48 protein-coding genes and 2 tRNA genes (1 of these 50 running past the window's edge) are annotated in these 57,671 nt (G+C 44.8%); 27 read left to right on the plus strand and 23 right to left on the minus strand.

Going from position 1 to position 57,671, the window contains the following annotated elements; genetic code table 11:
- Positions 1–40 precede the first annotated feature (40 nt).
- Positions 41–131 (minus strand) — tRNA-Ser (locus JHD45_RS18890).
- Between the two features lie 63 nt (positions 132–194).
- Entirely contained in the window at positions 195–1,256 is a 1,062-nt protein-coding gene (locus JHD45_RS18895) for a polysaccharide deacetylase family protein (protein ID WP_199478034.1), read from the minus strand.
- A 317-nt stretch (positions 1,257–1,573) separates the two neighbouring features.
- On the opposite strand from JHD45_RS18895, the gene JHD45_RS18900 reads away from it, so the two are divergent.
- The 4 genes from JHD45_RS18900 (at position 1,574) to glsB (ending at position 5,753) form a co-directional block, all read left to right on the plus strand.
- Positions 1,574–2,785 carry a glycine C-acetyltransferase gene (locus JHD45_RS18900; protein ID WP_199478035.1) on the plus strand — a complete coding sequence of 404 codons (1,212 nt, stop codon included), beginning with the start codon at positions 1,574–1,576 and terminating at the stop codon, positions 2,783–2,785.
- The gene (gene tdh, locus JHD45_RS18905) at positions 2,782–3,807 is read left to right on the plus strand and encodes an L-threonine 3-dehydrogenase (protein ID WP_199478036.1); all 1,026 of its coding nucleotides are present in this window, start codon (positions 2,782–2,784) and stop codon (positions 3,805–3,807) included. Before JHD45_RS18900 ends, tdh begins: the two co-directional genes overlap by 4 nt.
- Positions 3,808–3,879: 72 nt before the next feature.
- Positions 3,880–4,731, plus strand: coding sequence for an NAD(+) diphosphatase (nudC, locus tag JHD45_RS18910; protein WP_199478037.1), 852 nt, complete (start codon positions 3,880–3,882; stop codon positions 4,729–4,731).
- Positions 4,732–4,841: 110 nt separating this feature from the next.
- Positions 4,842–5,753 carry a glutaminase B gene (gene glsB, locus JHD45_RS18915; protein ID WP_199478038.1) on the plus strand — a complete coding sequence of 304 codons (912 nt, stop codon included), beginning with the start codon at positions 4,842–4,844 and terminating at the stop codon, positions 5,751–5,753.
- A gap of 86 nt (positions 5,754–5,839) precedes the next feature.
- Here the strand turns inward: glsB and ppnN are convergent, their stop codons facing one another.
- From ppnN to JHD45_RS18930, 3 genes are all read right to left on the minus strand, one after another.
- The gene (gene ppnN, locus JHD45_RS18920; protein WP_199478039.1) at positions 5,840–7,213 is read right to left on the minus strand and encodes a nucleotide 5'-monophosphate nucleosidase PpnN; all 1,374 of its coding nucleotides are present in this window, start codon (positions 7,211–7,213) and stop codon (positions 5,840–5,842) included.
- A gap of 118 nt (positions 7,214–7,331) precedes the next feature.
- Complete coding sequence (zapE, locus tag JHD45_RS18925; RefSeq protein WP_199478040.1) at positions 7,332–8,456, minus strand: cell division protein ZapE; 1,125 nt, start codon at positions 8,454–8,456, stop codon at positions 7,332–7,334.
- Between the two features lie 149 nt (positions 8,457–8,605).
- Positions 8,606–9,271, minus strand: coding sequence for a glutathione S-transferase (locus JHD45_RS18930; protein WP_199478041.1), 666 nt, complete (start codon positions 9,269–9,271; stop codon positions 8,606–8,608).
- Positions 9,272–9,504: 233 nt separating this feature from the next.
- Between JHD45_RS18930 and JHD45_RS18935 the strand changes: the two genes are divergently transcribed.
- Positions 9,505–10,485, plus strand: coding sequence for an N-acetylmuramoyl-L-alanine amidase-like domain-containing protein (locus JHD45_RS18935; RefSeq protein WP_199478042.1), 981 nt, complete (start codon positions 9,505–9,507; stop codon positions 10,483–10,485).
- Positions 10,486–11,095: 610 nt separating this feature from the next.
- On the plus strand, positions 11,096–13,423 hold the full coding sequence (locus tag JHD45_RS18940) for an FdhF/YdeP family oxidoreductase (protein WP_199478043.1): 2,328 nt from the start codon (positions 11,096–11,098) through the stop codon (positions 13,421–13,423).
- Here JHD45_RS18940 and JHD45_RS18945 read toward each other — a convergent pair.
- Positions 13,417–14,328 carry a LysR family transcriptional regulator gene (locus tag JHD45_RS18945; RefSeq protein WP_199478044.1) on the minus strand — a complete coding sequence of 304 codons (912 nt, stop codon included), beginning with the start codon at positions 14,326–14,328 and terminating at the stop codon, positions 13,417–13,419. The genes JHD45_RS18940 and JHD45_RS18945 overlap by 7 nt on opposite strands.
- A gap of 344 nt (positions 14,329–14,672) precedes the next feature.
- Between JHD45_RS18945 and JHD45_RS18950 the strand changes: the two genes are divergently transcribed.
- From JHD45_RS18950 to JHD45_RS18960, 3 genes are all read left to right on the plus strand, one after another.
- Positions 14,673–16,565: a methyl-accepting chemotaxis protein gene (locus JHD45_RS18950; RefSeq protein WP_199478045.1), complete on the plus strand. Its 1,893-nt coding sequence runs from the start codon at positions 14,673–14,675 to the stop codon at positions 16,563–16,565.
- Positions 16,566–17,121: 556 nt separating this feature from the next.
- Positions 17,122–17,574, plus strand: coding sequence for a helix-turn-helix domain-containing protein (locus JHD45_RS18955; RefSeq protein WP_199478046.1), 453 nt, complete (start codon positions 17,122–17,124; stop codon positions 17,572–17,574).
- Positions 17,574–18,143, plus strand: a complete 570-nt coding sequence (locus JHD45_RS18960; RefSeq protein WP_199478047.1) for a PIN domain-containing protein — start codon at positions 17,574–17,576, stop codon at positions 18,141–18,143. The genes JHD45_RS18955 and JHD45_RS18960 overlap by 1 nt, the downstream gene beginning before the upstream one ends.
- A gap of 712 nt (positions 18,144–18,855) precedes the next feature.
- Here the strand turns inward: JHD45_RS18960 and JHD45_RS18965 are convergent.
- From JHD45_RS18965 to JHD45_RS18975, 3 genes are all read right to left on the minus strand, one after another.
- Positions 18,856–19,689 carry a hypothetical protein gene (locus JHD45_RS18965; protein WP_199478048.1) on the minus strand — a complete coding sequence of 278 codons (834 nt, stop codon included), beginning with the start codon at positions 19,687–19,689 and terminating at the stop codon, positions 18,856–18,858.
- A 159-nt stretch (positions 19,690–19,848) separates the two neighbouring features.
- Positions 19,849–19,925, minus strand: a tRNA-Arg gene (locus tag JHD45_RS18970).
- Positions 19,926–20,101: 176 nt separating this feature from the next.
- Positions 20,102–20,395 carry a putative quinol monooxygenase gene (locus tag JHD45_RS18975; RefSeq protein ID WP_199478049.1) on the minus strand — a complete coding sequence of 98 codons (294 nt, stop codon included), beginning with the start codon at positions 20,393–20,395 and terminating at the stop codon, positions 20,102–20,104.
- Positions 20,396–20,597: 202 nt separating this feature from the next.
- On the opposite strand from JHD45_RS18975, the gene JHD45_RS18980 reads away from it, so the two are divergent.
- Positions 20,598–21,095 (plus strand): c-type cytochrome, encoded by a 498-nt coding sequence (locus tag JHD45_RS18980; protein WP_199478050.1) that lies wholly within the window; start codon positions 20,598–20,600, stop codon positions 21,093–21,095.
- Between the two features lie 112 nt (positions 21,096–21,207).
- On the opposite strand, the gene rep is transcribed toward JHD45_RS18980, so the two are convergent.
- The 3 genes from rep to JHD45_RS18995 all read right to left on the minus strand — a co-directional run bounded on the left by rep (position 21,208) and on the right by JHD45_RS18995 (position 26,006).
- On the minus strand, positions 21,208–23,256 hold the full coding sequence (gene rep / locus JHD45_RS18985; protein ID WP_199478051.1) for a DNA helicase Rep: 2,049 nt from the start codon (positions 23,254–23,256) through the stop codon (positions 21,208–21,210).
- Between the two features lie 81 nt (positions 23,257–23,337).
- Complete coding sequence (locus tag JHD45_RS18990) at positions 23,338–24,312, minus strand: bile acid:sodium symporter family protein (RefSeq protein ID WP_199478052.1); 975 nt, start codon at positions 24,310–24,312, stop codon at positions 23,338–23,340.
- A gap of 182 nt (positions 24,313–24,494) precedes the next feature.
- Positions 24,495–26,006 carry a YifB family Mg chelatase-like AAA ATPase gene (locus tag JHD45_RS18995; protein WP_199478053.1) on the minus strand — a complete coding sequence of 504 codons (1,512 nt, stop codon included), beginning with the start codon at positions 26,004–26,006 and terminating at the stop codon, positions 24,495–24,497.
- A 127-nt stretch (positions 26,007–26,133) separates the two neighbouring features.
- Between JHD45_RS18995 and JHD45_RS19000 the strand changes: the two genes are divergently transcribed.
- Positions 26,134–26,349: a TIGR02450 family Trp-rich protein gene (locus JHD45_RS19000; protein WP_199478054.1), complete on the plus strand. Its 216-nt coding sequence runs from the start codon at positions 26,134–26,136 to the stop codon at positions 26,347–26,349.
- A 13-nt stretch (positions 26,350–26,362) separates the two neighbouring features.
- Here the strand turns inward: JHD45_RS19000 and JHD45_RS22450 are convergent, their stop codons facing one another.
- Positions 26,363–26,758: an accessory factor UbiK family protein gene (locus tag JHD45_RS22450; protein WP_199478055.1), complete on the minus strand. Its 396-nt coding sequence runs from the start codon at positions 26,756–26,758 to the stop codon at positions 26,363–26,365.
- A gap of 624 nt (positions 26,759–27,382) precedes the next feature.
- Here JHD45_RS22450 and glnK point away from each other — a divergent pair.
- The 4 genes from glnK (at position 27,383) to radA (ending at position 32,232) form a co-directional block, all read left to right on the plus strand.
- The gene (gene glnK, locus JHD45_RS19010) at positions 27,383–27,721 is read left to right on the plus strand and encodes a P-II family nitrogen regulator (RefSeq protein ID WP_067012896.1); all 339 of its coding nucleotides are present in this window, start codon (positions 27,383–27,385) and stop codon (positions 27,719–27,721) included.
- 40 nt (positions 27,722–27,761) lie between these two features.
- A complete protein-coding gene (locus tag JHD45_RS19015; RefSeq protein WP_199478056.1) occupies positions 27,762–29,042 on the plus strand; it encodes an ammonium transporter in 1,281 nt (426 codons plus the stop codon).
- 163 nt (positions 29,043–29,205) lie between these two features.
- On the plus strand, positions 29,206–30,753 hold the full coding sequence (locus JHD45_RS19020; RefSeq protein ID WP_199478085.1) for a GNAT family N-acetyltransferase: 1,548 nt from the start codon (positions 29,206–29,208) through the stop codon (positions 30,751–30,753).
- A gap of 90 nt (positions 30,754–30,843) precedes the next feature.
- Positions 30,844–32,232, plus strand: a complete 1,389-nt coding sequence (gene radA, locus JHD45_RS19025) for a DNA repair protein RadA (protein WP_199478057.1) — start codon at positions 30,844–30,846, stop codon at positions 32,230–32,232.
- Positions 32,233–32,256: 24 nt separating this feature from the next.
- On the opposite strand, the gene JHD45_RS19030 is transcribed toward radA, so the two are convergent.
- From JHD45_RS19030 to JHD45_RS19040, 3 genes are all read right to left on the minus strand, one after another.
- Positions 32,257–32,580: a DUF1289 domain-containing protein gene (locus JHD45_RS19030; protein ID WP_199478058.1), complete on the minus strand. Its 324-nt coding sequence runs from the start codon at positions 32,578–32,580 to the stop codon at positions 32,257–32,259.
- Between the two features lie 54 nt (positions 32,581–32,634).
- Positions 32,635–33,252 (minus strand): alpha/beta hydrolase, encoded by a 618-nt coding sequence (locus JHD45_RS19035; RefSeq protein ID WP_199478086.1) that lies wholly within the window; start codon positions 33,250–33,252, stop codon positions 32,635–32,637.
- Between the two features lie 191 nt (positions 33,253–33,443).
- Entirely contained in the window at positions 33,444–34,934 is a 1,491-nt protein-coding gene (locus JHD45_RS19040; RefSeq protein WP_199478059.1) for a CoA-acylating methylmalonate-semialdehyde dehydrogenase, read from the minus strand.
- A 166-nt stretch (positions 34,935–35,100) separates the two neighbouring features.
- Here JHD45_RS19040 and JHD45_RS19045 point away from each other — a divergent pair, with 166 nt between their 5' ends.
- The 4 genes from JHD45_RS19045 (at position 35,101) to JHD45_RS19060 (ending at position 41,592) form a co-directional block, all read left to right on the plus strand.
- Positions 35,101–36,021 (plus strand): LysR family transcriptional regulator, encoded by a 921-nt coding sequence (locus JHD45_RS19045; RefSeq protein ID WP_199478060.1) that lies wholly within the window; start codon positions 35,101–35,103, stop codon positions 36,019–36,021.
- A gap of 307 nt (positions 36,022–36,328) precedes the next feature.
- A complete protein-coding gene (locus JHD45_RS19050) occupies positions 36,329–37,441 on the plus strand; it encodes an efflux RND transporter periplasmic adaptor subunit (RefSeq protein WP_199478061.1) in 1,113 nt (370 codons plus the stop codon).
- The gene (locus JHD45_RS19055; RefSeq protein WP_199478062.1) at positions 37,441–40,527 is read left to right on the plus strand and encodes an efflux RND transporter permease subunit; all 3,087 of its coding nucleotides are present in this window, start codon (positions 37,441–37,443) and stop codon (positions 40,525–40,527) included. Before JHD45_RS19050 ends, JHD45_RS19055 begins: the two co-directional genes overlap by 1 nt.
- 87 nt (positions 40,528–40,614) lie before the next feature.
- Complete coding sequence (locus JHD45_RS19060; RefSeq protein WP_199478063.1) at positions 40,615–41,592, plus strand: LysR family transcriptional regulator; 978 nt, start codon at positions 40,615–40,617, stop codon at positions 41,590–41,592.
- Between the two features lie 23 nt (positions 41,593–41,615).
- Here JHD45_RS19060 and JHD45_RS19065 read toward each other — a convergent pair whose 3' ends face one another.
- Complete coding sequence (locus tag JHD45_RS19065; protein ID WP_199478064.1) at positions 41,616–41,828, minus strand: DUF1653 domain-containing protein; 213 nt, start codon at positions 41,826–41,828, stop codon at positions 41,616–41,618.
- Positions 41,829–42,015: 187 nt separating this feature from the next.
- Here JHD45_RS19065 and JHD45_RS19070 point away from each other — a divergent pair, with 187 nt between their 5' ends.
- From JHD45_RS19070 to astB, 4 genes are all read left to right on the plus strand, one after another.
- On the plus strand, positions 42,016–43,029 hold the full coding sequence (locus JHD45_RS19070) for an arginine N-succinyltransferase (RefSeq protein ID WP_199478065.1): 1,014 nt from the start codon (positions 42,016–42,018) through the stop codon (positions 43,027–43,029).
- Positions 43,030–43,128: 99 nt separating this feature from the next.
- Complete coding sequence (gene astA, locus JHD45_RS19075; RefSeq protein ID WP_199478066.1) at positions 43,129–44,172, plus strand: arginine N-succinyltransferase; 1,044 nt, start codon at positions 43,129–43,131, stop codon at positions 44,170–44,172.
- Between the two features lie 67 nt (positions 44,173–44,239).
- Positions 44,240–45,712, plus strand: coding sequence for a succinylglutamate-semialdehyde dehydrogenase (gene astD, locus JHD45_RS19080; protein ID WP_199478067.1), 1,473 nt, complete (start codon positions 44,240–44,242; stop codon positions 45,710–45,712).
- Between the two features lie 92 nt (positions 45,713–45,804).
- On the plus strand, positions 45,805–47,169 hold the full coding sequence (gene astB, locus JHD45_RS19085; RefSeq protein WP_199478087.1) for an N-succinylarginine dihydrolase: 1,365 nt from the start codon (positions 45,805–45,807) through the stop codon (positions 47,167–47,169).
- A 504-nt stretch (positions 47,170–47,673) separates the two neighbouring features.
- Here the strand turns inward: astB and JHD45_RS19090 are convergent.
- The 3 genes from JHD45_RS19090 to JHD45_RS19100 form a co-directional block, all read right to left on the minus strand.
- Positions 47,674–49,863, minus strand: coding sequence for a polysaccharide biosynthesis tyrosine autokinase (locus tag JHD45_RS19090; RefSeq protein ID WP_199478068.1), 2,190 nt, complete (start codon positions 49,861–49,863; stop codon positions 47,674–47,676).
- A 76-nt stretch (positions 49,864–49,939) separates the two neighbouring features.
- Complete coding sequence (locus JHD45_RS19095; RefSeq protein WP_199478069.1) at positions 49,940–50,386, minus strand: low molecular weight protein-tyrosine-phosphatase; 447 nt, start codon at positions 50,384–50,386, stop codon at positions 49,940–49,942.
- Positions 50,387–50,468: 82 nt separating this feature from the next.
- A complete protein-coding gene (locus tag JHD45_RS19100) occupies positions 50,469–51,572 on the minus strand; it encodes a polysaccharide export protein (RefSeq protein ID WP_199478070.1) in 1,104 nt (367 codons plus the stop codon).
- Between the two features lie 307 nt (positions 51,573–51,879).
- On the opposite strand from JHD45_RS19100, the gene JHD45_RS19105 reads away from it, so the two are divergent.
- From JHD45_RS19105 to JHD45_RS19120, 4 genes are all read left to right on the plus strand, one after another.
- Entirely contained in the window at positions 51,880–52,215 is a 336-nt protein-coding gene (locus JHD45_RS19105) for a hypothetical protein (RefSeq protein WP_199478071.1), read from the plus strand.
- 123 nt (positions 52,216–52,338) lie between these two features.
- Positions 52,339–53,040 (plus strand): YjbF family lipoprotein, encoded by a 702-nt coding sequence (locus JHD45_RS19110; protein ID WP_199478072.1) that lies wholly within the window; start codon positions 52,339–52,341, stop codon positions 53,038–53,040.
- Between the two features lie 55 nt (positions 53,041–53,095).
- Positions 53,096–53,830, plus strand: coding sequence for a capsule biosynthesis GfcC D2 domain-containing protein (locus JHD45_RS19115; RefSeq protein ID WP_199478073.1), 735 nt, complete (start codon positions 53,096–53,098; stop codon positions 53,828–53,830).
- Positions 53,830–56,043, plus strand: coding sequence for a YjbH domain-containing protein (locus tag JHD45_RS19120; protein ID WP_199478074.1), 2,214 nt, complete (start codon positions 53,830–53,832; stop codon positions 56,041–56,043). The genes JHD45_RS19115 and JHD45_RS19120 overlap by 1 nt, the downstream gene beginning before the upstream one ends.
- Before the next feature lie 74 nt (positions 56,044–56,117).
- Here JHD45_RS19120 and JHD45_RS19125 read toward each other — a convergent pair whose 3' ends face one another.
- The 3 genes from JHD45_RS19125 to gpt all read right to left on the minus strand — a co-directional run.
- The gene (locus tag JHD45_RS19125; RefSeq protein ID WP_199478075.1) at positions 56,118–56,450 is read right to left on the minus strand and encodes a DUF1904 family protein; all 333 of its coding nucleotides are present in this window, start codon (positions 56,448–56,450) and stop codon (positions 56,118–56,120) included.
- Positions 56,451–56,476: 26 nt separating this feature from the next.
- Entirely contained in the window at positions 56,477–56,968 is a 492-nt protein-coding gene (locus tag JHD45_RS19130) for a DUF2914 domain-containing protein (protein WP_233407941.1), read from the minus strand.
- A 322-nt stretch (positions 56,969–57,290) separates the two neighbouring features.
- Positions 57,291–57,671, minus strand: partial view of a xanthine phosphoribosyltransferase gene (gene gpt / locus JHD45_RS19135; RefSeq protein ID WP_199478076.1) — the 3' portion only. Its footprint extends 111 nt past the window's final position; the window shows 381 of its 492 coding nt (coding positions 112–492); its start codon lies beyond the right edge, outside the window; it ends in the stop codon at positions 57,291–57,293.

Raw genomic sequence — 57,671 nt, forward strand, 5'->3', positions numbered from 1 at the left:
CTAATTTTATTTCTTGCCGCAACATACACCTTATATAAGATGGCGGAGGAGGAGAGATTCGAACTCTCGGTAGGCTACTAACCTACGCCGGTTTTCAAGACCGGTGCATTAAACCGCTCTGCCACCCCTCCGTTGCGAGCGAGGTGTATATTACGGATTTCAAAATTCAGTGCAACCTTTTTTTTAAAAAAAGATTAACTTTTTTCAATAATATAGTGCTGGTCCTTTCCTGGACGAATCCAAACATTGGAATACCAGTAATACTGCTTAGCCGAATCGTTCGGCATGGTGCAATTAATACGTCCACGGCCGACACCAAATGGCTTAGTGGCGGTTACCACGACCTCGTCTTTTGATACCCAATCCAAATTCGCCTTACCCTGACCGGATACATAGCACGCCAAATCTTTTAAACGATACTTGCCTGGCTTAAAGGTCAAACGAAGCGACACAGGGTTGTCGTCCGCATAATCACCACTCTCCTCTTTTAATAGAGGCATCGGCATTGCGTTAAGCTTTAGCTTTAATGTCGATAACGTGGCAAAACGTCCTGATGCAGGAAAACGAGGTAAATCTTCAAAATCAGAATCCGCGCTGACCACTCCAGACTGTTGTCCAAAGGCTATAAAGCCCTTCTCTTTCATCATCGTACGTAACAGGTGATTTGATTCACCATAAGGATAAGCCAACATTTTAGGTGAGTGACCTAGATGCTTGATTAAGGCCGTTTCCACACCTGCTACTTCCTTCTCCATACGTGCGTGCCACGCAGCGTCAGATTCCCCTTCTTCCTTACGGGCCATATAAGGATGACTAACCGTATGATTGGCAAACACCGCCCCCGACTTCTCCATTTCCTTCATAATATCCCATGTCAGAAAATGCGGATTCTTTTGCTTTAGCGGCTCAGAATTAACAAATACCGTAAAGGGGTAACCATATTGTTTCAAAATGGGAAAACCCTGTTCGTAAATGTCACGGTAACCATCATCAAAGGTAATCGCAACCGCTTTGCTCGGTAAACTCTCGTGCGCCTTAATCTTATCCAAAGCCGTTTTCAGATCGACCACTTGAAAGCCCGCACTTTTTAGATAAGCCATCTGTTTGGCAAACTGTTTGGGAGATAAAGACGTGGAGGCAGGTGTTGAATCAGAAACATGATGATATTGAAGAATGGGTAAATAATCTTGCGCGCTTGCCGTAAGGCTCATTACTACACCACCAATAAGAACACCGCACCGAATGCTAAACAACATGAACACCTCTTTGATTAAAATTTGCGCTTATTTTACGCGAGGAGTTCTTTAAAAAGCCAGCCACAGAAACTGTTATGCCTACTTTGCACGGTCACTGCCTCTGTTTTACCCCAACTATCCCTACTACACTCAAAAGAGCAGATACCATAAACCCCTTGGTATTCTTATCCTGCCGCTCGCAAACAAGGCCAATCAAGCCAAAGCAGCTTATTGTGATACATCGATGATCAATCTGTATTGGTCATCTGTTACTAGCAATGGGATGGCGTTAGCCGAGTGAATTTGATGCCAAAAGCACACTATAAACGAGGTGAAGCATGAGCAAGACCGTTTTTTACCAACACCTTAGCGAACAACTTGAATCCCTTAAAAACGATGGACTCTATAAAGAAGAACGCGCACTGATTACACCACAAGCCAGTGAAATCACCACGAAAGACAACACACCACTGATTAATTTATGCGCAAACAACTACCTAGGATTAGCCAACGATGAGATGGTCACTCAAGCCGCCCACCAAGCCCTTGATGATTTTGGTTACGGTATGGCTTCTGTTCGCTTTATCTGTGGCACACAAAACATCCATGAAGAATTGGAAAAAAGCCTAAGCGACTTTTTACAAATGGAAGACACCATTTTGTACTCTTCCTGTTTTGATGCAAACGGTGGTCTTTTTGAAACCTTGCTTAATAAAGACGACGCCGTCATCAGCGACGCGCTCAATCACGCTAGCATCATCGATGGCATTCGCCTGTGTAAGGCCAAACGCTACCGTTATGCCAATAACAATATGCAAGAGCTGGAAGCCAATTTACAACAGGCGGATAAGGATGGTGCCCAAACGAAACTGATCGTCACCGATGGGGTTTTCTCAATGGATGGCATCATTGCCAATTTACCAGCCATCTGCGACCTTGCTGATAAATACGATGCCTTAGTCATGGTTGATGACTCGCACGCAGTTGGCTTTTTAGGGGAAAATGGCCGAGGAAGCCACGAATATTGCGATGTTATGGGTCGTGTCGACATTATTACCGGGACACTAGGCAAAGCCCTTGGTGGTGCGTCTGGCGGCTACACAAGTGCTTCTAAACCCATTGTAGAGTGGTTGCGCCAACGGTCACGCCCTTATCTTTTCTCCAATTCATTGTCACCCATTATCACGGCAACCACCTTAACTATTCTGGAATCCCTTAAGAAGGGACAAGCTGCTCGCCAACGCCTTAAAGATAACAGTGCTTATTTTCGCAAAAAAATGGGAAATTTGGGATTTACGTTAATTCCGGGTGACCATCCCATAATTCCTGTTATTCTCGGTGATGCGAAGCTCGCCACACAAATGGCAAACGCGCTTTATAAAGAAGGCATCTACGTGACAGGCTTTTCTTACCCAGTTGTCCCAATGGGTAAAGCCAGAATTCGTACACAAATGTCGGCTTCCTTGACCAAGGAACAGTTAGATCACGCCATTGACGCCTTTGCCAAAATTGGTCGTGATTTACATATTATTGAAGGACCCAAGCAATGAAAGTACTCGCCAAAACACAGGCTAAACAAGGCATCTGGATGTCAGAAGAGGACTATCCAGAATGTGGTCACAATGACGTCATCATCAAAATCCGTAAAACAGCCATTTGTGGAACGGATATGCATATTTATCACTGGGATGATTGGGCACAAAAAACCATCCCAGTGCCGATGACTGTCGGCCATGAGTTTGTTGGTGAAATTGCACAAATTGGCGAGGAGGTAACAGGCTTTACTATCGGTGATCGTGTCTCTGGAGAAGGCCATATTACGTGTGGACAATGCCGCAATTGCCGCGCAGGACGTCGTCACTTATGTCGCCAGACACAAGGCGTAGGTGTCAATCGCACTGGGGCTTTCGCTGAATATTTAGCCATTCCAGCCAGTAATGCCTTTAAGATTCCTAACAACATCAGTGACGATCTCGCAGCCATTTTTGACCCCTTTGGTAATGCGACACACACGGCCCTTTCCTTCGATTTGGTGGGAGAAGATGTGCTCATCACTGGTGCTGGCCCCATTGGTGCCATGGCCGCCGCCATCGCCAAACACTCTGGTGCCCGTAATGTTGTCATTACCGATGTCAATGATTATCGCCTTGATCTTGCCCGAAAAATGGGCGCCACCCGAATAGTCAACGTGGCACAAGAATCCCTACGCGACGTTATGATCGAGCTAGGCATGCAAGAAGGATTCGATGTTGGTCTGGAAATGTCAGGTAATGGGATGGCTTTCCAATCCCTCCTTGAATGCATGAACCATGGTGGCAAGGTGGCCATGCTGGGCATTCCCAGCAAAGACACAAACGTCGATTGGAACCAAATCATTTTTAAAGGTTTGGTTCTCAAAGGTATCTATGGACGGGAAATGTATGAAACTTGGTACAAAATGGTTGCCATGTTGCAATCTGGACTAGACCTAAGCCCAATTATTACCCACCAATACAGTGTAGAAGAGTTCCAGCAGGGATTTGATGCTATGGCATCTGGCCAATCCGGAAAAGTCATTTTAAATTGGTGCTAACTCCCCACTTTAGTTGCGTCATTACGAACTTCGCGTTAGTTTAAACTTTTCAGACGCAACTAGAGTTTTCTCATGTTAGAAATCGGTACCCATGCGCACCCTTCACCTCATCAAGATGCGCTGTATATTTTATTGTTTAAAAACCAAGTATTGATTGAACAGAATCATCAATTTTTGGTCCCCTTTGACCACTTCCAGCCTGATAGCAGTATGCGGGCCATCTATTGCGGACAATGGAATCCACAAGGCAATGATCAAAGCAACCCAGAGAAGCAAGAGGCAACCAATCAAGATGTCTTTGTATGCCGCTTCGAAAACCGCCCAAAAGGTTTTACGGAAATAGATCTACGCGAACTACTGTTCATGCAGGACGAAGCTAACTATTTACTGTTAAGCCGTGCCCATCAGCTATCTACTTGGGACAGGGATCATCAATTCTGTGGGCGCTGTGGCACCCCCATGAACAACAAACACTCGACAGAACACACCAAAATTTGCCCAAAGTGTAATCTCCGTCATTACCCCCGAATTTCCCCTTGCATCATTGTCTCAGTTCGAAACGGCGACCATCTGCTCTTAGCCCGTGGCCCACACATGCCCAAAGGCAGATTCAGTAATATCGCAGGATTTGTCGAGGCTGGCGAAACCTTAGAACAGGCTGTCGCCCGAGAAGTGCGAGAAGAAGTCGGCATTGAAGTCACCAACATACGCTATGTTGGCAGCCAGCCTTGGTCGTTTCCTCATCAAATGATGGTGGGCTTTTTTGCCGACTATGCTGGAGGCGAAATCCTCCCTGCCCCAGGCGAAATAGAAGAAGCGGCATGGTGGCACATTGATAGCCTCCCCAACACCCCAAACTTAGTCACGATATCAGGGCAAATTATTGCTCAACACGTGGCTCATATAAAAAACAGCCGCACGTAACGGGCACGGATGCCAACAAAACATTTTTGGGCTGTCATTCGGAACTAGAATTTTTATAACAAACCCCTATACTAGCTCGCCAATCAATCATCATCGCGAGCTTGTTTGTTTTGAATGAATTATTACAGACCATCGAAAGAACCGTGCGTCCACTGATCGGCTCAGGAAAGGTAGCCGATTATATTCCCGCCTTAGCCAATGTGAACCCGAATCAATTTGGTATCGCCGTCTACAGCAATGAAGGTGAATTATTTCAGGCAGGACAAGCCAAAGTCGACTTTTCCATTCAGAGTATTTCCAAAGTCTTTAGCCTTACTCTTGCGATAAAACATTATGGCGAAGATATGTGGCAGAGAGTGGGTCGTGAGCCCTCTGGCAACCCATTTAACTCCCTTGTACAGCTGGAATACGAAAGCGGTGTGCCACGTAATCCTTTCATCAATGCTGGCGCGCTGGTGGTATGCGATATGAATCAATCACGTTTTGCTTCGCCTCACTACGCCATGCGCGAATACATCCGTCGCCTGGCAGGGAATCCTAAACTCAAATCCGATAAAGTCGTTGCCGATTCAGAGTTTGAGTTTCGCTCACGCAACGCTTCCATGGCCTATTTAATGAAAGCTTTCGGTAACTTTGAAAACGACGTGGAAACAGTATTACACAATTACTTTAATAACTGTGCCATGAGTATGAACTGCGTCGATCTGGCGAAAGCCTTTAGTTTCTTAGCAAATAAAGGCTATTGCCACCATAGTGGCGAACAAGTCATCAGCGCCCGTGAAGCCAAACATGTAAACAGCCTCCTTGCCACCAGCGGCTTATACGATGAAGCAGGTAACTTTGCTTATCGTGTAGGATTGCCTGGTAAGAGCGGCGTCGGTGGCGGCATCATCGCCATCGTACCGAATCGTTTTTCGGTATGTGTGTGGTCACCTGAGCTGAATAAATCCGGTAATTCTTTAGCGGGCATTGCCGCCCTTGAAGCCCTATCAGATCACATTGGCTGGTCTATTTTTGGCTAACCAACCCCCAAAAGCATAACTATTAATCCTCAATACCCATGAAAAAAGGGCCATCTGGCCCTTTTCTGTTACTGCATTATCACCGCTTAATTGGTGATGACTTTATAACAAGGAATATACTCACTTCCTGGTAATTTCATCCGTTGCTGAGCAACAAACGCTTGTAGCAGCGCATCCAGTTTTTCGAGTATCAGCTTATCCCCATGGATATGGAACGGCCCGTGCTCTTTAATGTAGGCAACTCCCTGTGCTTTGACGTTACCAGCCACAATAGAGGAGAAAGCTCGACGCAAATCCGCTGCCAATAAGTGAGTGTCTTGATTAAAGTTTAAATTCAAGCCCAGCATATTTTCATGAGTCGGCTCGAACGGATGCTGAAACTCTTCAGGAATATGTAACTTCCAATTGTAGTAAAACGCATCATGATGTGCCTTACGGTAATGGCGTACTTCTTCCAAGCCTTGTTTCATGGCACGGGCCACTTCGACCTCATCATCAATAATGATGCGGTATTTCTGTTGTGCGGCTTCCCCTAGCACATCACCAATAAAGGCATGAATCTGCTCGAAATAGTTGGCACTTTCTTTGGGCCCAGTAAACACCAACGGAAAGGGGACATCCGCATTTTTAGGATGCAATAAAATCCCTAAAATATACAGAATCTCTTCCGCTGTTCCCGCCCCACCAGGAAAGACAACAATGCCGTGACCTGTTCTAACAAACGCCTCTAAGCGTTTTTCAATATCAGGCATTATCACTAACTGATTCACAATCGGATTGGGGGATTCAGCGGCAATAATACCAGGTTCAGTTAACCCAAGATAAACACCGTTGTGAATACGTTGTTTAGAATGAGCTATCGCCGCGCCCTTCATTGGGCCTTTCATCGCCCCAGGACCACAACCCGTACAAATATTCAGTTCTCTTAAGCCAAGTTCATGGCCGACGCGCTTGGTATAATCGTATTCATGACGTGCAATTGAGTGTCCCCCCCAGCACACCACCATGTCTGGGCTTTGAATACGACGGAACACATTAGCATTACGTAACAATTCAAATACTACGTTGGTAATTTTGTCCGAGCTCGCATTTTCAAGATTACGCGCTAAGTGATACTCATGGTAGGTAAAAATAATGTCACGTAACACGCTAAACAGCATTTCTCGAACACTACTGATCATCTTACCGTCAACAAATGCGCTGCCTGGCGCATTCTTTAATTCCAGCTTAACGCCACGCTCCTGCTGAATAATATTAATTTCAAAATCATTGAATTCCTTCATCACGGCTTCGGCATCATCGGTATCACTACCACAGTTCATAATCGCCAAAGCACAACGACGAAATAGCTCATGAAGCGAACCAGAATCTTCTGACATGCGAGAGATCTCATCTTGCGATAACATCTCTAATGCTCCTTTGGGAGCCACTAATGCATCTACGCGATCTTCATACTGCATGATCGCCCTCCTTACTTATTGGTATTGTTGTCATAATCGTTATGTTGTTGTCTTAATAGTTATATTGGTCACTGATGGGCACTTTATCAAGCACAAACAATAAACTAACCAGTCACCATCAGTGTGAAGAACTACGTAACGACTGATAATACAAAGATTGCATTTCAATTAAACGACTGTAGGTTCGGCGAAACTCGAACAATAACGAGCCGTTTTGATATAACTGATCAAGCGGTAAAGCCGCACTTAGATACAACACCACATGATGGTCATAACATTCATCCACAAGACTAATAAAGCGCCGTACCGCATCGTCATTGATCCCATAGGACACCACTCGCTCGCCAGTCACGCCAGAACCCAACGCACTGTCTTCTGTGCCCCGTGCTTTAATATGCTCGTAAGGTTCACTGCTCAAAGGTGGAATACCTGATACCATCATAATAGGAAAGCGAGTAGCCAACTCGATATAATCCAGTGAAGAGCGGGGGCCATCACATAAATCAAAAAAATCAAACCACGCTAAATTCTGAGACACCTTCATAACCGGAATCTGACGATGGCACACCGTCAAAGGCTCCACCGTAATTGGTCCCTTGGATAAAGTGAAAAACGCCAGTTCTAACGCACTGGTATCTTGCACAAAATACACAGGATCAATGCCCTTATGACGCAATCTATGGTCTTCTTTTCCATTGAGATTGACACTTTGAAGTTGTCTATTCAGCCTTTTGACAACTGGCTCAAAACGCGCCGAATCCAGTAAGGTATCGAATAAATGATCAATGGCTATATTCGATGTGGCCACCAACACCACGCCCTCCTCAAACAAGGCATCCACCAAGCCACTCAGCAGCATAGCGTCACCCACATCAGACACAAAAAACTCATCAAAACACAACACTTTGCATTCGTTCGCAAGCCTTTTCGCAATGCCTTTTAGCGGATTTGCCTGACCTGAAGCAAGATTCAATTCACGATGTAAACGCGACATAAAATGGTGAAAGTGCAGACGTAGCCCAAGCCCCTCAGGCAGGCAATCGAAAAACAAATCCATCAAAAAGGTTTTGCCACGCCCCACGTCTCCCCACATATAAACGCCTTTAGGAGAAGCAGATTGAGAAGCGGAAGTGAGTTGTTGAAATAAGCTGTCAAGTAACATAAGCGCTTGACGTTGAGTAGCATCGTCAACAAACCCTTGCTGGCTTAAACGTGCCTTATATGATGAGAAAGGTGAAACCATTAAGATTGTCGCTACTCGTAAAAATATCCCCTCATTTTCCCTTAGAAATCGATGTGGGTTCAAGCACCCACATCAGCTAATCATTATTTAGTACCCACTCAAACAACAATATCTAAGGCTGTGTTTACCCAATTATCCAATAACGCTCGCTACAAAGTCGTAAAAGCACCACTCTTTTTAATGGCCGCTTGGAAACTGGCTTCCCCTTTCACCCGTTCAACAAACGCTGCAATATTAGGATAAGCAGATAAGTCGGTTCGTGTACTTGCGGCCATCAGCGGAAAACTCATTTGAATATCGGCGGCACTCAAAGTGTCTCCCGTAAACCAAATACGATCAGACAAGGTCTTTTCAATAAAGTCCAACTGATCTTTGAGACGAGGAGAGATAAATTTGTCCTGAACCTTATCACTCACCCCTTTGGCAATAGGTTTCACAAAAAACGGCATTGGACTTTTGGGAATCTTCATCATCACTAACTTCATGACCAACAGGGGCATCAACGACCCTTCGGCGAAATGAAGCCAGTAACGGTAATCTAACAAGGCTTGCCCTTCGGTTGGCCGCAGGCGAGATTCACTGTCATAACGATCCAGCAGATACTCAATAATCGCCCCAGACTCCGCCACGGTAAGTCCCTTATCAGTAATCACAGGGGATTTCCCTAACGGATGAATTTTTTTAAGCGCTTCAGGTGCTGCAGAGGTTTCCGGATCGCGCTTGTACTCAATCACGTCATAATCTAACTTCAATTCCTCAAGCAACCATACGATGCGCTGTGAACGAGAGTTTTCCAAATGATGAACCGTTATCATGCAATCCCCTTCTTCCGTTAAAAAATAAAGCCTACAACAATACTCAGCGAATTACATATTATACGAAGCAAAAATAGAAAAGAGATGAATTGCTAAAAAGAAAAATGGTTAATATCACATCTACCTACCGCTTCCATAACCCAAAGTGTAAATCTTTCCAACATTCGAACACTTTGCGCTATGGTTGTCCCTCTCACCATTGACGGACACACCAATAGGACTGCATACGGCACATGAAAAAAAGCCTCCACTACATACTAATAGCGCTGGCGAGTATCAGCTCTGCTCTGGTTCAAGCTCATTCCCTCAACAACGAAACACAAAGATACCAACCAACCACACACCAGCCTCACCAAGAAAAGGCCTTTTTTCAAGCGGTTGATAAACACTATCGTTCACAGACAAAGCGCATCAACGCCATCAGTGCTAGCTTGCTGGGGTTACCTTATGTGGACAATGACACAGGTAAAGACAAACCCGTCAAACAAACGGGCAATCCTTTGTACCGCTTTCACTCCTTCGACTGCATGACCTATGTAGAAGCTGTATTGGCTGGTGTGATGTCTAATTCCAAACAGTCGTTCGGAGCAAAGTTAGTCGATATCCGTTACAAACATGGAAAAGTGTCTTTTATTACCCGCAATCATTTCCCCAGTGCAGACTGGTTTCCCAATAACAAGGGCAAGTTAATTGAAGCGACTTATCGAGTCAGTGGCAAAGCCACCAAAATTGCCAGTGCCCTCATCAATAAACGTGCTTGGTACCATCATTTTACACTGGATAATATTCAAGATGGCGATCTTGACATCACACAACGCCAACATCTGCTAGCGAAATTACGACGAGAAAGCAATAAAATGCCGACCAAAATGGTCCACCTGCCTTATGTGCCTTTAACGGACTTGTTCGTTAAAACCGCGCCCAATCATATCAAGGTGAACACGGCTTTGTTAAAACGCATCCCCGATGGCAGTATTATCAGCATGGTCAGACCAAACTGGCCCATTAAAGACCGCATCGGCACCAATATGAATGTTTCCCATATGGGCTTTGCCATTCGCAAACAGGGTCAACTTTACTTCCGCGAAGCCAGCGAGATAAAGGGCAAAATAGTGGATGTAAACTTTGTTCAGTATCTTTATTACTATTACCGAGAAAGTAAGACATTAAAAGGCTTTAATGTTCATGTGCTAGCGCCTAAATACCACGTCTAGCACGCTCTCTAACGGTTTTGTGTTGCCGTCCCTGTTTAGGAAATTGCCCTTCTCTAAACAGGGATTGCTCTCTTATCTATTACACATGAATCATTTTGGTGGCTACTTCTTCCAAGGTGTATTTTTCCAGATTTGGCCCGCAATCTTATTTTGCTGCGTTGCTAAATTCTCATAAGCCTGACCGCTTGAATACACCACTGGTGTACCGCGCTCCGCCATGTCCTTACGGAATTGACCAACATTTTAAAAGGTTCAACTCGTCAGTAACGATTCGTTGCAGCACTTTATCCCACTATTGTGTGGTCCCTCGTAACGTCCTATTTTCAAAAAAACTTAACGGCACATCTAAGCTTTCTGTTATTTTAATTAATTGAAATATATACAATTTATTTGATAGATGCGGCTTATCAATTGGTTGTTAATATCGATTGGAATCGGTTATAAGAATACGTTATCTTTCTCTCAAAGACGGTTTCTGTGCCCCTTCTTTTCAGCGCCTTTTCTTCATTTCGCCTGCCTAGCAACCATACGGTTTTATTAAAAATCGATGGCTTGGTTATGGCGCTGTACAGAGATGGTCTAATGAATCAAACCTCTTCAGGAGTTAAGCATGAGTAACAGCGACAACATTAAAGAATACTCTGGCCCTGCGGCAGGCTGGGGAGCGTTAAAAGGCGTTACCAAAGCTTGGGTGAGCAGCAAAAAACCGATCAAAAACCTCAGAGCCATGCTGAAAACCAACCAAAATCATGGTTTTGATTGCCCGGGTTGTGCTTGGGGGGACGTACCAGAAAACCACATGGTGAAATTCTGTGAAAACGGCGCCAAGGCAGTTAATTGGGAATCCACAGGCCGCTTAGTGACACCTGAGTTTTTTGCGAAGCACTCTGTCGCGGATCTTCTTAAGCAAAGTGATTATTGGCTTGAATATCAAGGCCGTATCACGCATCCAATGCGTTACGATGCGCAAACCGATCATTATGTTGCCGTCAGTTGGGACGACGCTTTTGAGTTGGTTGCGAAACATCTAAACGACCTAGAATCACCAAACCAAGCGGAGTTTTATACTTCTGGCCGCGCCTCCAACGAAGCCGCTTATATTTACCAGCTATTTGTTCGCGCGTTTGGCACCAATAACTTCCCTGACTGTTCTAACATGTGCCACGAAGCCAGCGGTCAAGGCATGAGCTCAACCATTGGGGTGGGCAAAGGCACCGTGGTATTTGATGATTTTGCCAAGGCCGATGCCATTTTTGTGATAGGACAAAACCCCGGCACCAATCATCCGCGTATGCTGGAACCCCTTCGTGAAGCGGTAGAACGCGGCGCGCAAGTAGTGTGTTTTAACCCTCTTAAAGAGCGCGGGCTAGAACGTTTTCAGCATCCACAGCGCCCTTTTGAAATGCTAAGCAATGGCAATGAGCCAACCAATACCGCCTATTTCCGACCTGCATTGGGGGGCGATATGGCTGCCATGCGAGGTATTGCGAAGTTCTTATTGCAATGGGAAAGAGAAGCGCAAGCGGCTGGCAAAGCCCCCATTTTTGATCATGATTTTCTTCAGCAACATACCACGGGGTTGGATGCCTACCTTGCAGAGGTTGATGCCACCTCTTGGGCACACATTGTTGAACAGTCTGGATTGAGTGTTAACGACATACAGCTCGCTGCCGATATGTATGTCCGCGCTGAACGCGTGATTATGTGTTGGGCAATGGGCGTGACACAACACAAGCATTCCGTTCCGACGGTTCAAGAAATCGTTAACCTGCAATTATTGCGTGGCAATGTGGGCAAGCCTGGGGCCGGGTTATCTCCTGTTCGAGGCCACAGTAATGTTCAAGGTGACCGTACCATGGGCATCGATGAGCAACCACCGGAGTGGTTTTTAGACGCTATTGAGCAACGCTTTCAATTTAAGGTGCCCCGTCAGCACGGTCATAATGCGGTTCAGGCGATTCAAGCCATGGAAGAAAAGCGTGCTAAGGTCTTTATTGGCCTTGGTGGCAACTTTGCCCAGGCAACGCCCGATTCTCATCGAACCCATGCGGCCATGAAAAACTGCGATCTTACCGTTCAAATCAGTACCAAGCTCAATCGTTCCCATTTAATTACGGGCAAGGATGCATTGATTCTCCCATGTTTAGGTCGCACCGAGATTGACCGTCAAGCAGATGGGCAACAAGGCATTACCGTTGAAGACACTTTTTCTATGGTGCATATCTCTTTTGGTCAACTAAAACCTTGCTCAAAAGAACTGCGTTCTGAACCCGCTATTTTAGCGGGGATAGCGAAGGCCACCTTAGGAAACCATCCCGTCGATTGGGAAGATCTGATTGCCGATTACAGCCGAATTCGCGACCTTATCGAAGACACCATTCCAGGCTTTAAGGACTTCAATAAAAGCCTGCAACAACCTGGCGGCTTTTATTTAGACAATGCCGCAGCAACGCGTCAGTGGCATACGCCAACAGGCAAAGCGCAATTTGCCGCCGCCCCATTGCCAAAACAACTGATAAACCAAGCCGTGACGGACAAAGGTGAAAAGCCAGACCTTATATTGCAAACACTACGCTCTCACGATCAATACAACACGACTTTATACGGACTTGATGATCGTTACCGTGGCGTCTTTGGTATGCGAGAGGTACTGTTTGTGAATGCTGAAGAAATTCGTCGCTTAGGTTTTCAGTCCGGCGATAAAGTCGACATGATTTCTCTTTGGGAAGACGGAGTAGAACGCAAAGTAAAAGGCTTTGAATTGGTGGCATACGACATGCCAACCGGCCAAGCGGCGGCCTACTACCCAGAAACCAACCCATTGGTTCCGCTTGAAAGCTATGGCGATGGTACCTTTACGCCGACTTCAAAGTTTATTGCCATTAAACTACAGAAGTCTGAGCCAGATAACCTAATTGCCTCATACAAAAGTCACTGAGAGTCGTGATCAAGTAGAGGTTGCTGGGTAAAGAGTTCCGTCGCCTCTTTAAAACACTGTTCTGCAAGGGCAGATCTTGGCACGGATTTGCGAATAATCAGCCCGATTTGTGAAGGAGAAAGGCCATTTTTTATGGGCTTTAATTTAAGATTGTCACTTAACGCTTCAATGCCTTCTTCCATCGGCATAATTGTGCAACATAATCCGGATGCCACTGCCTGAATAAGGTGATAACTGGAGTTGCTCTCAAGAATCACATTGGCCGTTAAGTGCAGATTGCGTAGGATATGGGTGATGGATTGACGAAAGCTCATTGTCGCATCCAGAAGACCCAGCGGCTTTTCTATCACTTCTTCCCATTCAACCTCTTCACTGTCAAATTGAAAAAACTCACCGGAATACATAAGGCCCATTTGGGTGATGCCAAGATCAATGATATCGAACTGCCCTTGATCCACTTCATCAATATAACAAATACCGAGATCCAATTGATTGCGCATCAGCTGATCGATGATTGCCTCTGAACTAAGCGATGAGAGCGAATAGGTCAGTTCTGGATAACGCTGAGACAAAGGCTTTAGCAAACGAGTGGGATCAAAACAGGAAAGAGGCACCATACCAATGGATAAATTACCAACCAATTTCCCTCGACAATTTGCGGCTTCTGCCAATAAACCATCGTGTGTGGCTAACAGCGTTTTTGCCCAAGCTAGAATGCGCAGACCAGGTTCTGAAAAACCTTCAAATCGGTGGCCTCGAATCACCAACTCCAACCCCAATTCATCCTCTAAATTACTGATTCTCATGGATAACGTCGGCTGTGTGACATGACAAAGTTCAGCCGCTTTCCCAAAATGTCTGGTTTGCTCAAGGGCTAATAAAAACTTCAGTTGCTTAATGTCCATGCGTCAACTCTGCTGGGGGAGGAAAGGTATATTATTACCGCGTTGGCTAAGCAAGTAAATTCATGGAAAGGACAGCCAGTACGCGACAAAGAGCAAAGAATCAACGCCTCGATCTTCGCCCATCAAGACTGTATTTTACGCATATTTTACGTTCCTTTTACTTATTTTTTTCCATATTTAACAAATACTTATCAACCATTTTCCTTGCGAGAATACCTAACCATAGAATGCAGCCTAAAGCAGTGATTCATAAGGAGTAACAACTTACGATTGAAATAAATGGACACCTTTTGTTAGACAAAAAAACATTCCTCAAAATAATAAAATGTATGTAGGTATCTCATATGTTGGCTAATCTTAGCTTCCGCTCCAAACTCATCTGCTTGTTATCAGCTACAATCATTGGTTTTATTGTTGTTACAACCGTCGCATTGTATGGCATTAATACACAAAATAATGCCTCTCAACGTTTCGAAGTCCTCACAGGTATCAACAAAAATTTAGATTCTCTTGTTATTACACTACTGCAACAGTATAAGCAGATAGATAATCTCAACGATAATTCATACAAAGGCTTCTTAGAAGGCGTAGAAAAAGAATATAAATCAGCCTCCTCTGAACTCTCGTTTGATATAAATCGCGCTTCTTCACCTACTACTAAATCCTTACTGGGCAAAGTAAAAAGTGCTTTTACTGATTACAACAGCGCGCTACTGGCATTGATTGAACAAAAAAAATTGGTCGGTTTTAATGGTGATTCGGGGATCAAAGGTGATGTTTCAACCAATGAGCAGACACTAACGACTGACATGTCGTTTCTTAGCCTCATACAAGATTTTTTACCTGTGAAAGAAGCGGAAAAAAACTTTATGTTTGAACCAACCGCAGCCCACAGAGCCGACTTCCTCAGTAAATTTACTAAATTCGACAAACGTGTCGACGATTTTGGCTTAAAAGAGCGATTTAATGATCAAATCCAAGCCTACATCAATTCCGTCAATGCCTTTGATCAAGCCAATAATAAGCTCAACCAACTCCAAGCAGCGTATGAAAAAAACAGCACATTGCTTAATAACTCAAGACTGAATGCGGCAAAATTCCTTCAAAATGCGGTTTCTAACGCCCGAGATAAAGCCGACACCAGTTCGCAACAAGCCGAAATGCTGTTAATTATTGTCAGTATTGGGGTCGCCGTTTCATCAGGGCTACTGCTACTTGGCATTGGTCGCAGTGTGAATACAACCCTAAACCAAATCATTCGAGATCTAGCCAAAGTGAAAAGCGGGGATCTTACCGCTCAATTACCCATCAATACAAAGCGCAATGACGAATTTGATTCACTTTGTGGCTCGGTGAATGAAATGACCGATGGCCTTGGCTCCGTCATTGGAGAGGTGGTTGACACTTCCGCAGAAGTAGCGACCATGATAACGGAACTCAATGACTCCATTAAAAACATTGCGGGCAGTAACCGCTCCGTCAGCGAACAAACCAACTCCCTTGCCGCTGCAACGGAAGAAATCTCCACCACAATCCGCAGTATTTCCAATACCACTGAGGAACTCAGTGCCCAGGCTAAAAATACTTACGACTCCGCTAAGATAGGGGCCAATACAATCAAGTCAACAATATCGAATTTGGCCAATACCATTTCGATTGTTAACGACACGAGCGTCCAGCTGAACGAACTCGGAAAGCTCTCTAAAGACATCGACAATGTCATCGGCATGATCAATGATCTGGCGAACCAAACCAACCTACTCGCACTGAACGCCGCCATTGAAGCCGCACGGGCAGGCGAAGCGGGTCGAGGCTTCTCGGTGGTAGCAGATGAAGTGCGCTCCTTGGCGGAAAAAACAGTTGAAGCAACGTCCAGCATTACGGATATTGTAAACACCATCCAAAGCTCCACACAATCGGCCATTGCCACCATGGAAAGTGGACAAGAAAGCCTACATGCCATTGAAGAATTGAGCGGAAAAGCCGAAGAGGCTATTCAAGAGATTGAAAGAAATGCTCAAACTAGCTCCCATTCTTCTATTGATATGGCACGATCCGTTCAAGAGGTTGCGAAAACCGCCGTGCATATGAGCGAGGAAATGGATCGTATTGCTCAGCAGTTACAACGCGACAACAGCTACATAGTCAATATTGAAGGCAACACACGGGAAATTCATGGCCATGTCGCTAACTTAGACAACAAAACTCGTGTTTTCACGACGAAGAAAAGCCGCTAAATATCTCTCATTGATGGAAGCACGCAAGACTAAACAGTCATGCAGCGCTTAATAGGACACACATGTTAAGAGCCTTGAAAACACTGGTTCTTTAAAGTGTGTCCTTTAAATTTCTTACTTCAGAACACATCATAGAACTACTATCCACCCTAGATAAGCTAGGTGTAATCAGGCGTAGCTCAAACAAAGCCAAAAATGAAGAAAAAACACCATAAATCAAAGACTTGAATTTATTAAAATGGTACGCCCGAGAGGATTTGGACCTTTTTAAAGACGCCAGTAGCCGGTAGTGAGCAACAGTGAGCTGTAACCAACATTATTAAGGAGCTACGGTTTACCTAGATGCTCATTACGGCTCTTTGTTACTCCATTTTGGAGTCACGATGTAGGCAGTATTTTCTTTAACATAAGCCCCCCTTCTCAGCTATCAAAGACCAAACTGAGCTTAAAATAACAAATATATTTGATTTTTTTTCGAATATTTCGAATAATAAAATCATGTTAATACGATTAAAATAAATTGTTCAAAGTGGTACTAAGAACTTGGAGAAATCAAATGAATACATCTATACGTATTCCTAGTCAAGAAGAAGCGGCTCTAGCCAAGCTATGCAGCCAAGAACTAGCAGGAGTTTTGGCAACTAATGGAGACGAACAGAGCTTTTCTTTTACTGATAAACTAGGCAATACTCATGCATTAACACTACCCAAACCTGCACTTACTCTTTTCATTGAGGTGCTTACCCAGCTAGGCGAAGGCAATATCGTACAAATAACCCCAATACATGCTGAACTTACAACTCAACAAGCGGCAGATATGTTAAACATGTCTCGCCCTACTTTTATTAGGCTTTTAGATGAAAAAATCATCCCTTTTTCTAGGACTGGAAACCGTAGAAAAGTCTCGTATTCGGATGTAATGAAGTACAAAGAAGAGCTGCTAGCTAATAGACTCGCAAGCCTAGAAGAACTATCCGCTCTCGATCAAGAAAGCGATATGGGATACTAATGCGAACATATACCGTTATTCTTGATGCCTGTGTTCTTTATCCTGCTCCATTAAGGAGCTATTTAATGTATTTAGCCAGTACAGGACTGTTTATTGCCCGCTGGTCAGATGAGATACATGATGAATGGATAAGGAACCTGCTCAAAAATGATCCGGATAGAGACCCTAAAGCTTTGCAACGTACAAGGGAGCTAATGGATGCCAATGTACCTGATGCATTAGTCTATGGTTATGAAGGTTTAATTGAAGGGCTAGACCTGCCTGATGAGGGTGATAGACATGTTCTTGCTGCAGCAATACAAGGACATGCTGAAGGGATCATCACGTTTAATTTAAAGGATTTCCCAAATGACACCCTATCTAAATTTGGAATAAGTGCTATACATCCAGACGAATTTTTGAACGATATGTTCGAGCTAGATCCGGCAGCTTGCTTACTAGCAGCTCAACGACATAAAAACTCTCTTAAAAAACCACCATTTTCAACAGACGAGTACTTAAACGCCCTTCTTAAACAGAAACTTCCATCATTTGTTAGTCACTTATGTAAGATGTCATTTACAATTTAGAACCTGCACGCGTCGAGATGGGATATTCATTAGACCATGAACACCCGTTATCGACTTTCTGGCTTCGTCAGAGATTAATCCTCTAAGAGTAAATCATCTCACCATCTGAAACTCGTGCCATCGTCGAAATAGACCGTTTGTTTGTGATGATATCCCGCGCTTGAGATGGACTAAGACATATATGGACAGCACCGGAGCGTCCATATATGTCTTATTAATCGGTGCCAAAAAATTCTTGGTCATTCTACAATCATAATGACAATGAGGTATGCTCATTTAGCGCCAGAGCATTTAAAAGATGCTATGAAGTTTAATCCGATAAACAACTACAAGGGTATTTGATAGAATTGCCTTGAATGCTTAGGTAACAGGGACAAACAATGTTTTGCGAGACCCCATATTAAATACCTAGCTATATGCTCACTTAGCTCCAGAACATTTACAATAAGCTGTAAGACTCAACCCTTTGAGCAAAACTAAATAACTAAGTTAGACGCATCATGAAAGCACAAGTATAAGAATTATGAGTGAATCACATAGAGTAGCCAAATCAAGAGATCACTAAAGGGCTAAATCAGAATGGCATTACCAAGGCTAGCAGCTATTACTCGAAATTGAGTGCGCATATTCCACATCTAGTGTAGAAATTTCGATAATCCAAAGGACGCACTATTTTGTGTAAAACCTAAAAAAAATTAATTTCAAAACTAAACTATTCAGTATTTATAGGCATACTTGTAATACATACGCTCTCATTGAAAACCATTAATTGATCCCCCTTTAACGAACAAAATGGGAATGTTGCGTATTCTAAATTTCTTGCGGTTATATCCAAGTAAATATGATTCGACTCTAGTGTTAGCTTCCTTGCTTGAGCAGGATATATGCCTTCATTTTTATTCGTTATTAACATCGCTAGGGGAAAAAAAGATAAACTACTTACAGCAGTGGTATGACCTTGATTTCGAAAAGCAACCCACCTTGTACTTATGTGCCTCCTAAAAGGATAATACCAATAATAGATATCGTAATTTTCACTTAACGATAGACCATCTCCCAAAACAAAATCACGTAATAGTTGATCTTTATCGTCTCTTTTTAATGGCTCCCTGCATAGCTGAGCAGACGTGGCAGAAAGTATATGCCCTATCATCGCACGTAAAAATCTCTTAGAATCCACATCAACCGCGATCGTGTTCGAGATTGAATGAGGATTGGAAAAATGTTGGAAAATTAATTCATGAAGTTTTTTGTAAACCCTCGACACTTCTTCGTCATTCACCCCTCCGGCTTTTGAGTTGTTACACTCGGCACAAATTGTCTTAAAAGTACTACCGTTTTTACCAATAACCCCTTTAATTTTCTTCAATTCAGATGCTTGACCATAAACCTCTGTCATAAGCTTCTGTTCGACTTTTGTTAAACTGATAGCGGCTTTTGGAGGGACATGATCTTTCGTTAAAACTCCAAACTCTCCGCATATTTGACAATATCCTTTCCATGAACCGCCGACACCTTTGTGTCTTCCGCTAATTATTTTTTGCATAGCCAACCTAATCCTTGAAATAGATTCATTCCAAGTATTATAGGAATTTTTAAAGAAATAACAGCTTTAACCATGTAGACAATATGTAGTCAAAAAATTCAAAAACAGGAGGGATGTATTTTATTTTTTATATATTTCAAAAACTTAGGTAGAGTAAAATGGTACGCCCGAGAGGATTTGAACCTCCGGCCTTCGCCTCCGGAGGGCGACGCTCTATCCAGCTGAGCTACGGGCGCATTGCCTGGGCTTGTGTTCCCTGAAAGGGAGTAGCCGCGATGTGATTTTGAGTGGCTATTCTAAAGGAAAATGCTCAATTTTCCAGTACTTAAAGCAATAAACCACAGAGATTCGCTGTTTTTTATTGCTTTATTACCGCATGGCTGTCTAGGTAGCCGTCAGATCCACTCTGCCACTAACCAATTTTATGCAATTCTGTCACATCAAATTGCGCGATGACCGTTTTGGTGACTTCTAAAAAGGTTTTGATGTGGTCGGTTTTCATATGTTCCAACCAAACGTCACGATTAGCCCAGCGTTCGAAGTAGACAAAGCCATCCGGGTTCGTGTTGCTTTGATGAAGATCGTATTGCAAACAACCGTCCTCTGCTCGGGTCGGTTTAAGGAGTGCTTCTAGCGCTTTTTTCAAAGCTGCTCCTTTACCTGAATGAGCTGTAATATTGGCAACGAGAACGAGTTCAGAAGTCATGTTGTTTCCTTGTCTTAATAACGAGTTAAAAAAGTAGAGTCCTTTGAGGAGCGGCCACGCTTATTGTGACCCTTTACAAAGGCCTCTAGTCAAAAAAAATAAAAGACGTACATCATAGCAAATCAAAAAAGCGCGAGTATCCGCTCTGCTTTATGTTTTAATAAATGTAACGTGTTTAAGACTGATTTGATAAGGATTCATTGTGACTTTTTCTATCGCTACTTATATGAAATGCAGCTTTGCTCTTGGCGCCATTTGTTTCACTCTGGGAATGGCTTCCCAAGCAAGTGCCACCACCACTAAACAGCTAGATGAAATCGCACAGAGAATCGAACCGGTGGGCGTTGTGTGTATAGAAGGACAAGTTTGCGGTGCTGATCAGACAAAAGCCATCACCGTTGCCGACAATAAAACCAGCACATCCTCTCTCAAAGCAGAAGCTGAAGCCGCTTATAGCGGACGAGCTCCACAAAACATTTATAATCGTTATTGTATTGCCTGCCATGCTTCAGGGGCCGCTGGTGCTCCACGCCTCGGTAATGCTAAAGAATGGCAACCTCATATCGCCAAAGGTATGGACACTATGTTAAAAAACGTCATTCATGGCATTGGCGCTATGCCGCCTAAGGGTATTTGCTCCGATTGTACTGACGAAGAGCTAAAACATACCATTCAGTATATGATCAATCAGAGCCAATAGTGACGTTTACACCAATCTATTCCAAAAAGAGAGGCGCTCGTTAGCGCCTCTCTTTTTAGTCCATCAAGTAATAATCCAGCAAGCGATTTTTGGTTCAGAATACAATGCCCGCTTAAGAGTTCAGCATTGCTTTAAGAGCAGACAAGGAAGCTTTCCCTCGCTCTTTTTTAACGCTGTCCGCTTCATCGCCACGCCCTTCCCAGACTAAGTCTTCTTCTGGAAGTTCGTCTAGGAATCGACTGGGTAAACAGTCAATCTCTTCACCATATTGACGACGTTTCGCTGCCAGCGTGATACACAAGGTGCGTTTTGCCCGAGTGATGCCCACATAAGCTAGGCGACGCTCTTCTTCAATATCATCGTTTTCAATGCTATTGCGATGGGGTAATAGCTCTTCTTCACAACCAATCAAAAAGACGTGTGGATATTCCAGACCTTTGGAAGCATGAAGTGTAAGAAGCTGGACTTTATCTTCGTCTTCTTCCTCTTCTTGTCGCTCCAGCATATCAATTAATAACAGTTTGCTAATGGCTTGATCTAACCCGGCTGTTTCGTCTTCTTCCCACGCGGACTCCATCATTCTCTGAATAGACTCGAGCAAGAAGCGGACGTTTTCAATACGACGTTCCGCCATTTTAGTGGAGCTGGATTGCTCTTGAATCCAACTGTAGTAGTCCATATCGAAGATCATTTGTTCGATAATGGGTACGGGGGACGCTCCCTCAAGACGCTGGCGTAAGGTCGACATCCAATGGTGGAAATCCTGTAGGCTTTTTAGCGGACGACCAGATACAGACTCTTCAAGTTCACGGTAACTCGATGCTTCAAATAAGCTGATATTACGCTGAGCGGCCAAGTTGCCCACTTTTTCTAAAGTAGCAGGCCCAATCTCACGACGAGGTAAGTTTACAATGCGCAAAAAAGCGTTGTCGTCATCGGGATTCACCAATAAGCGTAGGTAGCCCATCAAATCTTTGATCTCGGCACGGGAGAAGAAGGAAGTGCCGCCGTTCATTTTATAGGGGATACGATAGGCTTGAAGTTTAATCTCGATCAAGCGAGCCTGATGGTTTCCTCGATACAAAATGGCAAAATCTCGATAAGGGATCTCATGGCGTAGATGACGAGACTGAATTTCAGCCGCCACTCGTTCCGCTTCCGCATCTTCGTTTCGTGTGACCATCACCCGAATAGGGTCGCCCTCTCCCAAATCACTCCAGAGAGCTTTGTCATAAATGTGGGGGTTATTGGCAATTAGAGTGTTGGCGGCTTTTAGAATGGTCTTAGTTGAACGATAATTTTGCTCAAGCTTAACCAGTTTCAAATTTGGATAGTCAGTTGATAAGCGCTCAAGGTTTTCTGGCCGTGCGCCCCGCCATGCGTAAATGGATTGGTCATCGTCCCCCACTAAGGTGAAACAGCGACGAAATCCGGCTAATAAACGAATCAACTCATACTGACTGGCATTGGTATCTTGGCACTCGTCCACCAGCAGATAACGCACTTTTCTCTGCCATTTATCTCGCAATGCTTCATCTGCCATCAACAAACTCACAGGGAGCAGGATCAAATCATCAAAATCCACAGCATTGTAGGCTCGCAAATAGCGTTGATATTGTGCATACACCTGCGCTGCGAGCAGAAACTCTTCCGTGTCCGCATTCGTGATGGCTTCTTGCGGGGTGGTTAAATCGTTTTTCCAATTCGAAACCGTACTTTGGCAATAGGCGGCGGAGTCGGTTTGACCATTAAACTCTTTATCAAGAATTTCCTTTATCAAGCTTAAAGAGTCTTGCGCGTCAAATAGTGTGAAGCCTTCTTTGAGTCCTGCCTTGCGATACTCTTTACGAAGAATATTCAAACCAAGTGTATGGAACGTCGAAATGCTTAAGCCTCGGCTTTCTTGTTTGGACAGCATCCCCACAACACGCTCTTTCATTTCACGGGCGGCTTTATTCGTAAAGGTGACAGCAACAATGCTATTGGCTTTAAAACCACAGGTTTGAATCAGGTAAGCAATTTTCGTCGTGATCACGCTCGTTTTACCGGAACCTGCACCAGCCAGCACCAACAAAGGGCCATCGATCATTTTTACGGCATCTAGCTGCCGCTCGTTCAGATTTCTCAAACGCTGGGCTATGGATGGAAGGGACTCACTCATGACACACTCTGGCTTAACGGCGTTAAAATTTCAGTGCTAAGTGTACCTGACTATGACGGTTCTCGCACAAGCTTCCTATCGCTATTTTATGCGTTTCCTTATTGAGAGCACGTCCACAGCCTGATCCACCGAGGATGCGTTAGGACAAGTATCGCCATCCACATCAGATCGTCCCCAATAACTGGCTAATAACGAACCAGAAATGTTGTGCCAAACACTAAAAACGGTGCCAGGGAGTGCGGCAATCGGTGTAAAAAACTTAAACGCAAGCGTTACTGCTAAAGCAGAATTTTGTAAGCCAACACCAAGGGCTATGGTACGGCATACCCGCTTATCAAAGCCAAGTAAATACGCTACCCAATACCCTAGCCCAAGTCCTATGCCATTATGGAAGATGACTGCAGCAATAATAGTAGGGCCAACTAAGGTCAAACGAGACACGCTTTCCGATACCACAATCGCAATGATCAGTATGATCGCAATCATGGAAGCGTAGGGCAAAAGCGGCTCGGCTTTACGAACCGCTTTATAAAATAAGGTATTAATCAATACGCCCGCCGCCACAGGCAACAAAATGATTTTTAAAACGTACAAAAAATTCGAAATGGTTGGAATATGCACACTTTGTTCGACCATAAATGACATCAACAGAGGCGTTAATACGACACTCAATAAAGTGGTAATTGCCGTCATAGAAATAGACAAGGCTACATCCCCTTTCGCTAGATAGCACATCACAGCCGAAGAGGTGCCGCCAGCGACGCTGCCCACTAGTAGCATGCCGATGGTGAGGTTTTGGCCAAAACCAAAGCAATAAGCCGTTAAAAACGCTGCAAATGGCATAATCAAAAATTGTAGCAAGACGCCAACCAGCAACGCTTCACGACTCTTTAAGACTTTTTTGAAATCCTCAAGTGTCAGCGTTAAACCCATAGCCAACATAACTAAGGTTAATAAAGAGACAATCTCGTCTTCAAAACCACTAAACCAAGCCGGTTTATAAAACGCTACTACGCTGAGCAACACAGCCCATACAGGAAAAAGTCGCAGAAACACTATCTATCTCTCCATACAAAACGATATTTGCTTTGGCGTCAGATAATAAATTCGACATTGCCATGCATTAACAAGTAGCATATAAGAACACGAATTGTAACGAAATGATAACAACTCCGAGCAAAAGTTAATCCAGCTCAGTAAAAAGCGCTTTTCTCATCGCAAATCTGCCCTCAAACACACTATGAAGACACCACTGCACTCAAGGTTTTCTCCATTTTGCGATAACTCAATGACTCCATTAAGTGGGCACGGGTGACTGGCGAATCACTCAAATCCGCTAACGTCAGCGCCACTTTTAAAACACGATGATATGCGCGAGCTGAGAGCTTTAACGTTTCTAGTGCTTGCTGCATAAACTGTTTGTCCTCGTCACTCAATGCGCAGATGGCTTCTAGCTGTCGACCACTCAACAAGGCATTTTGCACGCCTTGTCTCTCCCGTTGTCTAGCGACGGCTCTTTCTACGCGCTGTCGAACACTTTCACTACTTTCCCCCTCTTCCTGGGCGTTAACCAAAACCCCCGACGGCAGAGGCGGCACTTCCACATGCAAGTCAATGCGATCTAAAAAGGGAGCAGACAGTTTCTTCAGGTATTTTTGACTGGCGCTGGACTGATAATAGTTTTGTTCACCGCTGTAGGCTTCATTACTGGCATTCATAGCGGCCACCAACTGAAAACGTGCCGGGTAGGTTACTTGACCACGGGCACGAGAAATATGCACTTCCCCGTTTTCTAATGGCTCACGAAGCACCTCAAGCACTTTTCGATCAAACTCTGGCAGCTCATCAAGAAATAATACGCCGCAATGTGCCAACGACGCCTCTCCCGGTTTCGGTATTGACCCTCCACCCACCAGTGCAGCAGCGGAACTAGAATGATGAGGCGAGCGAAAGGGTCGTTCCCCCCAATGCCACTCGACCCCCATTTTTCGCCCAGCAACCGACTGCACCGAAGCAACCGCCAATGCTTCTTCTTCAATCATCGCGGGCATAATGCCAGGTAAGCGGGACGCTAACATGGTTTTACCTGTCCCTGGCGGCCCAATAAACAGTAAATTGTGGCGTCCTGCGGCGGCCACTTCCAAGGCTCGGCGAGCTTGATATTGGCCTTTTACATCTTTCATGTCTTTATGATCTAACGCCGGAGGCTCTGGCGGCGCAGGCACACAATCAGGTAAACGGGCATGTTTTAGTAAGTGAGCCGTCACTTGCGTAAGATGTGTGGCATGAACGGCATCCCCTTCCACTAAGGCCGCCTCCTGTTGGTTTTCTGAGGGCAACACCAATTGTCGGTTCGCTTGATGGCATGCAATAGCAGAAGGTAACAATCCTGAGACGCCTCTTAACTCACCAGACAGCGCCAATTCACCAATAAATTCGTAATCACGATAATTAACTTCCTCCAATTGACCAGACGCCGCTAACACGCTAATCGCGATGGCAAGATCATATCGCCCCCCTTCTTTGGGCAAATCAGCCGGTGCAAGATTAATGGTGACGCGCCGTGTTGGCCATTCAAAATGACTGTTAATGATGGCGCTACGCACACGATCTTTCGCTTCACGAACAGCGGCTTCTGGTAAGCCAACAATGTTTAGGGAAGGCAACCCATTGGAAATATGGGTTTCTACGGTAACAAGAGGGGAGGCAACACCAACACGGGCGCGGCCATATATTGTGGCTAAACTCACGATCACTCCTTGATCTCATTATTCTTTATGTAAATTCAGCCTCTTTTTTGCCACGATAACCATCCGAATTTAGCGCTCCTGCGTATCGAATAGAACACGAGACAATAATGAAGGCATGCAAGCATCTATGAATCAAATTAATCCCAAAAAACTACTCTTATCAAAGTGGACATCCACATCGCCTCAGAAGAAAGAAAAGCATTTTCTTGTCACAGGGCTTATCAGGGACGACCAAGAGATCATCACGCAATGCGTAATCGAGGCCGTCCTCACTCATACACAGTACACAATTCCATGGCAGGATCTCAAGTCACCTGACCATTGGAAACAAGGCTGGCAATAACCTCATCGACAGATTACACGTCTTTTGTGTCTGTCTTGTCCGTATCAGTTTTGTTTGTATCGGCCTTGTCTGTGGATTCCTCTTGAGCGGCCTCCGCTTTAGGGGCAGCCTTTTTCGCGGGTGCTCTTTTCGTAGGTGTTCTTTTTGCTGGCTCTTTTTTAGCTGGCGCCGCTGCGGCCTTTTCCAATTCATCAATACGCGACTCTAAAGCAACTAAGCGCTCTCGATATTTCGCCAGCATGGCAGACTGTAACTCAAAGTCTTCGCGAGTCACCAAGTCCATTTTTTTCAATGTATTACGTGCCACTTGATCTAACTGAGCGCGAATCTCTTCTTTTGGCAATTTCCCTAAGGTCTCAGCCGCTTGCTCAAGACCACTACCAAGCTGTTTAATAAATTGATCAATCATCTCGCCATCTCCCCTTTTGTTTGCTGTGTATAAAGTATAAGTAAGTAACATCAAGACGAACTAACAATAACATGACTTAATGGCATTCTCTAAGAAGAAGCGACCAAGAAAACCACACCTGACTCATCACAATCATCTCGTCATAACGACCTCTTTTCCTACCGACTAGTATAAAGATCATAAGACAGACTGTCTCAAAGAAATCCTTTTCTGGCATAGGAAGTTTACAAAGCTCACACTCTACTGAGTCACTATGCCTAGTTTTTGTGCAGCCCAGATCCCTCTTTTAAGTCATAAACGAGCTATAACCGCGAAAATAGCTTTCATCATGCTCAAAGCGTTATCGATATTTGCCATAAAAAGCAATGAGATAGTTAAATCCTTCTAAAATCGCTATTAAGTCAACCAAATCATCGCACCACTAAAAAGCACAAACAGAGCCCAACCCCCACTAAATTCGCACTAAAACGGAGCGAGAAATGTCTATTTGCGTGCTTATTTTATTTACAATCTCGACAAATCCTTGACTATTGCAGTGACTGCCATTTATGGCACGCATATTGAATAGTAGGACTTACCTGCAACACGACACTAAGCCAGACTTTTTAAAGGAGATATGTGGATATGAAGCTTATCACTGCCATCATCAAGCCATTCAAACTCGATGATGTTCGAGAAGCCCTTTCTGAAATCGGAGTACAAGGCATTACCGTGACAGAAGTAAAAGGGTTCGGACGTCAAAAAGGCCACACCGAACTTTATCGTGGCGCGGAGTACGTTGTGGACTTTCTACCAAAAGTGAAAATCGAGCTTGCCATAGCTGACGATATGAAGGACCAAGTAGTAGAAGCCATTTCAAATGCAGCCAATACCGGCAAAATCGGCGACGGTAAAATCTTTATCGTTAACCTTGAGCAGGCCGTACGTATTCGTACAGGCGAGACTGGCGAAGACGCAGTCTGATCCACGATCGACTCTTATAAGCCTTTAAGGGGGGCGAAACATGCAAAACAATATTTTCGAATTACAATATGCCATGGATACCTTTTACTTCCTTGTAATGGGTGCTTTGGTTATGTGGATGGCAGCGGGTTTTGCCATGCTAGAAGCGGGACTTGTGCGTTCTAAAAACACCACAGAAATCCTTACCAAAAACGTCGCCTTGTACGCCATTGCTTGTATCATGTATATGGTCTGTGGTTATGCCATTATGTATGGTGGCACTTGGTTCTTATCTGGCATTCAGTTAGATGGTGCCAGCAGCGCCGATACTCTGGTCAGCACCGTGCTTGCAGAATCAGCTAAAGCCGGCTTTGATGGTAGCTCGGTCTATGCCGATGCCTCTGACTTTTTCTTCCAAGTTGTGTTTGTTGCTACGGCCATGTCTATTGTGTCTGGTGCCGTTGCAGAGCGTATGAAGCTTTGGTCTTTCCTCGTCTTTGCCGTTGTGATGACAGGCTTTATCTACCCAATGGAAGGCAACTGGACATGGGGTGGCGGCTCTGTATTTGGTATGTATAGCCTTGGCGATCTGGGTTTCTCTGACTTTGCAGGTTCTGGTATCGTCCACTTAGCCGGTGCGTCTGCAGCATTGGCTGGTGTACTTGTGCTGGGCTCTCGTAAAGGAAAATACGGTCCAAATGGCGAAGTTCGCGCCATTCCTGGTGCAAACCTACCACTAGCGACGCTGGGCACCTTCATCCTTTGGATGGGCTGGTTCGGTTTCAACGGTGGCTCTGTTCTGAAGCTAGGTGATATTACCAGCGCCAACTCCGTCGCAGTGGTATTCTTAAATACCAATGCCGCCGCTGCGGGTGGTGCTGTAGCAGCGTTACTGCTCGCTCGTATTCTGTTCGGAAAAGCGGATCTAACGATGTTGCTGAACGGCGCATTAGCTGGCTTGGTGGCCATTACAGCTGAACCTTCTACGCCTTCGGCTATTGGTGCTACGTTCATCGGTGTTGTCGGCGGTCTTTTAGTGGTTATTGCCATCCTGACACTAGACAAACTGAAAATAGACGATCCAGTGGGTGCCATCTCTGTTCACGGTGTGGTGGGCCTATGGGGTCTATTAGCTGTGCCACTAACAAACACTGGCACAACCTTCTTCGGCCAAATCGCCGGTGCGGTGACAATTTTTGTTTGGGTGTTTGTCACTAGCTTGATTGTTTGGCTGATCATCAAAGCCGTCATGGGCGTTCGCGTCTCTGAAGAAGAAGAGTACGAAGGTGTTGATTTGTCGGAATGCGGTATGGAAGCTTACCCTGAATTTGCCAAAAACTAACACGTTCAGTTAGCTCTCTTTATTTACTGATTTGCTACTGATCAGACAAGACCTCGCCTCGGCGGGGTTTTCTTTTTTAGGGAATAAAAGCAGAATTAAGGCTTTATAAAGTGACATTCACCCACATAACAGTAAGACTTGTCCAAAAGACACCATAGAGGCCATTATGCTTGAAGATATGCATTTAAAAATCCGTAATATAGAACACGCGGATTACGAACAAGTAAAAGAACTTATGGACCAAGTCTATAACGACATCGGTGGGGCTTGGTCTGAGCACACCATTAGTAAACTCATTAACGACTTTCCTGAAGGACAAATTTGTCTTGAAGACCATGGGGATATCGTTGGTATCGCGCTCTCGGTTCAAGTGAGCTACCAACGTTTTAGTAACCCCCATACTTATGAAGATCTTATCGGTAAAAAAGAAACCATTCTCAATGACCGTAACGGCGATGCTATGTACGGTTTGGATGTATTAATTCATCCAGAGTACCGTGGTTTCAGACTAGGACGTCGCCTATACGAGGCACGTAAAGAACTGTGCCGCCAACATAATTTGCGTGCGATCCTCGCGGGTGGTCGTATTCCGACCTATCACGAACATTCCGATGAGATGACCCCAGCAGAATATTTGGATGCCGTCAGTGATCGTAAAATTTACGACCCGATTTTATCCTTCCAACTTTCTAATGATTTTCAGGTAACGCGTTTATTAAAAAGTTACCTGCCTGAAGATGAAAAGTCGCAAGGCTACGCAACCCTTCTTGAATGGAAAAACATCTTCTACGAGCCTGAAACAACCGTACTGAAGTCCCGTAAAACACAAGTTCGTATCGGTGCAGTACAGTGGCAAATGCGGGAAGTAGCGAATGTTGAAGAGCTACTCAGACAAGTGGAATATTTCATTGATGCCTTGTCGAGCTATAAAAGTGATTTCGCCCTTTTCCCCGAGTTTTTCAATGCGCCATTGATGGGGTTAAGCCCTGATCAAACCAATCAGACCGAGGCGGTACGCTTTCTTGCAAGCTTTACCGAGCTGTTTGTCACGGAAATGTCGCAAATGGCGGTCAGCTATAACATCAATATCATCACTGGCTCCATGCCCGTGATTGAAGAGGATGATTTATACAATGTGAGCTACTTGTGCCGTCGTGATGGTACCATTGAAGAACAAGGTAAAATCCATATTACGCCACACGAACGCCGCGATTGGGTCATCCAAGGAGACAACGAACTGCGTGTGTTCGACACCGATGCAGGGCGTGTTGGTATTTTGATTTGTTATGATGTGGAATTCCCCGAGCTGGGCCGTTTACTGGCCGAGCAGGACATGGATATTTTGTTTGTGCCCTTTTGGACGGATACCAAAAACGGTTATCTACGTGTGCGTAACTGTGCTCAAGCCCGTGCTATTGAAAACGAATGCTATGTGGTGATTTGTGGTAGCTGTGGTAACTTGCCTCAAGTCGAAAACCTCGACGTGCAATATTCCCAGGCAGCCGTCTTTTCCCCATCCGACTTCTCCTATCCACACGATGCCGTCATGGCGGAAACCACCCCGAATACCGAAATGCTGATGTTCTCTGATTTGGACTTAGACAAACTCAAACAAACGCGCAGTGAGGGGTCAGTAAACAACCTGAAAGATCGACGTTTGGATCTGTATTCCATTCAATGGAAAGGGAATAAGGATTTAGATTTGGGTTAGAATCGGCTATTACCCAAAGTAAACTAAACATGTTATCCCCCGATCATGGCCGTTTAAGGCCATGATCTTTTTTACGACAGAAGACTCATTATGGCCAAAGCAAAAACAGCCTTTGTATGTAACGAATGTGGCGCAGACTACGCAAAATGGCAAGGGCAATGCCAAGCCTGTGGCGCGTGGAATTCCTTGTCAGAAATAAAACTCACCTCTGGCAAGACATCTGCCCGCGTTTCTGCCAGTCAAGACCCACGCTATCAAGGGTACGCCGGATCCACCACGGGTATTCAAGATTTATCCGAGGTCGATTTAGGGGAAGTACCTCGTTTTAGTTCAGGGGCAAGCGAGTTTGATCGGGTACTCGGCGGTGGGCTCGTTCCTGGTGGCGTGGTACTGATTGGCGGTCATCCGGGTGCGGGGAAAAGTACCCTGCTATTACAAACCATGTGCTGGCTAGCGCAACAACAAAGTGCCCTTTATGTCACGGGGGAAGAATCCTTACAGCAAGTAGCCATGCGTGCTCAACGGCTAGGTTTGCCAACCAAAAATCTAAAAATGCTTTCTGAAACCAATGTAGAAAGCATCCTAACCATCGCCCAACAAGTTAAACCGAAAGTCATGGTTATTGATTCTATTCAGGTCATGCACTTAGATGGCGTGGAATCCGCTCCAGGTAGCGTCTCACAGGTACGCGAAAGTGCCGCTGTACTCACCCGATTTGCCAAACAAACCCAAACCGCAGTCTTGCTTGTTGGACACGTTACCAAAGATGGTTCACTGGCCGGCCCAAAAGTGCTTGAGCACATGGTAGATTGCTCGGTGTTATTAGAAGGATCGGAAGACTCTCGCTTTCGCACCTTACGCGGCATGAAAAACCGCTTTGGCGCGATTAATGAACTGGGAGTATTTGCCATGCTGGAAAACGGCTTACGAGAAGTCAAAAACCCAAGCTCTATTTTCTTAAATCGCAGTAATCATCCCGCTGCGGGCAGTCTGGTGATGGTCGTTTGGGAAGGCACTCGTCCATTACTCGTCGAGCTGCAAGCCTTGGTGGATGACTCTGCACTGGGTAATCCACGGCGCGTCACTGTAGGGTTTGATCACAATCGTCTGGCGATGCTACTGGCGGTTCTCCACAAACACGGGGGATTATTGACGGCTGATCAAGACGTCTATTTAAACGTCGTCGGTGGCATTAAGGTATTAGAAACCAGCGCCGACTTAGCGGCCATTGCAGCCGTGGTATCAAGCTTTCGAGACCAGATATTACCCCATGATTTGGTCGTCCTTGGTGAAGTAGGCTTGTCTGGTGAAATTCGTCCCGTCCCGTCAGGGCAAGAACGCATCAGCGAAGCCGCCAAACATGGCTTTACCAAGGCCGTTGTTCCTCGAGCCAACTGCCCTAAGAAGCCCATTGAAGGGATGAAGGTAATTGGTGTGGATCGGCTATCGGAAGCACTCGATGCGATTTTTGATCGCTAACGGTAGGTTAAGCAGAAAGCTGGGTTAATAAAAGGACTCTTGCGTTAACTCAAATAATTCGGCTTCGGCTGGAGTTTCATTCTCCTGATCCCCAATGACCTCTTCATCCATGCCATAGGGTAAGGCTTTTTCAGAATGCTGATTAAGCCGCTCCTCTCGGGCTCGAAGTAAACGCTGACGACGCTGTTTACAGCGTTCCAAAATAATAAATCGTGCCTCATTCGATAAAGAAAACCATTCAAAGCGTTCTTCACGGCTACGCAAACAACCTTTACAAAACCCTTTAGCACTGTTCACACAGATACCACGGCAGGGGCTTTCAATAGCAAAAAGCTCAATCTGTTCCATCTCCCCTCCGTCTATGTTTATCAAAAATCAACCTCTACCTTAAGAAAGCATAGCTTATTCGGTAATCAGTTTGTAATCGTACATTTCTTCTGGAGAGAGGAAATACACTCGGTCCGCTGGTGCCGCCTTTAGAGAAAACCAATAAAAACGTTCGGGCACCCCCATGGACAAATAAAAATTGATGTAGGTCGCATTGATGGAATCACTCACATCGTTATTTTTAGGCAATTTACCTGATTCATCAATCCACGTATGCACCCCCACAGCAGCCCCCGCCCCTATGGTTCGCTTTACTCCACCTAAAAACAAATCCACACCGCCGGAGAGCACATAGCCGGTTCGAGCAATATGAGTATTCAACCCAAGGGAGCGAATCAGACGAGCACTTTCGATAACCGCCTCTTCGTCATCCGTACCGGGCACATCGACCAGCACCAAATCCGTCACATTGGGGTGCTTGCGTATCATATTTTTTAATTGACTGGTGAGGTCTCTGCCAAGAATACCGGATAGATAGGCTTTGTTACCGCTCACATAAATTCGTAAGGGATCTTTAGCGGCAACATCATCAGCATGGGGAGGCTCCGAGGCACAACTGGTCAATAAAAACACCGCACACAGCATGATGGTTCTCGCCAGTACCACGAAAGGGGTCTGATTATTCTTATCCATAGTCATTCAACCAGCTCTTCTAATAGTCTACGCTTACAGACAACACTTTTAGCTGACAATAAGTGTTCTTCTAAGCACTATACCACCGATTTTTTGAATAGTAGAATCCCGCCCTTCATCTTATATAAGACATAAAAAATGGCCGCGATAAATGCACGACCATTTTTCATACTGGATCACTGATCAATCAATTAAGACGGAAAAGCGAAACTCTTGCCTTCTCTCACGCCTGCAGAAGGCCAGCGCTGGGTAATGGTTTTTCGTTTGGTATAAAAACGTACTCCATCCGGACCATACGCATGCAGATCACCAAATAACGAACGCTTCCATCCGCCGAAGCTGTGGTACGCCACGGGAACAGGAAGAGGCACATTGATCCCCACCATCCCCACTTCAATGTGATCAGAAAAGTATCGGGCCGCTTCCCCATCACGAGTAAAAATACAAGTGCCATTTCCATACTCATGGTCGTTGATCAACTGCATCGCTTCTTCCATGGTGTCCACTCGCACAACCTGCAACACCGGACCAAAGATTTCTTGCTGATAACTTTCCATTTCAGGCGTCACATTGTCGATGAGCGTCGCCCCTACAAAGAAGCCATTTTCATAGCCCTTGACAACCGTTTGACGACCATCAACCACCACATTAGCTCCTTGCTCTTCGGCACTGGTGATCAGGCCAACGACTTTATCTTTATGCTCTTTGGTAATGACAGGGCCAAAGTCGTTTTTCGCATCGGAATATTCACCTACTTTTAAAGGTGCCATGGCCGCCGACATTTTTTCGATCAACGCATCCCCAGCAGCTTTGCCAACGGTGACTGCAACAGACAATGCCATACAGCGCTCACCAGAGGAACCAAAGGCCGCCCCCAGCAACTGGCTGACGACGTTATCCATATCGGCATCCGGCATCACAATGGCGTGGTTTTTCGCACCACCTAATGCCTGACAGCGTTTGCCATGTTTTGAAGCGGTTTGATAAATGTATTCGGCAATCGGTGTAGAACCCACAAAGCTCACCGCTTTCACACGTTTGTCTTCCAACAAGGTGTCTACCGCCACTTTATCCCCATTGACCACATTAAACACCCCAGCCGGTAAACCTGCCTCATGTAATAGCTCGGCAAGCAACAAAGCTGCACTTGGGTCCCGCTCGGAAGGTTTTAATACAAAGGTATTGCCACACACGATTGCCATGGGGAACATCCAAAGCGGTACCATGGCAGGAAAGTTAAAGGGGGTGATCCCCGCAACAACGCCTAGTGGTTGAAATTCACTCCAGGAATCGATGCTTGGGCCAACATTTTTGCTGTACTCTCCCTTTAATAACTCTGGCGCACCACAGGCGTACTCCACGTTCTCAATACCACGCTGTAGCTCCCCTGCCGCATCGTGACAAATTTTACCGTGCTCACCACCCACTAATTCCCCGATACGATCGGCGTTTTCCTCTAACAAGGTTTTATAGCGAAACATAATTCGAGCGCGTTTCATTGGTGGGGTATTGCGCCATTCTGGGTAGGCAGCTTGAGCGGCAGCGATGGCTTCTTCCACTGTCTCCTTAGATGCAATGGCGACTTTTTTGGTTACTTCGCCTGTCGCGGGATTGAACACATCTTGCGTGCGCGAAGATTCTTGAGATGGCTTGCCACCAATCAAATGCCCTATGGTTTCCATGAATACTCCAAATAGTTAGTCTCATATGGATGTCACAACGACGGACAAATAAGAATAAGCCGCCCTAATATTGACATTACTATGCCAAGAGACTTAGATTAGAAAAAGTTGAATTTATTAACCCTTAGATAAAGCTTTACTTAACTAACCTAAGGCCTTCGCCATTATGAGTAAACTGCAAGGACAAGTGAGTGACGCCGACTTACGCATTTTGCGGATCTTTAAAACGGTGGTGGAATGTGGTGGTTTCTCAGCGGCAGAGGTCGATTTAAACATCAGTCGAGCCGCTATTAGTATTGCTATCTCGGATTTAGAGACACGGCTAGGCTTTCGTCTGTGCCAACGCGGACGTTCTGGGTTCTCGTTAACCAATGAAGGCAGCCAAGTTTATGAACACACCCTACAACTCTTATCTTCTTTAGAAAATTTTCGTACTCAGATCAACGCCCTCCACCAGCATTTGCAAGGTGAGCTAAATATTGGCATTACCGACAATCTGGTCACTTTGCCTTATACTCGAATTACGCACTCTTTGGCAGCACTGAAGGACAAAGGCCCACAAGTCGCCATTAATATTCGCATGATTCCACCGACCGATGTGGAACGCGGTGTGCTCGACGGTAAGTTGCATGTCGGCATTGTGCCCAATTTAAAAATTCTAAGTGGATTAGACTATCGGGATTTATACGAAGAAACCTCCCAACTGTATTGCAGTAATACCCACCCATTGTTTAAGCAAGCAGACAGTGATATCAGTATAGATAGGCTGAAAGAGTACGATGCCGTCTTACCTGCCTACGCCCAGACACCCGAGATTAAAACCCAACACCAACCGTTAAAAGCCAGTGCAACCGCAACAGACCGAGAAGGCATCGCGTTTTTGATTCTGACTGGCCGCTACATTGGCTTTTTACCTGACCATGTAGCAGAGCGTTGGACCGGCAATGAACGTATCGACGGCCGCATGAGAGCCATCTTACCTCAAGCGTGTCAATACGTGACGCGATTCTCTGCCATTACCCGTAAAGGGGCCCGTGCTAACCTAGTGCTAGAAACTTTTTTAGAAGAATTAGATAAAACACGCTAAGACCATTGCCCGGCTGTCTCGCCTTCGCTCACGACGTCGTGCAAAGGCCTCACGTTAATGCTCTTCTTTAGCCCTAAAGACCCGTCTGTGTCTCTTATTGGCTGAGCCAAAACCCATTTTTGCACCACGCCTACCAGATATTCTCATTTTGACATATCTTTAATATATATTTAAAAATTCATAATAATGACCTAGAGATATAAAATACAAGCATTAATCAACCTCATTTATTACACTATCTTGGCGATCAACTTTAACTATAAGCAATATTGCGCTTAGATTTTATTATGTCTTTACGGAGAAATGTATGACGCACCAACGCAATAAACTATGCGTTCTTAGCATCCTGCTGGCCACAACGGTGATATTAACCGCTTGCTCTGATCAAAAAGATCAAGAATCAATGACGCAAAACGTTATTCAACCGGTCAAACTTATGACGATTGATTCAAGCCAAGTGGTGAACATTCGCCGCTTTCCTGCGGAGTTAAAAGCAAGTGAAGAGGCAAACCTAGCTTTTCGTGTTGGAGGTCAACTTACCTCCATCAATGTGGTGGCAGGTCAACAAGTTAAAAAAGGCGAATTACTGGCCGCATTAGACCCTAAAGACTATGAACTAAAAGTAGAATTAGCCAAAGCCAATCAACAATTAGCGCAAGTCCAGTTTGATCGTATTCAGACCATGCTTAAACGCAATGCCACCAGCAAATCTCAATTTGACCAAAGCAAAGCAAATCTTGCGCAAGCCAATAACGCGCTAGAAACCGCCAAAAACCAATTAAGTTACACACGTTTGTATGCACCATTCGATGGGGTGATTAGTTCGACTTCAACCAAAAACTTTCAGTATGTGAACGCCACGCAAACCATCTTGCACATCCAAAACATCGACCATTTAGACGTGCAATTTCAAATACCGGAGAATTTGGTCACTGGTATTAAATCCACCCGTACAGGTTATCAGCCAACGGTCATTTTAGATACGCCACCTCACACTGCGTTCAAAGGCATCTATAAGGAGCACAATACTCAGCCAGACACCTCCACTATGGCTTACGATGTCACCTTGCATTTACTTCGCAATGGCAACCACTCACAAACCCTACTACCTGGCATGACCGCTAATGTGGAACTGGATCTTAACAAACTACACGGCACCGTCAGTCACATTGTCGTCCCCGTCGAGGCGGTGCTACGTCATGAAAATACACAAACAGGCCACGCGGATACTATCGTTTGGGTCTATCACCAAGACCAGCAATCTCTCGAAGCGAGAAAAGTGACCTTAGGCACCTTACAAGATGACAAAATAGAAATCACTTCCGGGTTGCAACCACAGGAACAAATCGTAGTCGCTGGTGTGAATGACCTCACACCCGATATGAAAGTCAGACCTTTGGTTCGTGAGCGAGGTCTATAATGAACATCGCAGCCTATTTTATAGAAAAAAAAGTCACCAGTTGGATGGTGACACTGATCCTATTGATTGGGGGCGCCATTGCTTTCACTAACCTTGGGCAATTGGAAGACCCTGAGTTTACCATCAAGGACGCCTTAATCATCACCACCTACCCTGGCGCTTCACCAGAACAAGTGGAAGAAGAAGTCACCTATCCCATTGAGCAGGAATTACAAACACTGCCTTATGTGGATAAAATCACCTCTACTTCTAAAGCCGGTTATTCAAAAGTCCAATTAACCATAAAAGACCAGTATCGCGCAAAAGAACTCAAGCAGATTTGGGACGAAGTACGTAAAAAAATTCGTGATCTTTCAGGAAGCTTTCCCAAGGGCGTCAGTTCACCAATGGTGTTAGACGACTTCGGCGATGTATATGGAGTGATGCTAGCGGTCCATGGCGATGGCTATCACTATAAGGATCTGAAAAATTACGTTGACTATATCAAGCGCGAATTAGTGCTTGTGGATGGCGTCGCGAAAGTGACCATCGCTGGTGATCAAAAAGAACAAGTCACCATTGAAATATCACGGGCTAAAATGGCAAACATGGGCATTGCCCCAAGCCAACTAGAGAGTCTCTTAACCAATCAAAATATCGTATCCAATGCTGGTCGCGTCAAAGTAGGCAGTGAATACATTCGCATTAGCCCAACAGGAGAATTTAAAGACATTGCCGAACTGGAAAACCTAATTGTTGGTAAACCAATTGATGGCAAACTGATTCGTTTAAGCGACATCGCGACCATTAAACGGGAATACGTTACTCCTAAGAAGCAAATTGTTGACTTCAATGGGGCACCGTCTTTGCTACTCGGTATTTCATTCGCGGCGAACGTGAATGTTGTGGATGTAGGTGAACGGTTAGAAAAACGTCTCGATGAATTAAAATACCAACAACCAGTGGGAATCCATTTGGACCCTATCTACTTTCAGTCGACAGAAGTGAAGCACTCAGTTTCTAACTTTTTACTTAACCTCGTAGAAGCCGTCGCTATCGTTATTCTGGTTCTATTGATTTTTATGGGCGTTCGCTCTGGTATTTTAATCGGCCTCATTCTACTCCTAACCATCCTTGGCACCTTTATTGTCATGGACTATTTCAAAATCAACTTACAGAGGATCTCTCTAGGCGGGTTAATTATTGCACTAGGAATGCTGGTAGATAACGCCATTGTTGTAACGGAAGGCGTGCTCATTGGACTCAAGCGAGGAATGACGAAACTTGAAGCCGCCAGTGCGGTAGTCAAGCAAACAAAATGGCCCCTACTGGGCGCTACTGTGATCGCCATTACAGCCTTCGCACCGATCGGCTTGTCGCCAGACGCAGTCGGTGAATTTGTCGGCTCTTTGTTCTATGTATTACTAATATCTCTGCTACTAAGCTGGATCACTGCCATTACCCTAACTCCATTCTTTTGCGACCTCTTCTTCACAGAAAGTCGCACAGCAGGAACCGACGCTGCAGCAGAAGATCCATACAAAGGCATCATCTTCGATGCTTATAAATGGCTATTGGATAAAGCCATGCATTTTCGCTGGGTGGCAGTGATTACGTTAGTTCTCTTTCTATTAGTAGCAGGCTGGGCATTCCAGTTTGTTAAACAGTCCTTTTTTCCTCCCTCCACAACCCCTATGTTCTTTATGGATATTCAAATGCCAGAAGGGACACATATTGATAATACCTATGCCAAAGTACGGGAAATAGAGGCCTCCTTAAGAAAGGATAAACGCATTGATTATGTGGCAACCACAACAGGTCAAGGTGCCTTGCGATTCATGCTGACCTATACAGCTAAACAAGAAAATAGCAGCTATGCACAATTTATTATTCGTACGAAAACACGGGAAGACATCCCAGGATTATTAGCGGATCTGCATAAGAAAATGCATGATGAATACCCTGAGCTCGAAGTCAAACTGCAACGGCTTCAGTTGGCCCCCTCAAAGGATGCCAAAATCGAAGCCCGCATCAGTGGACCAGATCCTAAAGTGCTGCGTCAGATCAGCGAAAAAATCAAAAATATTTACCGTCAGGATGGGGGGTTAGAAAGCATTAAAGACGACTGGCGCCAACCGGTAAAAGTGTTACGCCCTATCTTTGATGACGCACAAGCTCGTCGTTTAGGAATTTCCAAAAACGATTTGGATAAAGTGCTACTCACCAACTTTTCTGGTTCGAGAATTGGCCTGTATCGAGAAGGCACGGATTTGTTACCCATTATGCAAAAGGCCCCTAAAAATGAGCGGCGTTCCATAGACCAGATACGGGATCTGCAAATTTACAGTCCGTCATCCGGTGCCTACGTCACCCTGTCAACGGTCATTTCGGGCTTTGAAACCGTATGGGAAAACCCCATTATTGAGCGCCGTGATCGTAAAAGAACCATTACCGTGATGGCCGACCCTAAGATTTTAGGTGGCGAAACGGCCATGTCTATCTTCTCTCGCATTCGTGGCCCAGTGGAAGCCATCAAATTACCTACTGGCTATTCCCTAGAATGGGGAGGTGAGTACGAAAGCAGTCGAGATGCACAAAAGAACATATTTAAAGCGCTTCCCATGGGGTATCTCTTTATGTTTATTATAACAGTCTTGCTATTTAACTCTGTACGAGTGCCTTTGACTATCTGGTTCTGTGTTCCTTTAGCGTTAATCGGAGTATCAACGGGCTTACTGGTGATGAACGCGCCTTTTAGCTTCATGGCCTTACTCGGCTTCTTAAGCCTGTCAGGCATGGTCGTCAAAAACGGTATTGTATTAGCAGATCAGATCAATTACGAAATTAACCAAGGTACTGAATTATATGAGTCAATCTTTATCTCAGCGGTCAGTCGTGTACGCCCGGTTTGCATGGCTGCCGTGACAACGATCCTTGGGATGGTGCCGCTGTTGTTCGATGACTTCTTTAAAAGTATGGCGGTGGTCATCTCCTTTGGCCTTGGCTTTGCCACCGTATTGACCTTGATTGCAGTACCTATTTTTTACTCATTGATGTTCAAAGTAACCTATCGTAAACGTACCGAATTCGAGGGCAGCAAAAAATAAAAGAATAAATAAAAGAAGTAAACACGGAAAAATACAAGTCCACATGGTCAGGGCAACCTTGCTCTGACCATTCAGAGTAAGAAGAATATGAATACATCAGAAATAGCAAAACTCGACATCAAACTCCTTATCGCCTTTGTCACCATTTTAGAAAAAGGCAGCGTATCCAAAGCAGCGGAAGAGCTCAACATGACTCAACCCGCCCTCAGTAAAAACTTGCAACGCCTTCGGGAAATTTTTCACGACCAACTGTTTATTCGTCAAGCTTATGGCTTAATGCCAACCGCACGTGCGAATGAACTAGCAGAATTGATCTATCCAATCATTCGCTCCCTTCAAGAGCTGATATTGCCCTCTCAACTTGATCTATCCAAACTGGATCGACGCTTCAGATTAATGATTGACGAAGGAGACCTTGAGATATTTATTGAACCCCTTTTGAGTTATCTCCAACAAGAAGCACCTGAGGTTCAGATGAGTATCAATGCCTGGAACGACTCCTATTTGGAACCCATTATTGACGGTAAAGTTGATTTAGGCATCATGCACATTAAACACACGCCCAGTTCGGTACGCAGCAAACTCGTCGGCTACATGGAAACTTGCATCATCATCAGCGATGGACATCCTTTATACAGGGTGGATCAACCAACATTCGATGATCTAATCCAGCATAGAGTCGTCACTCATCATATGAAACCCTATAAAGGCCACTCATATGAGAGCATCGAGCCAAAACTCAGACAGCAGGGTTACAACGTTAAAACTCACTTAGAAACAGACAGCTTAATGGCCGCTTTACGCGCCGTGAAACAAGGTATGGCTCTGGTCACAACGCGTTCAGTCGGCGAGTTATGCCTAAACCTTATGAACTCCAATAAACATTTTCATCCCATCAGACTCTTACCAATACCAGAGAAAATACTTGACCTAGATGAGTTTAAAGGACGACACCCCATTCATATTTTTTGGCATGAACACTTTCATAACGACCTAGCTCATCGCTGGCTGCGAGAAAAGATCATTGAACTGATGCGAAATTCACCTTGGATGCACCGAGAATAGCGAATGCATCACACGCTTTTTTGTCATTTCTCAGCACGAAGCCATTCAAAACGAGGAATGCTTTCACCATTAATTTCCACGCTTTCTACAAACATGCTCAGCGGACGAGCCCACCAACCAAACTCGCCATATAAGGCCTGATAGACAACCAATTCTTCTTCTGTCTCACTGTGTTTTACCACACGCTCAACCCAATATTCCGCCCCTTTGTAGTGACGATAGACACCGGATTTCATACACTCCTCTCCCCTTTTTTATTAAATATCGACCAAAAAGTACCACTTACCACAACATCGTGTCGCTATTTAAAAACTTTATCTCTGTTTAAGTCATCTAACATAAGGAATAATAACCTTCTGTCGTTTAATCTTTGCTAGACCTTAACATAAAGTAATCTAGTGACACTGTATCAGAAGGTGTTGTATGTATCTTGTTCGTCCTGTCGATTTTGGAGATCTTCCTGCGTTAGAGCGCATGGCAAAAGAAGCGGGCATTGGCATGACAAATTTTCCAGCCAATCGCGAACGCCTTAATGACAAAATCGCTTCATCACGTCGTTCCTTACAAACAGATGTGGTTCAGCCTGGGGATGAATCCTATTTATTTGTACTGATCGACACCACCACAGATGAGATTGTCGGCACCTGTGGCATGGAAGCGATGGTAGGTATCGAGACCCCTTTTTACAGTTATCGTATCGACGAAGTGGTGCATGCCTCCCCACAGCTGCAAATTCATAACCGTATCTCAGCCCTTTTCCTTTGTCACGACTACAGTGGCACCAGCCGCTTAATGTCACTGATTGTCGATAAAGCTCACCAAAACCGTGAAGCGCTGTCTCTTTTATCACGCTCTCGCCTGCTCTTTTTAGCCCGGCATCCAGAGCGTTTTACCAAGCGACTCTTCGTCGAACTGCGGGGGGAAAGCGACCGCAATGGCTATTCACCTTTTTGGGATGCCCTTGGGAAACATTTCTTCACCATGGACTTTAAAAAAGCCGACTATCTTTCAGGGGTCAGCAACAAACATTTTATTGCCGATTTAATGCCTCGCTACCCAATTTATGTACCGACCTTACCAGAGAGTGCGCAAGAGGTAATCGGTGTGTTACATGAAGAATCGGAAAAAAGCACGGATGTTTTGCTGGCCGAAGGCTTCGCTTTCCGAGGGTATGTGGATATTTTTGACGCTGGCCCAACCCTAGAGGCGCGAACAGAAAACCTCACCACTATTAGTCAACAGCGCATGGGCAAAGCCTTAATCCAACCTAATCCACTAAAAGGCGAGTTACATTTAATCAGTGCAGGGCATCTAGAAGATTTTCGAGTCACTATTGCCGCCGCTGAACCGCAAGCCGCAGGGCTTGCTATTGATAAAAAGACACAAGAACAGCTCAGTATTTCGTCAGGCAGCCGCATTCAATGGGTTGCATTGTAAAAATCAGAAAAATGATTAAAAAATAATCTATACAGGTTTATTAGGCCAAAAGCCCAGCAAATCGCAACTAAGACACGTTATTTCAGAGGATTTTCTATTATGATGGTGATACGTCCCATTCATCAAGATGACCTAAAGTCACTCTATCGTTTAGCCGAAAAAACAGGCATAGGATTTACCTCATTAATTGCCGATGAAGAGAGTTTGCAGCGTAAAATAGTCAAAGCAACACGCTCATTCAACAAAGACGTCATTGATAAACCAAATGATGAAGACTACCTCATGGTGCTCGAAGACACCGACACTGGCGATATAGTGGGAACGACCGGCCTATTGGGCGCAGTTGGCTTAGATGAACCTTTCTACAGTTACCACTTAGGTACCATCACCCATTCATCAAGAGAGCTGGGAGTGCATAACATTATGCCAACCTTAGTTCTCAATAATGACTTCACCGGATTTAGCGAAATCTGTACCTTATTTTTAGAAGAAGATTATCGACATTCCAAAAATGGCCAGTTGCTGTCGAAATCTCGCTTTATGTTTTTGGCACAATTCCCGGAACGCTTTACTGACAAAATTTTCGCTGAGATGCGTGGCATCTGTGATGAAAACGGGGTATCACCTCTGTGGGAAAGCCTTGGCCGTCATTTTTTCTCCATCGACTTTGAGCGTGCCGATGAGCTAACTGCCCTTGGCAGCAAGCAGTTTATTGCGGAGCTGATGCCAAACAACCCAGTCTATGTGAACTTGCTTACACCAGAGGCCCGTAACGTACTGGGTAAAGTCCACAAAAACACCGTGCCCGCTCGTCATTTACTCGAACAAGAAGGTTTTCGCTACGAGAACTATGTGGATATTTTTGATGGTGGCCCAACATTGGAGGCCCGTGTTCGTGATATTCGTGCCGTACGTGATAGCCGTTTGTATCTTGCTACCATTGGCGAGGTAAAAGAAGCAGGAACGGGCACGTATTACTTAGTTGCCAATGTTAAGTTAGCAGACTACCGCTGCATTTTAATCCAGCGCCCCACACCACCACATGGCGGTATCGTATTAACCGAAGAGGAAGCAAAGCATTTATTGGTCGAACCAAAAGATCCAGTCCGCGTGGTTGAGTTATCGCCACATGGCGGCTATTAGCCACAGCAAAAACAGATTGACCAATAACAATACAATGAGACCTTTTTTATATCAAGGAGCCACTCCTATGAAACAAGCACATTACATCAACGGACAATGGACGAAAGGCGAAGGGGCTTTATTACGCTCAATTGACCCCGCCGATGCGAGCCTCGTATGGGAAGCCCATAGCGCGACAACCAACCAGATTAATGATGCTATCAAGGCGGCTCGTCAGGCATTCCCTGCCTGGGCAAATCGTCCTATAAGTGAACGTCTAGTCATCATCGATGCGTTTGCCAGTCTGGTAAAAACACACAGTGAAGACATCGCGACATTGATTAGCCGTGAAACGGGCAAACCCATTTGGGAAACCCGAACCGAAGCCGCAGCAATGGTCGGAAAAGTGGCTATCTCTAAGCAAGCTTATGAGGAACGCACTGGCGAGAAAACCACCTCCATGCCAGGAGCGACGGCCCGTTTGCGGCATCGCCCCCATGGTGTGGTCGCAGTCTTTGGTCCTTACAACTTTCCAGGGCACCTACCTAATGGTCACATTGTCCCGGCTCTCATTGCTGGTAATACCATCGTTTTCAAGCCTAGTGAACAAGCACCAGCCACATCGGATCTGATTGTTCAGCTCTGGGAAAAAGCCGGCTTACCAGCAGGAGTTCTCAACCTTGTACAAGGGGAACGTGATACAGGAGTAGCATTAGCCAATCATTCAGGGATCGATGGTTTATTTTTCACAGGTAGCCCACAAGTTGGCCATATTCTTCATAAAGGCTTTGCGGGTCATCCAGGAAAAATATTAGCCCTAGAGATGGGTGGCAATAACCCCCTACTCGTTTCAGACAAAATCAGCGATCAACGTGCTGCGGTGCATGAAATTCTCCAATCCGCCTTTATTTCAGCAGGGCAACGCTGTACCTGTGCGCGTCGACTTTTACTACCAAAGAGCGCCACTGGTGATGCCATTCTGGAACAATTGATCACTGCCACCAAAGCCCTATTGATCGACCGTTACGATGCAGAACAGCAACCTTTTATGGGACCGATTGTCTCGGCACAAGCGGCGGATGGTTTGATACAAGCCTATAACAAATTAGTCAAACTCGGGGCCGTATCCTTGCTTGACATGACACGAGGAGATAGCCACACAGGATTTGTTACACCAGGCATTATTGACGCCACCAACATACAAGACACGCTACCGGATCAAGAATACTTTGGTCCGTTACTCACGGTCATCCGTTATGACTCATTAGATGACGCCATGGCTATTGCCAATAACACACAATTTGGCTTGTCTGCCGGCCTTTTGTCTGATGATAAAAGCGAATACGAGTGGTTCCTACAACATAGTCGAGCAGGCATCATCAACTGGAATCGCCAAACCACCGGCGCATCCAGTAATGCCCCCTTTGGAGGAACAGGTGCCAGTGGCAACCACAGAGCAAGTGCTTACTACGCAGCAGACTATTGTGCGTACCCCGTAGCCAGCATAGAGGCGGATAGTTTAGCGATGCCGGAAAAACTCGCTTTTGGTATCACCCTTTAAAACAACGGTTCTCTAAATAATATTTTTTAAACAATGAATGATTACCCCCCGTAATCATTCAACACCGCTAATAACGACTTTTTGAGGTCATGATGAATAAGGCGACAGAAGCAAATTTTGATGGTTTAGTGGGCCCAACCCACAATTACAGCGGCCTGTCTTTTGGCAATGTCGCCTCATTTAGCAATTCAGCCAAACCATCCAACCCAAAAGCCGCTGCCAAGCAGGGCTTAATCAAAATGAAAGCCCTTGCGGACATGGGCTTCCTGCAGGGCGTCCTCGCACCCCATGAGCGCCCTCATATTTCCACCTTGCGAAAGCTTGGCTTTACGGGAAGCGATGCGGCTATTTTAGAAAAAGCCGCTAAACAAGCACCTAAGTTACTGGCTGCTGTTAGCTCAGCGTCCTGTATGTGGACCGCCAATGCCGCTACCGTCTCCCCCAGTGGCGACACACAAGATGGCAAAGTGCATTTCACCCCGGCGAATTTAGTGAATAAATTCCATCGATCCATCGAACACGAAACCACTGGAACGATTTTACAAGCCACCTTTAATAGTGAAAAACATTTCGTCCATCACCCTGCTCTGCCAAGTGTGGATCATTTTGGCGACGAAGGGGCCGCCAACCATACACGTTTTTGCCATGACTATGGTGAACAAGGAATAGAGTTTTTTGTTTATGGAATGGAAGCTTTTAACCATGCGGCGCCTAAACCCGCTAAGTTTCCTGCTCGCCATACCTTAGAAGCCTCTCAAGCCATTGCTCGCCTGCACGGTTTGCATAAAAACGGGGTAACCACAAACCAGGTTGTCTATGCCCAACAAAACCCAGATATGATAGATGCAGGGGTTTTTCATAACGATGTGATTGCTGTCGGGAATCGTAACGCGCATTTTTATCACCAAGAAGCTTTTCTTGATAGTGCCAAAATGAAACAGGATTTATTAAACGCGTGGGGAGATAGGGCCTCAAAATTTCATTTAATCGAAGTACCGAGTAGTGCCGTCTCGGTAGAAGACTGTATTCAATCCTATCTATTCAACAGCCAATTACTCAGCCGTGGCGAAAACGACATGGTATTAGTTGTCCCCGGAGAGTGTGAAAGCAACTCAGCCGTATGGGCTTACCTTAATGAGTTAGTAAGCAGTCACCAATCACCGATTAAAGCCGTCAAAGTCTTTGATTTAAAACAAAGCATGAGCAACGGCGGAGGCCCAGCATGCTTGCGCCTACGAGTTGCCTTAACCCAAGCCGAACAAGCAGCCGTCAATCCCGCCACATTAATGACGGATACCCTATTTGAAACATTAAATAACTGGGTAGAAAAACACTATCGAGACGAACTGAACGAAAAAAATCTCGCAGACCCGCAACTTCTGATCGAAAGCAGAACCGCGCTGGATGAATTAACGAAGATACTAGCACTGGGTTCGGTGTACGATTTTCAGCGCTAGTAGATGGCTTTACCCATTGAAAGCGTGTAGGTCGTGGCTTTAGCCCGACAGAACTCGTTAGACTGAAGTCTAACCTACAAAGCACACAGGAAATGTGTAGGTCGTGGCTTTAGCCCGACAGTGCTCGTTAGACTGAAGTCTAACCTACAAAGCATGCGACGAAATGGTAGGTCGCGTATTTAGCCCGACAGTGCTTGTTAGACTGAAGTCTAACCTACAAAGTACACAGGAAATGGTAGGTCGCGACAGTGCTCGTTAGACTGAAGTCTAACCTACAAAGCGCACACGAAATCGTAGGTCGTGGCTTTAAGCCGACAGTGCTTGTTAGACTGAAGTCTAACCTACAAAGCGCACACGAAATCGTAGGTCATGGCTTTAAGCCGACAACGCTAGTTAGACTGAAGTCTAACCTACAAAGCACACAGGAAATGGTAGGTCGTGGCTTTAGCCCGACGATGTCGACATAAAGTCCCGACCTACAAGATCATATTAAGAGTAACAATACTAGTTTTTATCACTCTTATACTCGTAATTGTAGTAACCGTAACTATTGCCCGCTTTTTTCTCTACCGCGTTGAGAATAAAGCCTTTCACATCCACACCAACCTGTTCAAAGCGTCGATAAGATACTTCAATTTCTTTCAAGGTATTTTGATTAAAACGGCCAACCATTAAGGTGGTGCCGGCAAAAGCGCCTATAATACTAGCATCGGTTACCGCAAGAATCGGCGGTGTATCGATCAGTACAAGGTCATAGTTTGCTGAAGCCCATTCGCAAAATGTCCTAAATCGTTGGTGCATCAATAGCTCAGAAGGGTTAGGCGGAACTTGCCCTTTTACAACAAGATGCAGATTCTCTATTTCGGTATCACGGACCACTTCAAGCTCTTGCTTTTTACCACTTAAAAAGTCCGATAATCCATTTTCACTGGTAAGCCCAAACTGTTTATGCAAATAGCCTTTACGCATATCTGCGTCGATAATCAAAACTTTTTGCCCCGTTTTCGCTGCAACGGCAGCAAAGTTAGAAGAAATAAACGACTTACCAATACTTGGCGCTGGTCCGGTAATCATGACAATATTATTTTTCGCTTCCAACATGGCAAAGTGAAGACTGGTCCGCAATCCTCGTAATGCTTCCACCGCCAAATCGGTTGGGCTCGCTTCAGCCAGAAGTATGTCTTTAACATGAAGCCCTTTGGTTGTCAGTCGTTTTCTTTGCTGCTTAAACATAAGCTTATCAGATAACTTCTCCTGTGCATCAGACTTAGGAACGCTGGCATACACAGGCAAACCTAGGGCCTCAATTTCTTCAGCACTTTGTATGCCTTTATGCAACGCCATGCGGACCAAAACGATAGCTACAGACAACATCAAGCCCAGTATCATAGATAATACAACAACCAAAGATTTTTTAGGCTTAATTGGATTAGGATAGGCCTGAGCGGTATCTAAAATACGAACATTACCAACGGTACCCGCCTTCACCACACTCAGTTCTTGAATTTTGTTTAATAGACGAATATAGATTTCTTGATTAATTTCCACATCCCGCTTCATATTCAGAATAACACGCTGTGTTTGTGGCATTTTCTGAATTTTATCATTTAACTTGGCTTTTTCCTTTAACAGCGCATCACGGTTTTGCAGTAAAGCTTTATAGGCAGGGTAATCTTTTGTATAAAGCTTACTCATCTCATTTTCTTTAAAGGCTAAGTCATTCAGTTTTGACTCAAGCTCCACCACGGATTGTAATGTACCTTTCGCCTCTAAACTTAAGTCGATTGAGTCGTTTTTTTCACGGTAATCATTTAGTTTGTTTTCCGCATCATCGAGTTTTTTTCTGACCGTCGGTAAGTGCTTACGCAAAAATACTAAGCTTTGCTCAGCTTCCTCGGAATTTCTATCGACATTTTGTAAAAAATAATTTTGGCTTACATCATCCAGGATCGCAGTCAGCAGAGCTTTATTTTCTCCTGTGATCGATAAGGTTAAAATGCCCGTCTTTTGCCCCTGCTCGTTGACGGACAGTACATGAGCAAGCGACTCTATCGCTGAAAAATCAGTGATTTTGGTTAATGTGAAACGATCTCCTTTATGGGCATCCAACACATCCACTCGGATTGTATACGGCCCCTGTTTCACAAGTTGACCCACAGCACCAGACAAAATCACTTTGCCATCAAAAGATAAGGCATAGCTCCTCCCGGCTGGATCAAGTACCGACAGCTCAAAAGTCTGCCCTACTTTATCAGCAGGAACCTCAAAGCGGCTCACCTCCCCTTCCATCTGCTGATGAGACAATCGTGCGATGCCTTTACCAACGATAGGGAAATAAATTGGCTGCATAACGATATTTAAATGCAGCTTCTCAACCGTCTTCTTTAAAATGGTGCGAGACTTAATAATAGCAATTTCTGTCTGAGCTTTGTCACCACCATTTAATGACCCAGATAGCCCACCTAAATCTCCTAATAAAGAAGACACGCCAGTATCTTTTTGCTCAACCTGAATCAACGCATCGGCTTTATAAATGGGAGTAGATAATAGAGCGTACGCCACACCACCCAACACAAACAAGCAGGTGATCAAAATGATAAACCAGCGGGCATCCAGCAAAGAGCCAAGCAGTTTAGTTAAATCAATCTCATCGCTTTCTTTGTTTGTCGTACCCGAAATAGACTGCAGACTCATTAATGAAGACCTTTTCTTTAATAACGCGCTATCAGAAAAATGAACGTTATGAATATTTAATCAAAATACTAGCAAATTAAGAGGACAATTTTTTGGCCCAAGCTTCAGCAGACAAAGACAAAGCCTTAAAGGTCTCATCAAAAAACACTTCACTTTTATGATAGGGGTCAGCAATATCAGACTGATCCAGCCATTGGCTAAATAACATCGCCTTACCGCGAGACTCAGGGGATAACTGAGTCAACCACTCTAAATGCTGCTTTTCCATCACCAAAATCAAATCAGATTCTAGACATAAAGAAGGGGTCAGCTGCCTCGCTTTATGTTCACTGATCAGCAAACCATGCTTTTTTGCCACACTCAATGCCATGGAGTCCGCTAAATGTCCAGACAAACCACTTTTATCCACCCCTAACCCCGCAGAAGAGATATATTTGCCTGGTAGCAACTGTTTTAACAAGGCTTCTCCAGTGGGCGAACGACAGATATTCCCGACACAAACCACTAATATTTTATCAAACACGTGTTATATCCTTGTATAAACAGTCACATAAACAAAAATCATCAACCTTTCTCATGCATTCTTTAATTTAGTCAAAAGGCTGCTATTTTGGCACACTGTTATAACCGCTGACGGTGGGTAATAACAAACTGATAACACGATTCCATCGAGCAATCGGCGCCGCAGTAACATATACAATATCATAGGGCCTTAGTTCAAATTCGGTGCCAATCACCAGCGCAGCAGCATCTTTGATGTTCAACTGATAGATATCAGCAATGCCTTTTGACTTGCCCTTAGTGCTACGAATAACAAACACCCCCGTCGCATCGGCCGACAATTCATTAATGCCCCCCACACTGCTTAAGGCTTCGGTTAAGCTCATCCCAGCACGATCAATCTTCAATAGCTTAGGATCCTTTACATCTCCCATAACAAAGACTTTTTGCGAATCATTACGCGGCACATGCACAATATCCCCTGCCTGCAATAAATGGTTTTGCATAAGATCACCACGTTGCATCAGCGCGTAGAGAGACACAGCCTCCTCTTTGCCATCATGGGTAATGGTCACATGACGCCAATCTGCGTCTTTAGACAAGCCGCCGGCATTATTAATCGCATCCAACAGAGTTAAGGGGATATTGGTAATAGGCTGCTGACCAGGTTTATCTATCGCTCCGGTGACATACACCTTTTGTGAACGGAAGGCCGCCACTCTAACATCGACTTGGGGTTTTTCAATATATTTAGCCAGTCTTTGGGTGATTTCTTGGCGAATTTCCATGACAGTTTTGCCTTGAACAAAGACTTTACCAATAAAAGGGTAAAAGATAGAACCATCCGCATGCACAGAATTCCCAGACTCAGCTGAACTACGGTAGGAACCTGCGGGAATCGTCAACTCAGGGTGGTTCCAAACCGTCACATTCAGCACATCCCCTGGACCCACTTTGTATTCGTATTTGGCAAGTACCGCATCCAACAATGGATTGGCTTCCGCCTTGGGCAATATAGGCTGAAATTTTGCAATGCTCTGTGCCGTTAGAGGGTACACACTGACCAAATCAGACAAGTTATCGGATGTTTTAACGCCATCTTCATTAACAATATGCTTATTGCTGACACTAAGCTGAGAGCCGGGGATTGTACAGCCCGTTAAGACAATGGGCAGCAAGGCGACTAATAGAATTTTTTTCAGGACCATATCTCAATATTTACTCATTCAATCGTCCACCAAGAAAGACCAGATAGTTCATAGTAATTTTAGAAACTAGGCCCACAAAAAATAAAGCATACTACGCACAAATAATGTATATATCGCGCAGTATTATCCATACTCTTTAAACATTACGCAACGCTCGAATCAAGTAGAAGCAAAGCGAAAATGGAAAATTTTACCAAGAACCTAACGCTAGATGCTTACAATGTAATCAAATCTCCCCTAAAATGATCCTTGATATCTGCTTAGTTAGGCCGATGTCAACATCGATGTTAGTTAATAAGGAAATCCTATGAAGAAACTTACTTTAGCAATGATCATTGCTCTGAGTGCGACGGGGCAAGTGTACGCACAAGATGCTGGAACAAATCCCAGCAGCGCCGCAGTAAATAGTAGTGGTTCCGTTTCTGGTGGTGCTAGCGCTGGTGGTGCTAGCGCTGGTGCCGCTGGTGGTGCAGGTGCGGTTGGTGGCGTAGCAGGCACAACTGCCGGAACGTTTGGAATCGGTGCCGCAGCAGCAGCAGCAGGCGTGGCCGCCGCCGCCGCCGTGGGTGTAGCGGTTACTTCTATCTCAGACACTAATAATAATACAACAGCCACATCGGGCACAGTTGGAACCGTTAATTAATAGCAGCATTAGCTTCTATCCTATTTAATAATGTTCCACTGAAACCATAGGCCTCACTGTGATTTACGCACCGTGCTTAAACAGTGGGGCCTGTTTTTATTTTGCTAAGAAGTGAACCTTTATATGAATCAACGTAGATTAGGGCGACGTAGTACTGTCTATCTATTGCCTCTACTATTAGTATTACCTTTACTATTGACCGGTTGCGCTCAAGCATTTCGAGACAATATGGCAACCGTGAAAGCGGCCTGGAATGCCAACACCGATGCACATATTTCGAGTGAAAAAATTCGTAAACTCCCCTATACGAGCATCTTCCTTAGAGTGGACAATGGCCCAAGGCTATTCGTTGTTGCCGCTTTTGCTGATACAGATAAAGAAAGCCATAATACTCAATTAACTTGGCTTTCAACTGACAATGTCATGATCGTCACAGAGAAGGGGCGTATCGTTAAGACGTTGGGGTTCAAAAAAGATAATTTAGCCAATCTTAGCATCAACACACCTAACACCGGAAAATTGTCCTACAACACCATCCATAATGAATGGAACGCCACCTACGACTGGCAACCCAACTTCCGGTACAATTTCATTGCCCAAGTGAAACAAAAAGACCTAGGCTACGAGATGCTGACCACCCCGCTCTGGCAAGAGAAAACACACCATATTGAAGAAACAGTCATCATCCCAAAACTTAATGTTTCATTTAAAAACGAGTTTTGGGTAAACGAACACAATAAAGTGGTAAAAACCATTCAATATCTTGGCCCTAATATGAACAAGTTAGAGATCACCTTTATCAAGCCCTACAATATCAAGCCTTAAATTAAGACAAAAAGGGACTTAGCCCGTGGACATATTGCGAACGAATATAAATACCGTGAAACTTTCCATCCTTGCTGTAGCACTGACCTTATCGTCTTTCGCCTTTGCAACCCAAAGCCAAGAGGAAAGCACCAAAAGCAGCAACCAAATCACTCTTGTGGAAACAGCAACAACATTTCACTACTCCACACCACCACGTTTATCCACAGCATTAGCCGAGGCCCTGCACACCTTAACTTACAATCCCTATTACTTAGGGGCGGCATTAGTAGAGGAAACTCAGCAGCAAGACTTTATGCGTTTTAAACAAAACGTAATGGATCAACTTGCAATGGCTCAAACCTTTTCGACCGAAAAAATGCGCTCGCAATTAGAGCACACTGAATTTGCAAAAAAGGAAACACTCCCTTTAGACTACGATATTGTCAGAGTGTTCCCGAAGAAAAATCCCTTATTAAAGGGTCACTTTAAGCTTTATCTACCGAAACGACCCCATGATATTATGGTGTATGGGGCAATTCAAAGCACAACCCCTCTTCACCTAACACTACAAGACGGCTCATCTTTGCAAGCCTATTTGCCCGAGATCCCTTTTTATAACGTCGCGATGAATACCATCATTTGGGTCATCGAACCGGATCAAACCATCGATCGAATTCAAAACATCCATCAACAAAAACAACCGACGTATCTTGCGCCCGGGGCCATTATCTACATAGCATCCAATGAAATCCCCGAACAACTTAACCAAAACATTGTGACACTTTTGCAAAATCGCCTGGAGAAGTAATGTTGTACCCTCGATTTATTCTCATCTCTCTCATCGCTTGCTCCAGCTTTGTTCATGCCAGTAACGAGGAACAACCACCTCTGCGTGCTCCCTTTGCACTGCCCCCCTTTAAACCAACCCAAATGGATTTTGGTGGCGTGGGGCTAATGCAAATGCCCACCGGACGAATGGCGAAGGATGGCGAGTTTAATGCTGGCTACTCCCACAACGACGACTATAATTTCTACACTTTATCGATACAATTGATGCCTTGGTTAGAAAGCACCATTCGTTACACCCAAGTATCCGATGTGCTTTACAGTAATGATCAGCAATTTAGCGGCAACACAAAGTACACAGATAAAGGCATCGACTTTAAATTAAGATTGCTTAAAGAGAGCCAATACATACCAGAGACCTCTTTAGGCTTTCGTGATATAGGCGGTACAGGTTTATTTGATGGGGAGTTTATTGCCGCCACTAAACGCCTCTCAACCAACCATTTTGGGCAATTTGACTTTACCCTTGGACTAGGTTGGGGATATTTGGGTCAGAGAGGCAATATAAAAAACCCCTTTTGCTCGGCATTCGACAGATTCTGCATAAGAAACAGAGGAGGAAATGGAACTGGAAAGGTTGATTACTCCAATTTTTTCCATGGAAATTCAGCCATCTTCGGCGGAATAGAGTACCAAACCCCTTATGAACCCCTTCGATTAAAACTTGAATACGATGGCAATAATTACCGTCAGGATTTCGCCGCAACACACGGCAATGCCAATCTGACACCAAGCACCCCTTGGAATATCGGCGCGGTTTACGCCGTAAACGATTTTACCAATCTCAAATTAAGCTATGAACGCGGCAACACCTTGACACTTGGGATTAACCTGCACACAAATTTTAATAATCAACCATCAATATGGAAAGCCACTCCTGTCCCGGCACTTACCAACAATCATCCAATCAAGCTTGCGGATGTCAATTGGAAAAAACTAGACAGCGATTTATCCACCATTGCGGGCTATAAAAATAGTGAATTTTATCGTAATGGTGATACGGTCACAGTTGTAGCTCATCAAACACAATACCGTGATCGCAATCTAGCCCATGAGCGTGCAGCGGCCTTGCTCGCTAATGCTTTACCGACAAAAATTAAACAATACGATGTAATCGAACAAGATCAGCACATCCCTCTAACTGGCACGCAAATCAATGCGGATAAATATAAAGCCGTAGCTAATGTCAGTTATATCAATGCCAATATAAAAGACGCCACACAACCGATTAAAATCAACAACACCGCTCTGAACTCCAAACCCTTATACGATGGACAATCCGCTTTTCAATATGGCTTTGGGCCCCATTTGGAGCAATCTTTTGGTAGCCCAGAAACCTTCTATTTATACAGTTTAGATTTGGATGGCTACGCTTCTTACTGGTTAAATCCTCATCTGCAGTTGTCTAGTTCACTCAGTTTTCATGTTCTCAACAATTACAACAAATTTAACTTTTTAAAGCTCAACGATGGGACGAATAATTATCGGGTAAGAAGTTTGGTTCGAGCCTATATGAATAAAGACACCTCTATTAGCAACCTTCAGCTCACTTGGTTTGAAAAATACCATTCGAACTGGTATCAACAAGTTTACGCGGGCTATCTTGAAACCATGTTTGCCGGGGTTGGTAGCGAAGTATTGTACCGCCAGCAGAACGCCAACTGGGCCATTGGTGCTGATTTGAACTTTGTCTCTCAGCGTGACCCTAATACCACATTCGGTATTTATAATGACGTCCATGGCTATGGGCAGAACACAAAAGTACTGGTGAAAAAGCCAACCGGGCATGTTTCCGTGTATTATGAGCCTCGCTGGAAAGCAATGGATAACCTGCTCCTTCGTGTTGATGTTGGTCAGTTCTTGGCTCAGGATTTTGGTACGAGGGTGGATATCTCCAGACAATTTAAAACAGGCATCATTGTGGGGGCTTTCGCCGCTAAAACGACCATGTCAGCAAAAGACTATGGTGAAGGAAGTTTTACCAAAGGATTCTATATATCCATTCCGTTCGACTTAATGTCTATCCACCCAACAACAGAAAGAGGAACCTTACCATGGCAACCACTAACTCGTGACGGTGGTCAAATGTTAGCTAAACGCTATAGCCTCTTTAGTATTACTGATCCTGTCTCCCCATGGTTCGGCAGACCAAGTAGTGTAGACAAGAGCGAATAGTATAGGGAAGAACTAAGAGAAAAACGGAAATAGACTGGACACGAAAAGCATTTCTGCTCATCTCAAAAGGATGATCAGAAATGCTCACCGTTCTCGTAATAGTCGTTACCATTCAATTCATGGAATAGCACGGTGATGTCTTGACCACTGTCAACCAATGGACGCACTAGGTCTTCAATGAACATAGCCACTTTCGCTTTAACCTCGTCACCACGATCAAACCAGAAGATGTCAAAAAAGGGATAAGATGGAGAAGCACCACCTGCCACCAAGTAAGTCACCGCTTGATACTCTAAGGTAAAATGGGAGTTGGGGGTATCAGTTATTTCCGACAAGCTCTCAATCAATATATCAGCAATCGATTCCAGCTCATCAAACGGCAGCCCCCTAACACGAATATGCGGCATTTTCTATTCTCCTTATTTCTCACGCACTATGGTGATGGTATTGCTTGTGATGATGGGGCCGAAGCGCTCTCCGCACTATTGTTCTCCGTATCATCGTCATCCACGTACTGAAAAGATCGAGAGGTAAGTACTTTGCCATCTTTAACGACCTGAACAGTCCATGTACCTTCAAAACCAGGCAACAACCGCTTACTCGACCAAACTCGCCAACGATCCCCACCAATATCAAACGGAATATCCGCCATCACCTGCCCATCAAGCAACCAACGATGGCTAACAGTACTGCCGTTCATCCCACGTAAATCGGTAAAAAAATACACTTTTTGAATGCCGCTGTAGTCAACCTTCACCGTATTACCAATGTTATCAATTGGCTCACGATCAATCACATCGCTCGCGAAAACAGCCCGAGCTACCTCTCCTGCAGTCGATGCTGGCACAGATTCAGTCGATGCAGAAGCCGTCATGGAGAAGACAAAAAGACTTGTTAATAAAACATTATTTAAAACGCGTAACATAATGCGTCCTTATCGATCAAAGCGAAAACAACTGCTCTTCTAGACACATCGTTTTCAGGGAAATAGGAACAGAATTAGATTAGAGAATTAGCCTATTAAAAGCAGTGAGACTTCCGTCGTTTTTTGTAACCTCGCTCACTTCTTATCCAATAAATCTAACCAAATAACGCAATAATAAACAAAACTTTTTATAATATTTACAATTCCCAAGAATCAAAATCCTCTTCCCCAGAACTCAAACGCTTACCCACAACAATACAGGTGAAGACACTTAGCCCTAAGCAACTAGACAAATCAACAATATTGAAGCGTGAAATTTTTATTAACTTTGACGATCAGCCAAGGGAGTTGAAAAGGTATATTCCATATCCCAAGGGAAGCGAATCCAAGTATCTTGGCTCACCTCGGTGATAAAGGTGTCCACAAGGGGTTTACCGGCAGGCTTGGCATAAATGGTTGCAAAATGCGCCTTCGGTAACATCTCGCGGACTTTCGCCGCCGTCCGCCCCGTATCCACTAAGTCATCTACTAAAATGTAGCCTTCGCCATCGCCTTCCACACCTTTAAGCACCTGAAGCTCACCTTGCTCCATTGCTGCACCACCATTTTCGGATTTGTAACTAATAATGCAAATGGTATCAATCAAACGGATGTCCATTTCACGACATAAAATGGCGGCAGGTACCAGCCCACCTCGAGTAAT

It is taken from the genome of Marinomonas spartinae, from assembly GCF_016461715.1.
In the GTDB taxonomy this organism is placed as follows: Bacteria; Pseudomonadota; Gammaproteobacteria; order Pseudomonadales; family Marinomonadaceae; genus Marinomonas; species Marinomonas spartinae_A.

Bases quoted from the DNA above. Each gene is read 5' to 3' on its own strand.
- nudC (WP_199478037.1), top strand. From the start codon at position 3,880: ATGTTAGAAATCGGTACCCATGCGCACCCTTCACCTCATCAAGATGCG.
- JHD45_RS19060 (WP_199478063.1), top strand. From the start codon at position 40,615: ATGAATACATCAGAAATAGCAAAACTCGACATCAAACTCCTTATCGCC.
- astA (WP_199478066.1), top strand. From the start codon at position 43,129: ATGATGGTGATACGTCCCATTCATCAAGATGACCTAAAGTCACTCTAT.
- JHD45_RS22450 (WP_199478055.1), bottom strand. From the start codon at position 26,758: ATGATTGATCAATTTATTAAACAGCTTGGTAGTGGTCTTGAGCAAGCG.
- astB (WP_199478087.1), top strand. From the start codon at position 45,805: ATGAATAAGGCGACAGAAGCAAATTTTGATGGTTTAGTGGGCCCAACC.
- tdh (WP_199478036.1), top strand. From the start codon at position 2,782: ATGAAAGTACTCGCCAAAACACAGGCTAAACAAGGCATCTGGATGTCA.
- JHD45_RS18895 (WP_199478034.1), bottom strand. From the start codon at position 1,256: ATGTTGTTTAGCATTCGGTGCGGTGTTCTTATTGGTGGTGTAGTAATG.
- radA (WP_199478057.1), top strand. From the start codon at position 30,844: ATGGCCAAAGCAAAAACAGCCTTTGTATGTAACGAATGTGGCGCAGAC.
- JHD45_RS19125 (WP_199478075.1), bottom strand. From the start codon at position 56,450: ATGCCGCATATTCGTGTTAGGGGGCTGCCGTTTGATGAGCTGGAATCG.
- JHD45_RS18900 (WP_199478035.1), top strand. From the start codon at position 1,574: ATGAGCAAGACCGTTTTTTACCAACACCTTAGCGAACAACTTGAATCC.
- ppnN (WP_199478039.1), bottom strand. From the start codon at position 7,213: ATGCAGTATGAAGATCGCGTAGATGCATTAGTGGCTCCCAAAGGAGCA.
- glnK (WP_067012896.1), top strand. From the start codon at position 27,383: ATGAAGCTTATCACTGCCATCATCAAGCCATTCAAACTCGATGATGTT.
- JHD45_RS19045 (WP_199478060.1), top strand. From the start codon at position 35,101: ATGAGTAAACTGCAAGGACAAGTGAGTGACGCCGACTTACGCATTTTG.
- zapE (WP_199478040.1), bottom strand. From the start codon at position 8,456: ATGGTTTCACCTTTCTCATCATATAAGGCACGTTTAAGCCAGCAAGGG.
- JHD45_RS19130 (WP_233407941.1), bottom strand. From the start codon at position 56,968: ATGTTACGCGTTTTAAATAATGTTTTATTAACAAGTCTTTTTGTCTTC.
- JHD45_RS19105 (WP_199478071.1), top strand. From the start codon at position 51,880: ATGAAGAAACTTACTTTAGCAATGATCATTGCTCTGAGTGCGACGGGG.
- JHD45_RS19030 (WP_199478058.1), bottom strand. From the start codon at position 32,580: ATGGAACAGATTGAGCTTTTTGCTATTGAAAGCCCCTGCCGTGGTATC.
- JHD45_RS18960 (WP_199478047.1), top strand. From the start codon at position 17,574: ATGCGAACATATACCGTTATTCTTGATGCCTGTGTTCTTTATCCTGCT.
- JHD45_RS18945 (WP_199478044.1), bottom strand. From the start codon at position 14,328: ATGGACATTAAGCAACTGAAGTTTTTATTAGCCCTTGAGCAAACCAGA.
- JHD45_RS18965 (WP_199478048.1), bottom strand. From the start codon at position 19,689: ATGCAAAAAATAATTAGCGGAAGACACAAAGGTGTCGGCGGTTCATGG.
- astD (WP_199478067.1), top strand. From the start codon at position 44,240: ATGAAACAAGCACATTACATCAACGGACAATGGACGAAAGGCGAAGGG.
- JHD45_RS19070 (WP_199478065.1), top strand. From the start codon at position 42,016: ATGTATCTTGTTCGTCCTGTCGATTTTGGAGATCTTCCTGCGTTAGAG.
- JHD45_RS19090 (WP_199478068.1), bottom strand. From the start codon at position 49,863: ATGAGTCTGCAGTCTATTTCGGGTACGACAAACAAAGAAAGCGATGAG.
- JHD45_RS18930 (WP_199478041.1), bottom strand. From the start codon at position 9,271: ATGATAACGGTTCATCATTTGGAAAACTCTCGTTCACAGCGCATCGTA.
- JHD45_RS18975 (WP_199478049.1), bottom strand. From the start codon at position 20,395: ATGACTTCTGAACTCGTTCTCGTTGCCAATATTACAGCTCATTCAGGT.
- rep (WP_199478051.1), bottom strand. From the start codon at position 23,256: ATGAGTGAGTCCCTTCCATCCATAGCCCAGCGTTTGAGAAATCTGAAC.
- JHD45_RS18955 (WP_199478046.1), top strand. From the start codon at position 17,122: ATGAATACATCTATACGTATTCCTAGTCAAGAAGAAGCGGCTCTAGCC.
- JHD45_RS19035 (WP_199478086.1), bottom strand. From the start codon at position 33,252: ATGGATAAGAATAATCAGACCCCTTTCGTGGTACTGGCGAGAACCATC.
- JHD45_RS19015 (WP_199478056.1), top strand. From the start codon at position 27,762: ATGCAAAACAATATTTTCGAATTACAATATGCCATGGATACCTTTTAC.
- JHD45_RS19050 (WP_199478061.1), top strand. From the start codon at position 36,329: ATGACGCACCAACGCAATAAACTATGCGTTCTTAGCATCCTGCTGGCC.
- JHD45_RS19000 (WP_199478054.1), top strand. From the start codon at position 26,134: ATGAATCAAATTAATCCCAAAAAACTACTCTTATCAAAGTGGACATCC.
- JHD45_RS19100 (WP_199478070.1), bottom strand. From the start codon at position 51,572: ATGGTCCTGAAAAAAATTCTATTAGTCGCCTTGCTGCCCATTGTCTTA.
- JHD45_RS19065 (WP_199478064.1), bottom strand. From the start codon at position 41,828: ATGAAATCCGGTGTCTATCGTCACTACAAAGGGGCGGAATATTGGGTT.
- JHD45_RS19040 (WP_199478059.1), bottom strand. From the start codon at position 34,934: ATGGAAACCATAGGGCATTTGATTGGTGGCAAGCCATCTCAAGAATCT.
- JHD45_RS18940 (WP_199478043.1), top strand. From the start codon at position 11,096: ATGAGTAACAGCGACAACATTAAAGAATACTCTGGCCCTGCGGCAGGC.
- JHD45_RS19120 (WP_199478074.1), top strand. From the start codon at position 53,830: ATGTTGTACCCTCGATTTATTCTCATCTCTCTCATCGCTTGCTCCAGC.
- JHD45_RS19055 (WP_199478062.1), top strand. From the start codon at position 37,441: ATGAACATCGCAGCCTATTTTATAGAAAAAAAAGTCACCAGTTGGATG.
- JHD45_RS19110 (WP_199478072.1), top strand. From the start codon at position 52,339: ATGAATCAACGTAGATTAGGGCGACGTAGTACTGTCTATCTATTGCCT.
- JHD45_RS18950 (WP_199478045.1), top strand. From the start codon at position 14,673: ATGTTGGCTAATCTTAGCTTCCGCTCCAAACTCATCTGCTTGTTATCA.
- JHD45_RS18935 (WP_199478042.1), top strand. From the start codon at position 9,505: ATGAAAAAAAGCCTCCACTACATACTAATAGCGCTGGCGAGTATCAGC.